This is a genomic window from Peribacillus sp. P4_D6 (assembly GCF_056401795.1).
On record NZ_JBFUIQ010000011.1, the window covers coordinates 1 to 57,671 of the forward strand.

A 57,671-nucleotide genomic window follows, 5' to 3' on the forward strand; every position below is an offset into this window, starting at 1 on the left:
GCGGGGCGGGCGGTGAGCGCGGGGCGGGCGGTGAGCCTCCTCGGCGTAAACGCCTGTGGGGTCTCACCTGTCCCGCTGCTCCCGCAGGAGTCTCGCACTTCCGCTCCAATCAACCTTAAATAGTTTCGTTAAAAACAACAAYCTTTACGAAAAGAGCCTATTGAAAACTTTCAACATGCCTCATGTTGACAAAACTGCCTCCCCATTGTTCATTCATCATCTCATGATGCCATCTTTCACCGCACTGACCATCCCACTAATCTAACGGACGCAAACTAAATTGAGCACGGACCAGTTTTTTGGTTTGTAAACAGAAAAGTGTACAGCCACATTCCATTTAAACTTATTTCTATTAAAATCCCAACTGCATGGATTTTCCAAAGAGTTCCAGTTCAATATATTGACCATTATCCCGCAATAAACCACCAGTAAACCATTGTGTTTTAATCATCCATAGGCAATATGTACAATTGTCAGCCAAACACTCCGGCTAGGTCCTTTCTTAAGAAACCGCTTAAGCTAAATTCCCTCTGAATTGCCTTACTTGGCCAATTTTTCTCGTTCTAGTAATTGGATTACAATCCTAGCGTCAATTACGAGTCTAGCGGCATGTCCTTTTACAAAAGAAGGCACAACAACTCTTTGGTTGCTGTACCTGTATGGTCAATCTTCGTCTTTATAGATACCCTTCGATGCTTTAATCATATTATCCAGCCACATTTTCTTAAAAACATTCACACGACGAGGAGTGCCATTTTCCTCACCCTCGGCTGAATTTTCAGTTTCTTCTTCTTCTTCTTCTTCTTCTTCGGGCTCGGCGAGGATTTCATTTGAATTGCCTTCATCTGATGAACTTTCCGTTGAGCTGCTTTCATCTGATGAACTCTCCGTTGAGCTGCTTTCATCTGATGAACTCTCCGTTGAGCTGCTTTCATCTGATGAACTCTCCGTTGAGTCGCTTTCATCTGATGAACTTTCCGTTGAATCACTTTCGTACGATGAGCCTTCCGTTGAATCACCCTCATAAGAGGAGCCTTCCGTTGAATCACCCTCGTACGAGGAGCTTTCCGTTGAATCACTTTCGTACGAGGAACTTTCCGTTGAATCACCCTCGTACGAGGAGCTTTCCGTTGAATCACTTTCGTACGAGGAGCTTTCCGTTGAATCACTTTCGTACGAGGAGCTTTCCGTTGAATCACTTTCGTACGAGGAGCTTTCCGTTGAATCACTTTCGTACGAGGAGCTTTCCGTTGAATCACTTTCGTACGAGGAACTTTCCGTTGTATATTCCATTTATTCTTTAACCTCCAAAATTTATTTATCCTCTAGGGATATCCGTACTGCATATATATGTTCCTACTTTCTAATAGGGACTTTGCTTATCACCCATTTTTAAGTAAATCTCCGTTCTAATTTAACTAATTGTTAAATCTGATTAGCTTTCAGTTGAACTACTTTCATCATCTGATTAGCTTTCCGTTGAATCACTCTCGTACGATGAGCTTTCCGTTGAATCGCTCTCGTACGATGAGCTTTCCGTTGTATCACTTTCGTATGATGAACTTTCCGTTGAATCGCTCTCGTACGATGAACTTTCCGTTGAATCACTTTCGTATGATGAACTTTCCGCCGAATTACTTTCGTATGATGAACTTTCCGTTAAAAATTCCATTTGTGCTTAGCCTCCAAGACTTATTTATTCTTTAAGGATATCCGTATTGCATATATATGCGCCTTCTTTCTTGGAGGGACTTTGCTTATCACCCATTTTGAAGGAACACTCTCCATCCATTTTGACTGGTCCAATTCATTAGATTCATAGTTTTCTCATTCCAAACAAAAAAAGTAACCTCGGACTCTTTTCCGAAGCTACTTTATTATTCCTTCATATTAGCTATGATGTCCCTTTAGCCAACCGATCACTGATTTCCCACTAGATTCTCGAAGACCCTCGACACTTTCCCTAGAGATGATCTCGCCATCCTTAATCAGAATGACTTCATCAAGGATTTTATCGATTTCCTCGATTTCATGAGTCGCCATGATAACCATTTGCCTTTCAAAATCGATATAAGACAGCAAGCTCCGTACGATCGAATCCCGGACCATAACGTCCAACCCTGAGAATGGTTCATCCAATAAAACGACAGGTGCCTCCCGAGACAAAGCCAGCACTAATTTAAGCCTTCCGCGATTACCTTTCGACATCGTACGGACCTTCTTCCGTACATCCAATTTCATGAATGCCAGCATTTCAATTGCCTTATCCCGATTAAAATCAGCAAACTGCGAGGCATGAAAATCAATATACTGACCTGCCGTAAAATGAGAATAAAAAAAATCAAGCTCTGTCAGATAAGAAACATGTKAAGCCGACCTCCTGCTTACCGGCACCCCATCGACCGTAACCTCTCCTTGATCCGGTTTGACGAGACCGGCAATCAGTTTGAGCAATGTTGACTTACCGCTTCCATTGGTCCCTAACACCCCATAAATCTTCCCCACTTCAAACGTGAGTGTTACACCATCGAGGGCAGCAATGCTGCCATACTTTTTAGATACATCATACAGCTCAACCGTCATTCCGCATCCCCCTGCTTCTTCAGAAATTGCTGTACCGCTGTAAGCATTTCTTCTTTCGACAAGCCGATTTCTTTCATGTTCTCAACGAAAGTCTCAATAACTTCCGTTTGAATCCTAGTACGCAATGAAGCAATCAGCGCAGGATCACTTTTAACGAATGTACCCTGCCCCCTTCTCGTCTCCACGATTCCATCCCTCTCAATCTCGGTATAAGTGCGTTGGATTGTATTCGGATTGACGCCCATCTGGACAGCCATTTCGCGAACCGATGGCAGCCTATTCCCACTCTTTATCTCACCGCGTAATATTGAATAACAAATTCGATCTGCAACCTGTAAATAAATCGGCTTTGATGCATGGAATTCCTCAGACATCATTTACACCTCAATCTTTCGGTCCAAGAGCCAACATGAAGCTAGGAACAATATCAGTAATCCAATAACATCCAATCCGCTTGTCAAAAGCGAAATATTCCCTCCGCCTTCCAAATAAAACTCCAAATTGGTTTTAGATAAGCTAAACGATGACGAACCGCTAAATGCCGGTACAGCCCATATTTCATCCAGTTTCTGATATACCTTTGTATTCCCAACCCAATTTTTCAACAAAATCATTCCTATAAACAAAAAAAACACAAACAGCCAACGAATGTTTTTAATAAGTTGGATCCTTGCGAGTGCATGATACACTACCCATAAAAACATCATAAGCACTGCAATGACAATACTGACCGCCGTCATAACCCCGCCTATCTGTAACAAGCCACCTAATTCCGTTATATTTTCCACCTGAAAGTCTTGCTGAAAATAACTAGTCGGAACCTTAAAAGCCACTAAAACTAAACAGCCGGCAAATAAAATGGAAACCACTTGAAACAGCACACTTGACAATAATTTACTTCCAAGCAACATCGCTGCAGACTGGGGATTGTAAATCCACAATTGCGTCTTCCCATCATAATTCAAACATCCAAAAATCAAAGAGAACATAATAAATGGCTGCAAGATCATGATTACCCATGTAGACATATAAAAAATACCTGCAACTTCCCAATACCTGGATACTAAAAAAGAAATAAACACAAATCCAACTTGCGCAACCAACAACCACAAAAGTGTGGATTTCCCAATCAACCACTCCTTTAGCACTAAACCCTTAAATGAATTCAATTTTTCCAACCCCTTAAAAATTGTTCTAGTTACATAGTACACAGTTACACTAAAATATGTCAAAGGTATTATAAAATAGCAAAATATACTATTCTTTTACTATGAAATTAAATATAATAGATGAAGTGGTTACAAAAAGAGGAAGGAAGTAAACTATGAGACATGAAAAAAAGAAGAAAAAGAAACGGACATGGCTGAAGGTAGTCGGGATAATTGTCCTACTTTTTATACTAGCCGGGGGAGCCTTTGCCTACTCCGTATGGAATTCACTGACTAAAACCGTTGACACGATGCATACACCAATAGACCGTACCACGGATAAACGAACGAAAGACCTTGCACTATCAGATCAGGAGCCATTCTCGATGCTCATGCTCGGTGTCGATGAACGTGATGGCGACAAAGGCCGTTCAGATACTATGATCGTCTTGACAGTCAATCCACAAAAGAAATCAGTCAAAATGCTAAGCATTCCGCGTGATACACGGACCGAGATCGTCGGTCATGGGACACAGGATAAAATCAACCATGCATTTGCCTTCGGGGGCGCGAAAATGTCCATGGATACTGTAGAAAACTTCCTGGATATCCCAATCGACTATTATATGAAGATCAATATGGAAGGCTTTAAGGATATCGTTGACGCAGTCGGCGGCGTGACCGTTCAAAACGATTTGGACTTCACATCCGATGGCATTCATTTTGCAAAAGGTACGCATACCCTTAACGGGAAAGAAGCCCTTGCCTATTCAAGAATGAGACATGATGATCCGAGTGGTGATTTCGGCCGTCAATCCAGACAACGTGCCATCATCGAAGCAGTCATCAAGGAAGGCGCTAGCCTTTCCTCCCTGACGAAATACGATGAAGTCTTCGCGGCACTTGGTAATAATATCCAGACGAATTTGACGTTTGATGACATGATGGACATCCAAAAGAACTACAGAGATGCAAGCAAAAGCATTACCCAATCGTCCATAAATGGAAACGGAACGAAAATCGACGGCATCTACTATTATATTGTGTCAGATGAAGAAAAAGAAAAGGTTCAATCCGAATTAAAAGAACAATTATCCATAAAATAAGAAAAAATGAAAGAGCTGTCCGGACCCGCATCCTGACAGCTTTTTCATTTTCCCCGTCCAATATTCTGACAAAAAACGAACACCAAATGTAGAGATTTGTTGGAATTTTTGTTGTTTATTAGGCATGAAAAGACGGTATAATCTAATATGAGCTGACAATTCCATCTTCCCCTTGCCCCTTTCATCACTAGACACTATTATTCTTTGGACCCGGAATTCCATCAACCATCATTCATCAACTATAATAAATAATCCTAAACAAAAGGAGTGGATTTAAATGAAAATCAAAGCAGGCAGCTGGGCTATGCTAAGCAAACAGGACAAAATGTTTATTCTGAAAGCCATCAGTGACCGTTCAAGAATGAAATATGTTTCATGAGAAGTAGATCTTTTCGGCATTACATGAGAGCAGCGCCTCTCCCTTTTCAATAAAACGAACTTGAGCCTGAAAAAGGAGAGGAATCTATTCAAATTGATAATCCCATAACAAACGCCATTCGCCTTTTTCTTTGACGACATAACAATTTTGTTCCAAAGTAAACACCCCAAAGCGAGAATTGAAGACCTGTGTAACCGGAATTTCATAGGCCGTTTTATGCTGCCTTCCATCCTTATTCAGCCTCCAGTTCTTCACTTTCTTTGGACGGCCTACATCATACTGAAAGGTTTCCACATCCATATGCTGTAAAAATACATGTGACCGATTTTGCACATAATCCGCCCGATTCGGAAACCGCTGCTTCATTTCAGAACTTAATAATTCCCAGGACTTCCCGAACTCCGCTTTACTTTCATACTCATAGAAATCTTCAACCACGCTTTTTGATCCGCTGGGAAAAAGAAAAATGATACAGGCTCCTACAGCTAAAACCACGAGAATAGCCGTCAATACTCCTATTGGAATCTTATTGATTCTCCTCACCCTCACAGATTATCATTCATTTATATATATATGGGAAAACTATAAAAAAGAAGCATGTTGTAGACATGCTCCTAAAGTATATGTATCGGAAATGATTTTTTAAATTCATTTGGAGCCTTCACCATCGATACAAGAAAAGAAATGACAATCGCCCATTTAACGAGCAAAAAAAGGGCGAAGTTTCCAAGGATCATATGCTATCAGGTTGTTCAATGATCCCGCTTAATTTCTCCTTAATCTCTTCCACAAGTTCATTTACAGTAACATCTTGTCCAGACTCACCCTTGGCAAAAGTGTCTTTTAAAACATCAAAAAAATCCATTAGAAATTTCCACTCCAATATATAATTGAGCCACGATTCCATACTGTAGTCCTAATCCCTTTTTCAAAAATAAGGACTATAGCTCATTTATTTGATAATCACATATATAGTAGGAATTGGCAAGCGGAAACTCGTTTATCATTAGATAATTCACAGAAAATTAACAATTACTAAACATTAGTAGAAAGGATTACTAGTAAAACTAAATGATTTAAGTGATTTAAAGGAAAACAAAAAAGGACCAATTCCTTAGCCCCTTCGATACCCAATATTATGATTTTCCCATAAAATAAGTCATTAATGAAATCAAAATTAATGTAATGGTAATATAAGTCCAAATAAAAATTTTCTTGCTTCTTTGTTTCTTTTCATAAACTTCCTCGAACGTATTGAATTTGTTTTTTGTCATCAAATAGTCTCCTTATATTTTGATGGCAGCTATCTGACAGCCACTTTTGCGAAGTCCCTTTGCTTAATCTCTATAATCTAGTATCGGCACATAACCAAAAATCCTTAAGTATAATTAACTATTTTTTATAGGCTATATTTCTTATAATTATAGCAAACTAAGACTAAAGCATTATGTATACTAACTAGTTTCTATGATTATCCTGTTAAATCCTGCCTAGGTATCATTTTAATATTTATATTTATTAAGCGCTTACTTTATAAAATTCATGATTATTTTTATCCAACCGCAAAATGCCAACCATAAAGGAACACTGAATAAAATTCCCCACATTAATCCCTTCAAAAAGGCAATAGGTACATCCATAATAAAAATTCCCCTCAATTAGATTGCGTTTTTATTATTATCGCCATGTTCTTTATTCTGGATACCTTTTACGTTAATGAAAACAAAAAAAGAAGACTGATTAACAGCCTTCCCTAAGTATTTTTATTATCCCCTGATGTCTGCTTTGTTCTTTCCTTTTAAGAACTCTCGCACTTCTTCAATAGATAATCCTAGATTTTTTGCCTCTAAAATTAGATAAATCCATTCTTCCCGTTCATTGTTAACTTCCATGATAAATCCCACCCAACTTGTGGTAACACAGCCATCTTAGCATGTAGCCTTAGACCTGTAATTTTGCGCCCCTACTTTTCAATAGGTTTGCCTTTCTCAAGAATATTTCACATTAATTATTAACCAAGATTAATAAATCTCTTGAATCCCTGTTTCCATGGTGCTAATTAAAACTATATTAATGTTAATTATACTTAAAAACGTAATAATAGCTCTTAATACTATTCGTTTTTTTATGTCATTTTTCAACATCTTTCATCAAAAAATGACATCACAACCGGAAAACACTGGTATAATGCGCTTTCTTTACAACTCTTTTATTAATAATAGAATTATAATAGCATAAACAAGCTCAAATTTACTATTCTAAAAAAATTTTTTTCGAAATAAGCGGACTAAGTGATTCATTTTTAATTTATTTTTCCCACAAAAAAAGCCAGCATTACAAACCATAATTGGCAGTAACCTGACTGTTCGTGCATTTCCTTCTTAACACAAAATAAGGACTGATTTCTCAACCCTATTTGATAAACTCCCGTTATAATTTACCAAGAAAAAAAGTCAATAATGAAATCAAAATTAAAATAATGGTAATATAAGACCCAATAAAAATTTTCTTACTTCTTTCTTTCTTTTCATTAGCTTCCTCGAACGTAATAAATTTGTACTTTGTCACCAAATATTCTCCTTATATTTTGATGGCAGCTATCTGACAGCGCTTTCTGCGAAGTCCCTTTGCTTGTTCTTCATATTATATTATCGGCCAATCAGCAAAACTAATAACTGTACTATCCACTATTTTTATACTGAGGTAGATTTTATAAATTCATATCTGTTCTTTACTATATAGTTTACTATAAATCATACAAAATACATTCATTCAAAATATTCCATTGTACCCAAAAGTCTTTTATACAAGATAATAATGCTAAGCAATTATCCCTACCTGTTCCAAAGAACTGTTTTATGGCTGCAATTAGTTTAATCCATATCGATTTACCGATTAGTAAATAAAACAGGATAGAAATTCACCATTTGCCAAAAATAACAAAAAGGATATCAACGGGAGGAAGAGAAAAATGGAGTCAGAAATGCAGGAGAAATGCGGGGTATTTGGAGTGTTTAATCACCCCAAGGCAGCCGAATTAACTTATTACGGACTTCATGCACTTCAACACCGTGGTCAAGAGAGTGCAGGAATTGTGGCTAGTGATGGGAAATCATTCAGGACTCACAGGGGAATGGGATTAGTTACCCAAGTATTTTCACGGGACATCCTTGATGGATTAAGCGGAAATATGGCCATTGGTCATGTACGATATTCCACTTCTGGTGAAAGTTTACTGCAGAACGCACAACCCCTCGTTTTTAAATATAGCGAGGGGGACTTGGCTGTTGCTCATAATGGCAACCTCGTAAATGCAAGGATAGAACGGGATGTGTTACAACAGCAGGGAAGCATATTTCAAACAACAACCGATACTGAAATTATTGCTCACTTAATAGCTCGTTCAAGTAAAAAGCATTTCGCAGAAAGCGCACCTGATATGCTTAAACGTATCGACGGTTCATTTGCCTTGATTATAATGACTGAAAAACAAATGCTAATTGCCCTGGATCGTCATGGGTTACGTCCGCTTAGCCTTGGAAAAATTGGTGAATCAATCATCGCCTCCTCAGAAACATGCGCTTTAAATGCGGTTGATGCTAAGTTCTGGCGGGAAGTTGAACCGGGTGAATGGCTTCTTATAGATGAAAATGGAATTCAAACTGGAAGATTTGCGGAAAAAGGTAAGGTTTCCCTTTGTTCCTTTGAATTTGTCTATTTTGCCCGTCCGGATAGCGTTATTCAAGGGAGAAGTGTCTTAACAATCCGGAAGGAATTAGGTAAAATTCTGTCAAAAGAACATCCGACACAAGCTGATGTTGTCGTTGCCGTTCCCGAATCAAGCGTCCCTGCCGCCATTGGTTTTTCCCAACAATCAGGAATTCCATATGAAATGGGGATTATTAAAAACCCTTATGCCGGTCGTTCATTTATTGAGCCCACGCAAGAATTGCGCGACTTAGCTGTTCGACTGAAATTGAGCGCTGTGCAAGAAATTTTGGAAGGAAAAAGGGTGGTATTAGTCGATGATTCGATTGTTAGGGGAACGACAAGCAAGCGCATTGTCGAATTGATTAGGCAAGCAGGTGCCAAGGAAGTCCATGTAAGAATTAGTTCACCTATGGTTAGAAACCCTTGTTTTTATGGAGTGGATATGCCAACTAAGGAAGAACTATTTGCCAACAAACACGAACACGAACGAGCTATGGGAAAGGTTATCGGGGCAGATTCATTAGCCTTTTTAAGCACCGATGGGTTATTAGAGGCAGTAGATGTCGATCTTGGAGAAACTAGCAGTCGCTGTATAGCTTGTTTTAGTGGTGCTTACCCAACTAATATTTGAAATGATACAACTTAAGTATGATAAAAATGGCAGGCATCACACAAAAACAACTGTCTTTGTGTGATGCCTGCCATTTTCCTACTTGGATTTTGTCACTATTTCCAATTGCTCGCGCAAGTACAAGACGCTGTCTTTCACCTCCTGACAGTCGAACTCCTCGATCACCAATGGTTGTATCTTTTTATTCCGTGTCTTTAATTTCTTAACTTGTAAAATTCATTATAATTTTACTCGTACCAAAAAATGACAACCACAATGGTAAACTGAATAATGTTCTCCTCAATAGCCCCCTCACAGAATTGTTAGGTTTATTTATAATAAAATATCCCTCATTTAAATGATTTTTTATTATTGTGACCATATTCCAATTAATTCTATTTAAACAAAAGGAATAGAAACAGTTTGTGGTTGATTAGAAAACAGTTCATAAAAAAAGAAGGCTGATTAACAGCCTTCCTCCATGTACACAAATTCTTATATTTTCCATTGATATGATGACTTTTCAAGTTCTGTTCTCTCCTAATGAAGTCATGAACGATAATCCTGAATCTTTTCCCTTTATACATACCATTCTTTTACTCTGTACCTATTACCTCATACAAAATACCTTTCCTTAAATGATCTGAAGTTTGTATTTTTATGACAGGTGAATTCACTGATATTCTTTATACCCATGTGTCCCCGTAGACACTTTTATCATAATGTTACTTCGCTTACACAAATCATGATGAATCATTAAAACCACACATACTAAGGAAACTAAAACTTTTTTATTTAAGGCTCTCAATAAACAAACTAATGACTTTTATTTAACACGCTAGATACACGCTAAAGAGGTTCTACTAACACTTTGGAGGTACATTTAGGTTAATACTCCTTATATCAAAACATATTACTTTAACCTTTTTCGATGTTGGTTAAAAACCTTGATGAAAATACTATTATCATCGGATTTAAAAAACTTAACTCCAACTAATTTTAAGGGTGTCCATATTTCTCTCATTTGGTATAAAGGCATTTTAAAAAAATTCACCCTTTCTTAATTAACCCAGTCAATAGAGCAGCCGTTCTCTATATATGAGTCATTGCTTTAAATAGTTACTCTTTATTTAATTCATATAATAATACCCACTATATGATTGAATAATCCACATAATGTCTACTCAATGTAATAAAGAAAGTCTGGCAAATCGGATTTAATTACTGAATCACATACTCGATTCCATTTGGATGCCTAGTAAATTGCTAAACATCCCTCTTTTTTCACTCGCTAGTTGGTTATATTCCCCGACTTGAATAATTTCTCCCTGATCCATTACCAATACTTGATCCGCATTGCGAATCGTCGATAACCGATGAGCAATGACAATAATGGTCATGGTCCCTTTTAATCTTTCGATGGCGGCTTGTATCTTAGCTTCATTTTCCGTATCTAATGCACTTGTTGCCTCATCCAAGACAAGGATAGCTGGTTTACGTAAAATGGCTCGAGCCAGTACAAGTCGCTGCCTTTCTCCTCCTGACAGTCGCACTCCCCGGTCACCAATGAGTGTATCAAGACCTTGTGGAAGCCTACTGACAAAATCATCAGCTGCAGCGAACCCTAAAGACTCCCAAATGGATTCATCGCTTGCATTCGGGTCAATAATCATCAAATTTTCCCGTATAGTTGCATTAAATAGAAAGGGATCCTGCGGTATATAACTAATCGATTTCCTTAGTGATAATAAGTGATCACTAGTAAGTAAGATATCATCTATCCTGACCTCACCCCGATCAGGTTGATTTAATCCCATTAATAGATCAATTAAAGTACTTTTTCCTGCCCCTGATCGGCCTACTATAGCCGTCATACGGTTAGAAGGTATGTGTACATTTATATTTTTAAGGGCATAGGTACTTTCATGAGGATTATATCTAAAATAAACATGACGACAATCTAGCCCTTTTTTTATTTCGATTGACTTTATATTTTTATAATCCATTTCATATAACTCTCTTGCTTCCCTACATTCATTTTGTAAATCTAACAATGCTTTAAAAGATGGAAGAGTAGATCCTAATTGTTCTAAATTAGATTGGATACTTGTAAACCTTGGCCATAACCTTGAAAAAATAACCATGATCAGCATTAATTGTGCTGGTTGGGCCGAGAACATTTTTATTGAAAAAAAGACAAAAATTGCAATTAAGACTGAAGATACAATTTTGAAGATCATTTGGGACGTCGTATTTAAAGTTGTTAACTTGATTCTGTTTTTTTCCATTTTTTCAGTTAAGGAATGAAACCAACTCAAATGAGAATCTTCTAATGAATTACTTTTGATATCCTTCATTCCATTAAGGTGATCCGTAATACCCGCTAAATATGTTTGTGTTAGTTGAAAAGTTTCTTTTCCTAAAGACTGAGACTTTTTGATGAATTTCCTGGAGAAGAAGATTAGGATCAATCCAAAAACTATGATAAAACTAGTCATTGTAACAGATAAATAAAGAGCTATACAGATTTGAATGAAAGTAAAAATAAGAGAAGATAAAAACTGTAAGAATAAATTAATACCCGCACTAACATTGAACGTTTCATTTGTCATGATGTTGATGATATCCGTTTTCCTCTTTTTCAGGTAAAATCCCCAATTTGATTGCAGCAAACTTCCATAGGCTTCATCTCTTAAATGTCTAATAAAACCTTGTTGGATTTTCACTCCTAAGATTGTTTGATTCCGCTTAAAGATGCTTTGTCCTACCATTAAAATTACGTAAACTCCCAGTATTAATATAAGACTAATCGTTTCAGGAATTCCAATGAATAATTCATTAACCCAACTTAAAAAAGGAACTTCCTCTGTACTAATATCTAAAATACCGGTCAATCCAATCAACGGGATTAATAAGAAAATTCCTACACCCTCTAAAAAACCTATTAAAATCATACAAATAAGATTAATGTATAGAATTTTCCCCGAATAATCATGTATCTGCTTGGTAAAATGCAAGAGATGCTTCAAAACCATATCCTCCTATCACAGAGCTTGCTTCTTAGTTATCCCGAATGTCTACAGAGCTTTTTGCAATATTGCTGAATTACGACATTTGAAGGAAAGATATTGGGGCACATTGTAGGTTTTTAAGAATTCTACCTAAATGGATATAATATAATACAAATGGGGTTGGTGATTCGTAGAAAAAGGTAATATACTCGCTATGATAAACAACCATTTCCGGAGGAGATCGTGTTAAACGTTCCCCCTGTTATAATAGGTATCGTGAGCTTTATCTAGATTCTTGTTCTTCCAGCTTTCCAACACCGTTCTCTTTAGCGAACTTAGAAACGACCGTGAACCTTTCCATCACTTCAGCACCGGTTATATAAAAAGGACCGCTGCGTAGCCAAGCATGTGCAATGAGTTCTCCATTATCATCTTTAGCTGTACCTAAATAAAGAGTACTATCAATATTTCTTTTCTCTAACATCTTCATTCCAGCCATTGCTTTTACAAGGCATTGGCTTTCCCAAAAAGTATAGCGACTCATAATATAAATAGCTCGCGATATGTTGGCTAAAACCTCTTTATCCGATGAATTAGAGGTGTATGAGGTCTCTTTCATTTGTTCACCTAGTGAAGGAGCAACTTTTGAAAATGGAATGCTCTTAAGATAACGGGCTCTACCTAAATGTAAAAAGGCCTCAATAAGCAGTAGCTTGGTTTTAAAGTTCAATCGAAGAAAATTGCGAGCTTTCTTTGTGATATTCATTGTTTCCTCCTAGAGCTAGTCATTCATGATACTAGGAATTGATTCTATCTTCTATTTTAACTAGGCCTTGCTCTAACAATTGATTTATAAAGTCCGTGACTTGTTCCTCACACTCAGTTTGTTCTACATCATATTGAGACTGTAATGTTGTAACTAACTCTTGAATCGTAACGGGCTCCTTCACTAGATCCCATATCTCTCCACCCAATTTACCTAAGTTATAATACTTTCCTTTTTGAACACTTAACATCACTTTTTCTCCATCCATATCACTAACAATGTTACCCTCTCTTTGTACAATTGCTTTTTCTAACGTAATTTGTTGTGTTTTCAAAATAAAGAATCCTCCTCGTTTATATTTTCTAATATTTGAGATACAAGATTATTGACTGTAAATCCTATGTTAGGCCGATGCAATTGATACATATGGATACTATTTAAAATATTTACCGACTCCATAAAATGCCACTCCATTAAGCCTAATCGTGGGACTAAAAAATTACGGTATGTATGAGAGAATAAAGTTTGGAAACGTTCTAGTTGATTTATTTTTTGTAGTGTAACTTCTCCATGATCTGTTTTTACTAATTCGAATACAGCGCTTAATGGTAAAGGTTCATTTGAAAAACTAGACGCAACTGGTACAGAAAATTTTGTTTCCCTTTCAAATAAAGGCTGGTAATCTTTCTTTTCTATTCCAAAAGCTTGTAAACTTTCTTCCCATAGTTTTTGTTGTGGATATGAGGGAGTTATAAAGGGTTTATTGTCTTTTGATAGAGAAACAGGGATAACATCATCACTTAAAAGTTGAAATCCTTCTTTTAAAAAGGCAGCAGCAAGTGTTGATTTCCCCGCCCCTGAATCACCAATAAAAGCATATGCCTTCCCATTTATTTCTATTGCACTTCCATGCAAAGGTAATACTTTTTTCTGAAGTAAGATAATCCCCATACATGTTCCAAGAATATATAGTCGAATATGATCCTCATCAGAATTTGATATAGGGGAAACGGTAATTTTCTTTCCTTCTTGAATCTTGAATATGGCAATGCCGGGAACTTCAAACATAACCATATGATTCTCAACAACATATTTTTGTTTTGGCAAAAGAACTTGCTTCTCCCAAAGCTCTGATAAATCCCCGTATTCAATTTCCACATCGGTCATGTCCTTGGAAATTCCTAGTCTGGTTACCTCTGGAAGGGGTACTTCACTAAAAAGGTTCAATCCGAAAGCTCTATAACCTAAATTTTGTACAATCTCTACCATCTCTTTCACTCCAAATACTAGAAAAATTAATCAAAGCCCTTATACCTTAAAAATTGTATAAGAGCAGTTATTACTGGGGAAAACAATCAAATCTTTAATTAACTATGGTGAACCATTTCATCTGGATCATTCTGCACATCATCAGGGATGGTAAAACCAGGACCTCCCATAGTCATGTTAATGTTAAGTACTTCTAATTTTGGAGTTTGCCATTCTTTTTTCATTTTTGTCACCTCCCCTCAATGAGGTTATTTAATAGGCTCTGTTAAACTATATGGTTGATTCTATTTTTTCAACCCTCATCATAAACATAGCCTTTTAAGAAAACGATAAACAATTAAACCTCTCATTAAAATTCTAAATTCAGAATCAAAGGCAACATTAGGCTGGGGTTCTGTGCGAAACTTGTTAAGTGCCTTCTTAATTGCTCCCATATTCAAAAAATTAGCTATATTCGGATCCTGACTAAGCTGTTCCACTTCACCAATAAATTCCTTCCAGTTTGGGAGCATTCTAGCAATGGTATCTGCCCCCTGAACTCCCCGAGTTTTCTGGTTTAATCTAATGTCATCAGGCAAATACCCTTTTGTGGATCGTCTAATGAGTGATCGATCTAAACCATTCTGCACAAATTGTTCCAAAGGAAGGGATAAACAAAATTGAATAACTCGTAAATCATTCGTAGGGTCATGTCCCTGTAATGAATACAGCAAGGATAATTTAGTTCCACTTGTTCCCTTTATATTCCACATATTCAGATAACCAAAGTGATTTTTCCTAATCTCATTAATTTTTGTAGGATTAACGCCCATTATATTGATTCCTTGTTCCTCTAGTTTAGAAAAAACTTTAGTTCTCCGAGCAAAATCATCATTAATTAATAATGGCGAATCATCTTGATTATTTGCTTTTATATTAGGATGAAAAGGATAAGCCTTTTTTCCGATCACTTTCATTACTCTCGATCTTTTTACTCCCATATTTTTGCTATAAGAATTTACTTCATGATAAAGGCGGATCCATCTCATTTTTCTTAATAAAAAGGCATAGTAATCAAAAGTCGGTCCCCAAGAAATTGTAAAATTCCCCCTTGCACCGTTTAACAATACTCCTATTCCAAGCTTGTTAGCCTCTTCATATATCCCCTTCACCCAGACGGAATTTTCAAAAAACTTATAGGGCATTTCCATTATTTCTAACCAATCATCTAGTACTGATAATGAGCTTTGGCCTTCAAATTTTAAATACTTAGCATTGATATTTCCAACATGATTAACTGTAGATTTAATAAGTGGACTCTCATCTGCTAATCGTTGTTTTGGGGTCCAATCATCAAATTCATCAATAGGGATAGAGCTAAAGGTATATAATTTTTTGTTTTGGTTTCGGAGGGTATTTGCAGCAAAGCTGACAACCGATCCTGAATCCAATCCACCGCTTAAATTGGCTCCCACTTTACGGTGTGTCCGTAATCTCGAAGTAGCTGCTCTTTGAAAAACATCTCTAAAAGCCTCTTCGTATTCGTTATTTGATTTCAAGTGCAATCTCTCACTATCTACCACGGCACAATATCTCGAAAGTATTACTTTATTTTCAATTATTGATATTGTATGAGAGGGAGGTATTTGATCTATATGTTTATAGACTGTTGAAAAAGCATCTACAGTGTCATTCATCCCTGGAATAGCTAAAAACTCCGCTAACCACTGTTCATTCAGTTTTTTTTCGATATATGGTAATTTAAGAAGAGGTTCAATAGTTGTACAAAAAGCAAATTTCTCATGATTTTTGTGATAATAAAGTGTCCTACTCCCTGCGAAATCTCTTGCCCCAAATAACTTTCTTTTCTTCTGATCCCAAATCATGAATGCAAAGTCACCGATTAAACGCTTAGGAGCTTCTTCTCCCCATTTTTGATAACTTAATAGAATAAGTTGACTATCAGTTAGAATGCTTCTATCTATTTTACTAATATGTAGTTCGTCGAATAATTCCTCACGATTATCAATAATAGCGTCCGCTGTGATTGTACACTGCCTTTCAGAATCGTGGTACGGAAGCTTTTCACCTACAGATTCAGGAGTAATCCATTGAGCGTGGCAACCGAGAAAAACCTTTTCTGAATGCCATATTTGGATAGAATCAGCAGGGTACTTCTGTAAAGCCGTCATTAAATAACGACCATACTGGAGATTTACAGGCTCTTCATTAAAATGGTAAATACCGGCTATAGCACTCATGTTTTCCCCCTGATATTAGTTTAATCTAAATTTCTTATTTGCCTTTTCATTATTTTCACTCTAATACCGTTGTAGATTACCATCATATTTGGCTCCATCTAGTTCTCTATTTAATTTAGGTAAATGCTCGTAGGATAGTCCATAACTTCGTTTCATTAAATGGGAAATGATCTATATATGAAAATAAAATTATGAGTTATTATCTAATAGAAACGCTAATTAAAAGTAACAATTGTTTTTTACGGATAATTACACCCATCCACTAATTAATATTTCCTATTTTTTTAATTATTTAATAACATAATATCAATTCAAATAGTTTGCGTCTCATGAATATTAAAACATATTACTTTATCTTCTTTCTCTATGTTGGTTAATAACCTTTATGAAAATACTTCTATTATCTTTACATATAACTTAACCCCAACTAATTTAAAAGGTGTCCATATTTCTCTATTTTTAATGTAAATTCATCCTTTCATCAACCTTAAGACATGACTCTTTACTCTTGCACCTTTTAGTAATTTATATCTCTCTTTAAACTTATTCTAATGTTTAATTGGTCTACCTGAAATTTCAGATATTATTTTAAACGATTATTTTAGTAGTTCAAATATCCCCCTGATAAAGGTCTTAATTCCTATAAAATAAAAATGTTGTGAGTACTATTATACGAACAACTCGTTCTTTATAACGAACTGAATAAGCTAAAATTACCATTTTTCTATACATATGTCAATAGTTTTTATCCCATTTACAAATCAAAAAATTACCTATCTAAGTCTTAATCAATCTTCCTGATTAGTAATAAATAGTGTTTTGAAATTAACCAACCCATACAAGGCCTATTTATATAGCAAGACTTATTTGTTTTTAGAATAGATACGAAACTCTTAAGCTTCCTCATTCTTAGTATTGATATATCTTTAGATACATAATCTTATGTATTGACAGCCTTAAATATCTTTTCAAGAAAAGGAGGGCATACCAAAAATAAACCCTCCCTTTATAATATCAGCACACTCTCAAATGCCTCATCGAATTATTATACATACATTCCTTCAGACTCCCTTTCCAAGAAGCGGGCCCCGCAATGCTCTTTGGGTGGATTTGGACAAGTACGGTGTTCTTAGGTGGCTTTCTTCATTTTCCGATAGGAGTTTATTCTTACCATCATCATTTTGATTTGAAAAGTTCCTACTTCTTCTTATCTTGTTTATAAATGCATCGAATTAATATTTAATCTTGGTTATCACGTTGTTCACTAACAGGGGCAGCCTTGAACCAAGCTACCCACTCCCGCTAATCGGCAAAGATAAGCAATAGCATTGCGTATGGTGCTCACGTATTGTCTTCTAAATAGTTGAAATTTCTCTAATGGTGTTAGTACCATTTTCTATTCATTTCCTGACTTTAGAGTTCCTCCAGTCATTCTTGGATATGTGATCGAAAGCTCGGAAGCAATCTGCACTTTTGGATTTTTCTCTAATTCTTTAAGATGCAACTCCATAAATAAATGCTTAATCGTAATAAACCCTCCACCCACAATTTCATTTAATAATAAACGGGTTTCCTTCACGGAATATGAAAAACTCTGAATATCTTCAATTATTAACTCTGACCTATGTCTTCTCAATTATAATAAGCTATTATTAACCCCCCAATAACATCAGATAATTTTCTTTTGAATTTGAGTCAATATATTGGACACTAAGCTGCATATCTAATTCGATCTTCAAGGGCTCGTGGGGTTTGATAGCCCAAGCTACGTTAAACGCCACTTATCCCCTAATGGTAAACAGTAGAATTCTTATATTTACTTTCAACCATATGTGAGTATTTTCAGGCGGTTTTCTTAGTCTTTCTCCAAGCCCATAAAAAGGGACGTAAGGGAAAATACAGAAAATGAAAACGCTTAGGCAAATTGAGTATTTCTGTATCAGAATAGACCGGATAAAATAAAATCAAAAAGGAAAGAAACTTCTGTAGATTTGACTTTAATGATAATCTATAATGCTTATAGTAATTATTAGACATAATAATATCTAAAGAAGCCATTTCTCTGATAAAGAATATGGAACTTTGTGCCAACTTTTTAGAATGACTTCTTTCTGTTAATAATTTCATCTCTTCATTAATGGGAGAATTTAAAAGTTGCGAAGTTAAAATAAGTGCTTGTCCTGCAATATGATGATATTTGTATTTCTTCAATGACAAGTTAGTTTCCCTTATATATAAACCTTTTCTCACCATTTGATCAATATCTACTAACCACCTAAGGCGAAACCAACCATGACGGGCACCATGAGTAGTAAGATAAAAAAATAAATCCTCTTTACCCAAAAAATTAATAGGATAGCTTGTGAGTGTACTCACCCTTTTTCTTTCCCACAGGTCATTAAAACAAGGTTCTTTAGAAGGGCGGGGTTCTAGTCTCCAATGAATTTCAATTTGGACTCCTTTTTTTGGATGAAAATATGTTACATGGTGATATCTCCATTTCTGCTCGTTCAATAATGTAGGATTTTCCTCCTCTCTTTCATAACCAAAACTAATAAGAAGAGCCTCTGCTTTTTCTAGTTCTGATAATGGTATTATTATGTCTAAATCCTTAGAAGTTCGTAGGGAAATATCATCGTAAAGCTCGGCAGCAATAACCGGGCCTTTTAAAAAAAGAAGACGAATTTTATTTTCTGCAAACAACTTACTTATTATTTCCATTTCCCCAGATAGGTGAAGCATTTTTAATGTATTCCTTCTGTATTCTTTATATAACGTCTGAATAACATGTGGTGGAATTAACTTATTTTCTATTCTATTCAACGTTAAATAAATCAATGGATAAACACGGTGATGAGTAACTAATTGGAGAAAATATTCCCAATCTATATTTATAAAATATTTATTTAATATTATTCTATCATCATTTCTCTTCTTTAATATTTCAAAAATTAATCTTAATTCCTTAGGAATGTGTTTTAAATTAAGACTGAATTTGTAATCCATAGTCTTCTCCTTCAAAATATTTACGTTTTATTTGAAAATTCACTAACAACGGTAAAAGTTATATTTCTGCTAACAAAGGAAAATGTAAAGTTTCACTTATTTTAGTAGACTTATCTTCTCCATCCTACAGAAGACAGGAATCTTCACTACTAAATTAGTTGATTAAACGAATTAAATAGTTCCTGGTGAAAGCACACCAGCGTTTACTATAAAAAATTCATTTATATATATAATAAATGAATAATTGCATATGTATAGGTTACAGAACTTTCATTAGGAAACTTAATTTGAAATTCGTGAATATTTGAAATGCTTTGTCTATCTGCTTTATACTGGAATTTTGGTATAATTTTAGAATGTTTCGCTGTACTCAATTCTTTAATTTCTACAGTATTAGCATTCTGTGTAACAGCTAAAAGTGCTGTTTGCATCTTGCTAGTTGTTGTTGATGCATGAATAGATACAAGAGAACTTGTAGGGCGTGATCCATCAATTGTAAACAATGTTTTCCACACACTACCATTAGCTGTAACTCGGACACGTTCCTTGTAAATTTCTGATGTCTCTATTCTATTTGCTACTAAAGAGTCACTAACATTTATATTTTCAGTAACGTAATTTAGTGATTCTTCAGTTGAAGAAAGGTTTCCTTCTCTATAACTACCACCAATTCTACGGGATGCTGGGTCAACAATTAGGTTTGTTACCCCTGATGCTACAAGTCCATTAAGATGAACTCCCCATCCTAAGGTGTTTTTGGTTGCTACAACACCATTGAGGTTACTGCCTAACTTTGTGCTTAAATATGCTGACTTAGTATAATCACAACTTATAGCGGTTGATGTTTTAGGATTTATCGTAGAACCTTGTAAATTACCACCTTCAATTCGAACTGTATTATAAAAATCATTAAATTCATTTAAGTTTTCATCAACATCGTGATGACACCTGAAAATCTCGCCATACATATTTCCTTCATGACCAAGTGTATTTTTAACTAAATCAAAATGTGCTTGGACACCGTTAGGTACATTTTCAACATACGTCCCATAGAATTCAGCGGAAGCCCCTCTATGGATGTTGACTCCGCCATCATATGTGGTTTCGATTAAACAACTATAAAAATAATTATCTATTGCTTGTTTTATTATTACTCCCCATGGTGCTTCCCTAAAGGTACAGCTCTGAAAAATTTGAGATGTAGTTACGCTAACGTCACTATCTATTAGCAGACACGTTTCTGTGCACCTAGTAATTCCAACGTTCCTAAATGTATTTGTCATTCCATAATTCACATGTAAACCTACTTTAAACCCATATATAGATACATTTTCTAAATTGGTTCTCGCACTACGATCTAAAAAAATACACGTGTCGGCCTTTATCATTCCAAATGTCAGTGTATTGCCTGTTACTCTAATATTTGAAATACTTGAAGAGTATCCGTATGAAAGTTGAGAAGAATTATCTGGTTTTAGAATCAAAAAATGTTTTTTAGTTGATGGTCTAAATAATATCTCACACGAGTTTTCATTCACGCTTTTTGTAGAGGCGTTAGTTTTTTGAGTACCGACTAACGAAATAAATGAGTACATTTCTAAAGTGTCTATTATTAGATATTTACCATCAGGAACAAAAACAGTCTTAACTTTACCTTTTTTGGCTTTTAATAATGCCTTTTTAAAAGCCTCAGTATCATCAGATATACCATCACCCTTTGCTCCAAATTCTTTAACATTTAACCCTCTATCGTTTAAGTTATTCACTGTTTGTGTCAATTTTTTTGTCAAAACTTTTATTTCATCAACTAATGATTTTCCATCCGAACCATTATACACGGATGAATCGTTTTGTCGTAATACCATATTTTCACCCTCTTTTTTTACTGTATAGCCAAACAAGATAGCAAAAATAAAAAGGAAAATATTTCGTAAGAGGTTTCTTCTTTTCATCATTATATCTCTCCAATCCCTTACTTAACAATTGATTAAAGTTGACAATTTTTAATTCTGAATTAATTCTTCATCCTATAATAATATAGTCTATTTACACCCTTAACAAAGAACCTGACTATAATTGGTAGATTCAGAATAGACAAAGGCAATAAACAGATTATACCCCGTGTATTGAAAAATCGTCTTTAACTTGCTGTTTTAATGCCTCAGGCTTCAAATGGAGTTTTACAGAAAGTACGAATAAAAATAATTACTTCTCATTTTGTATGACTTACTAGGGTTCTTATTTATTGAATTAGACACCTTTAATTTAATATAAATTTACCCGTTATAATATGAAATAAGCGGGAAGAAGAATTTGATAAATATGGATTTGGTCTAACCACTATATTTATTCTTAAAGGAATCAATTTGTATTCACACAATACACGTTTTTTCATTTTCTCCAAAAATAGCTATTTCTTCATATACGGAAACATCTAAAAGAGATTTAGAAGATTGAAATATAAATTCTTTAGTTTGATTCGAAATACATAAGTCTGAATATTCTAAATACTCTGTAATTAAAAATCCAAAATATCCTCAACAGTCCTAGGAATTCTTCACTATATCCATGTTTTTACCAAATATATCTTTTTTATTTTAATTAAAGCCTAATATGACTTGTTTTTATAGCTAAAGTTAGTATGCATTCCCTCTTGGATCATAATATCCTAAAAAGCAGAAACTCAGGTCTTAAAAAGAAAGGATTATCATTAATGAATAAAAAAACTTTTTTTATGCCATTTATTCAATCTAATATAATTACACATTGCAATCCTAAGCATTAAATAAACCAAATTTTAGTTATTTATAATTATAACTAAAGCATACTTTTCTCATTTTAGCTAAGTTGCCGAATGTTATACGTTAATATCATCAAAGGTGTAGGATATAATTATCGCTCATAAGTATTCACAATGATTCTAGAACTTTCTCCACTTTTACATCTCTTATACCTTTTATACAGACTAGCATCTTCATAATTTATTAATGATATCATTAATAAATTGAGGTGTTAACAGATAGTTTTGAGCTGCTAAATAAACTACCAAAGATTAACAGCTCAAAAAAACTAAAACTTTTTTCTACCTTCAGATAAAACATAAAGAAAGACTTGGATAGGCATGACTTTTATTAATATTTGATGTAACCATATTCATTACAATTATTTATTTGCATTATTGACGATAAAGATCATTTTGAAGCGTGACAATTAATGGAATTGATCAAAACATTTTGATATTCTTATTTAAGTGGAAATTACAAAACGCAGTGTTTACACAGGAAAAGAAAGGAAAGTAATTAAATTATTTAAGGAAAAAATCACCTTTTAACTAGTGTTGAAAAATCTTTTTTCGCATTTTTTTATACATTAATAAAAAAGGATATTTTGTATACTTAGTGCTTAAAATAATTATTAACCCTAAAATAATTAAATTCAAGAACCAGCTTAGCATATTAAAATGAATATACCCAATAATAATTTGAATACCTAAGAATATAAAAGAAAGAACAATCCTTATAAACGGATATTTAATTTTAACAAACCTTTTTGTATCTATTATTCTATAAATCCACATTATCAAGAAACTTATCATGGTAGCAATCGCTGCTCCATATATTCCAATCGATGGTATTAATATAATATTTAATAAAATATTTGTTACTGCACCTGCACAAGAAGTGTAAAATGCACCTTTTGTTTTTTTCATTGCAACATAATTAGTTCCAATAAAACTTGAAAAACTTGAAAAGAGTGCTGCAAGTACTAATATAGGTGCATATTTCCAGGCATCATAAAATTCATTAGATACTAGCATACTAATAATATATTTGTTGAACATGATATATATAGATGCTGTAATAACCATTACAAAGAAAAATATGTTAAATACATTTGAATAAAAACCATCTTTTTCTTCACTTTCAGATTCCTCAATTGCTGAAACCTGCCACGCATTAAAGAAAATTGAACTTATATTTGAAACTAATGATGGGAACTTATTTGCTATTGCATATATTCCGTTTGCGCTTAAACCTAAATAGTAGGCTAATAAGTATCTATCTGAAATATTTATAAACCACCACATAATTGTATTTGGAATAAGAGGGAGACAATAAAAAAACATTGACCTAACTAAATCTTTATCTAGATATATAAAACCTATATATCTAATTACTTTAGATTTAAAAGATAAAAACATTAAATCAATAGTATATGCTAAAATCATTGAGAGAAAATACCCTTCGATACCTAGGTTAAAAATAAGAATGAACATAATGTTTAATGTAGCAAATACAAATGTATAGATCATGTCACTTAGCATAAATGTTTTATTTAAATTAATTACCCTAGTAAACTGCTTAACAGATGAATGAAGAGACTGAATAATAAATAATATATAAAAAAAGTGTAAATATGGTTTTATATATACTATACTTTCCAATAAAGGGTAAAAACAAATTAATAACAAAGTACCCAAAACAATAAATAGTAAACTGTTGCTTATTACCTGAAAATAAGAATTGTATTTTTTTTCGAGACTAAATCTAATTACAGCTTCTACTATAGATACTGTAAATATCGGTATTAACAACGCTAATGTAACTGTAATTAACTCAATTTGACCAAAATCAGATTTAGTAAATTCGCTAGTATAAAATGGTAACATTAATATATTTATAAACCTAGAACCAAAATTACCAACAGCAAATATTATAGAATTTTTTGCTAACTTATTATATTTATTCATCTTGTCTTAGTCCCCATTTTCAATCACCACCTATTTACTTTAAGATAATAGGTGGCTTTGGTAAAATAAAGTGAAGAGAATAAGCTTATTAAATAATAAGGCCTTTTCTAGCTAAACTTTTAAGTCTATCGTTTTCTTTATTCATTTTGTTAATTAGATTAATATCTTTAATATCTTTAAATATTTGTTGACCAATAGAATTTATATTATTATTAAAATTACACACTTCATAAATTCGATTACTAGAATTGGTAACTTCACCGAATCCCTCAATTTTCCGTTGCCAAATAACTCCAATAAAAGGTAATAAGCATTTCTGTGCAAAAATAAGTGAGTGCATTCGCCCACCTATTAAAAAATTCAATTCTTGATATAGCCCTATTAATTCATCAACTTTATTTATTTTTTTTACTTTAATAATGATAGATTGGTCAGAAACTATTTTAGTATAAACTTCTTCGACTGAGCTATAATCAGCAGTCTCAGTCGAAAATAGAATAAAATTGATTTTATTATTAAAAGACACATTTCTTGATAAACTCATAATCAGTTTATACAGTCCCTCAATATATGAATCATATGTTAATTTGGAATCGAAACATTCCTCTCCTAAGACACAGATACCAATTTTCACTGTTGATAAATTTCCAATCAAAGAAATCCTTTGCTTTTCCATGCTAATAGGCAAAGAAAAAACCGGATCAACAGTTTGAACAATTTCTTTTCCAGTAACTAACTCTTCGCAAACTTTTTTTGAAAAAGAATCTCGGACAGAAATATTGTTTGCAAGATCCAAACCCTTTCCGAATATTTCTTTGTTTACTTGAAAATTAAATGGTCCAGCACCTATATAAGCAATAGAGAGAGGCTTCTTATACTTTGAGGCCAATCTACAATAACTCCTGAAAATCGTTGCCCAATTTGGAATCGAAAGTGTAGGGCTTATATCCATCACCATATTCCCACCTGCTAAAACCAAAATGTCAGAGCTTTTGATATCGCTAATGATTTTTTTCCATTTTTTAGAAAACAAAACATTATAAAGGTAATATGTATTTTCAATACAGTTTACGCCAACTATATTAGTAATAGCTCTTTTTATAACTCCGAGTCTTGATCGTACTTTTGAATTTGTTGTTCTAGTTTTTTGTTCAAATGAAGTTTCAATATTATTTTCTGTTACAGGTGTTACATTAAGAAAATCATATTTTAATACCTCATATCCATTTTCCACAACCAAATTTTCAATAGCATAACTTAAAGCTAAATCACCTAAATTATTACTTCTAAAAAAACTTATTACTACTGCTTTTCGCATATTATTCTCCTTAAAATACTTTGCCCCTAAAACTAACACATGTACGCATTAGTTTTATACTTACTTATCTTTGAACTATATTTTCGTAAAAAATTCATCTAGTTCCATTGGTAGGTTAAGTAAATTGTGATTTTTTATTGTTTGCTTATAGTTATTTTGTAATAACCTATTATATAAATCTTTATTTTTGTACAAAATATTTATTTTCTTAGAAAGCTCTATATAGTTTTCTTTACTAAACGTCAAACAATTAAATCCATCTTTTGTAAATTCTGATGTCTGATTAAAATTAGTAATAATAATAGGCTTTCTTGCCGCACCTGCCTCATAAATAGGTCTTGCCTGATGAGGTTTAATCGATGGAAAAACAACTATATCTGACGCTAAAATATACTTTTCTGGATTAGTTACAGGAGGAAAGAAATCAATCCTATGCCATAAATTATTTCTATCAATTAACTTTAATAAAGTTGCTTCATAATCAAAGCCAATCGCATATTTTATTTTATGATATAGATTTTTACAGTCTTTAATAGTTTTTAATCTCTTCTGACTATTATATTGTAGAAATACAACGCGGATATTATCGTTTTTCATATTAGCCAAAGCTTTTATAATAACATGAGCACCTTTTAACTTTGATATTCCACCCACATAAGCAATATTGAAGGAGTTTAAATTAATACCTAACTTTCCTCTTAATTCTTTATTATCTTTAAATTTATAAAGATCCAAATCTACCTTATCTGTAATTACCTGGCCTATTCCTGATAATTCCCCAGACACTTCACTGTCATGATTCGAAATAAAACATACTCCATCAAAGTTCCTTTTTAAACATTTTTTTATATATTCTGTTCTAACCCCAAATAACCCTTTCGCATATGTTTCACGGTGAAAACAAATAACCTTTATACCCATTTTTTTAATTAGTGATCCCATCCAGCACAATGTCATTGAATTGACTGCTACTATATCTGGTTTGGATATCTCAATAGCATTTTTTATTTCCTGCCATCCTTTTTTAGCAGCTATATCCTTAATATTTTTCAAACTAAATCTTCCAAGAACAAATTTATTACAGCCATTATAATGATTAAAAAGTATAGGAGTAGATTGTGCTTTAATGACTTTAATATTGTTAGCTTCAAGCCAATTGCAAATACTCGGAGGACTTGATGGACAGTAAACTTCTACAGTATATTTATCACGCATTGATTTTATTGAATTAACAATATGGAATAAACTTACACCAGCACCGCCAATATGACCGCTATGGTGAATAATAAAAACTTTTTTCATAGTATTTTTCTCCTAAAATAAACTCGCAATTGTAATTATTAAATAACCTTTTCCTTTAACATTCCAAATACAATAATTGTGTAGAGAATCTCATTATATATTAATAGTTGTGTGTTTATAGAAATCATTATTGCGAGAAAACTAATGATTCCGGTAATCTTGCCGTATTTTGATTTATTTAATAATTTAAATAAATAATATATGAAAATTATAGTAAAGAAGGAACCGAACACAACAAGCAAAGCCCCAATCGTACTTGTATTATGTGAAGTTGAATATGAAGAGTTATTCTTCAAAAGTTCTAATGTTGTGCTAATTAATGAATTTATCCCGCTCCCAAAAAAAGGATTGCTTATCCACACCACAAGATTGACCCATATGGCAACTGTTCTACCTTGAAAAGAAGAGTTATCTTCTGATACCTTATCAAAAGTTCCAAGGACCATCTCTTTGAAATTATCGTTAAATAAGAAAATAAAAAATGAAATAATTATTATTATAATAAGTGAAGATGCAATAATTCGTTTATTTTTTTTAATACTTACATCTAATGGCATTGATTTTTTACTCGGTGAAATAAAAAATGCAAATAAAATAATTAAGGCTGCTATATATCCAGGTGTAGAAAAAGTTGAAATAATCGTGAGAAAAAGCACTATGACCGTAAATATATTTACTTTAGTTTTTTTAAAAAACAGCTCGAAAATCAATGCGAAATTCAGGAAAACTTGGTATACTCCTGCTTCTCTAAAAATACCAAAATTCCTAAAATAATTTATATCATTTACTACAACTGACAATCTCATATCTATAAAGGAGACCCCTGCAGTATTGGTTATTATAGGCGCTAGAGAACTTGGCATACTGAATGTAAGTGGGCGAATAATATAAGTTACGACTAATGAATACAACGCTAAAATCAACATAACTCTTACATACGAAGCTGTAAACTCTCTTAATGAGATAAGATGGGAGAAAAAATAACCAATTAAAATGCAATTAATAACCTTAAAATATCCACCGGAAAAATCCTGATTTAATAACATTGTAATAAAGATTAAGGTTATTAAAACAAATGAAGCATACGTGCTATATTTATTTAATTTTTCCTTTTTTATAAACACATTAAAAAAGAAAAAAACGACTAAGATAAAAAACAAATAAAATATTGATTGTCCAGGTCCCTTGAAAAATACAGATGGAAAAGTCTCATTATTAAAATAAATAAGAATTCCAACCAAAAAAATTGAAAAAATGTTTATATCATTATAAACATTTTTCTTTTCGATGTTAAAAAGCATATAAAACCAACCTCACCTTTTTGTCTAATCATATGCCTTCATCTTGAAATAATCTCTAAGAATCAAAAAAATATTTATTCAAATTTATTACAAATCACTTGTTTCTCAATCATTTCTGTTATTTTACGAGTCTGGATATTACTATTCTTATTTTTTAAGACAAACATCCTAGAATTAAGTCCAAAATTATTCAATTCTTTTTGAGATTTTGATAAAATATCTTGTATCTTTTGCTTTAATGTATCTATTTCCTCAATTATATATAAATATTGTAAATATTCTTCAGGAATACCTTTTAATTTGGTAGTTAGAAAAGGGGTGCCTGATACCATATATTCAAAAGTCTTAGACGGAAATGAATACATAGTATATTCATCCTGAGGATTTCTTATATTTACTAATAAAGTTGCCTTTTTTTCATACTCAAAGACTACTTCACGAGGCTTAAAACCAAAAAAATGAACTCGTGAGTCTCTTTGACAAAGTTCTTCTATATATCCTTTCATATCTCCGTCACCAAAAAGCCACAATTGTAAGTGATCGTCTTCAATTTTTTCAAAGACATCTAAGATATTTTTCACCCCGTACTCAAAAGCTAATGTCCCAGCATACATTATCGCTTTCTCTTTTTTTACTTGATCTAAATTAAGAGTGTTATTAAATATCCCTTCTAACACCAGATATGGTTTATTAAATGGATTTACTTTTTGATTCATTGGTTCGGTGAATAAAACATAGCCATCATAATTATGCTCTATAAAATCAACTAACCTTATATAATAGGGTAGAAGGAATTTTTTAAACCACGGCATTTCCTTTTGTCTTTTTAAGCTCAATATATCACTTGATAGATCAGTGAAAATATTAACACGTTTTATTCGGAAAACTTTTGAGGCTAAGTATATTCCTAAGGATAAAGGTGTATAGTTAAATGGAGTTAAAATTATTTTTTGATCATTATTGCGATTTTCCAATCCCCAAATCATTGTCAACGTTAATCCTTGAAAAAAAGAAAAAATCTCTTTAACAAACGGCAGATTTATATTAGATAAATATCTCACTGTATATTTGTTGTTTAATTTCTTTATTCTTTTCTTAAATCTTAAATATGTTCCTTTTGGGTAATATGGCTCTTGGTACAAATAATAGATATTCATATCGATATTTTCAATATCCGAAAAGCCGCTTACTAGAGCCTTTTCAAACATGTATTGGGCAACCTGTGATGGCATGCTTTTTTTGCTAGAAACTGTATCAAACCATTCTTCATCACAAACACTCCCAAAGTATAAAATTTTCATAGCACACCTACATGATCTAGATTTTCAAATGGTTTAGCATTTGAAGCAATTCATTTACCTAATATTCCAGATATTCATTTATTAAGTTAGAAGCGTAATTAATTTTCTCTCATGCTGAATTTCATATTGTCGTACTTCAAGTTGTGGTTTATATATTACCTTCTTATTTATATATTGTTGCATTAATACGCATAGCTCTTTTGAATTAGATGCTTCAAAATATTTTACGTTTTCATACCCTTTTAGTATTTCTAGGGCAAACGGTGTTTCTGCAGCAAGAATGATTCCTTTATGCATTCTCGCTTCAAGCATCGGCAATCCAAAAGTTTCTATATAAGATGGAAAAATTAATATCGATTTAGTGTATAAGTCAAAAACTTCATTTCTTGTTTTATTTCCTTCAAAACGAATGGGTAGCTGTTCTTCATGCACTTGCCTATATAAACTTCTTATATGATTATTTTCATCTCCGTTAAGTGTGAAGATTACTTCATGATTTATCTTGCCTAACTTTTTCAATTTTTTACTCGCGTCTACTATTACTTGGTGGTTTTTATACTCGGCGCCACTCGCAGGATAAAAGAAAGTTGATAATGACTTATCATTTGGTACAAAGTACTTTTTAACTTCTAAATTAATTGTAGGCGGAATAATTTCAATTTTGCAGCTATCTACTTTGGCTTTTTCGATTATAGCTTGTCTCATCCATTCAGTTTGAACTATAACCTTCTGTGATTTGTTTATTGAATTTATTATATTTTTACCTATAATATTTTGATATACCCAAAGAAGTCTATTATCTTTGAAAGAAAATTTATAATCGACAAAAGGTAAAGATTGATGTACATATAGGATTTGTTCACAATTCACACGAGGAATTGTAATATTTTGAAGAGAAAATACCTTATCCACCTTATATTGTTTTACCAACTTAGGTGCAACGACTTGATCAAAATAAAGTCGATGCCCCCAACTTTTCTTTATCCATGGAAACCTTAGAACTCTAATATTTTCTGTCTCGTTCAATATTGGGTTACTTAACACAAATATCCAATTAATGTTTGCATGCTCACTCTCAACGACTTCATCGTAAAAATCACTTAAAACAGAGAGCGCACCACCTTTTTCAGCTGGAACATCAAAAACCATAATATTCATAGTAGATTAAGCCTTCCCCCAAACAACCCTATTAACATAATCCGTATAGGACAAAATTATTCTAAGCACCTTATCTGATACATTCGGCATACTATAATCACCAACAAGTCTTAGTGTATCTTTTTCTTGTGTCTTCAATATCTCTAGCCCTTGTAATATTCTTTCTTTTTTCAAACCAACCATCATAACCGATGCTTCTTCCATTGCTTCTGGTCTCTCATGAGCTTGTCTTATATTGAGTGCTTTAAATCCAAGAATAGAAGATTCCTCACTAATTGTTCCACTATCACTAAGGACTGCCTTAGCTTTTGTTTGAAGCTTCACATAATCATTAAAACCTAATGGTTTCATCGTTTTCACTAAAGAGTTAAATTCAATCCCTTTAGCATTAATCATATTTCTAGTCCTAGGATGGGTACTTACAATAACAGGCATATTGTATTTTTCTGCAACGGCATTTAAACTATCTACTAAATTCATAAAATTAGTTTCTGAATTTATATTTTCTTCCCTATGAGCTGACACTACAAAATAATTTCCCTCATCAAGATTTAACCTCTCTAATACATCTGATTCTTCAATGTCACCTTTTCTTGAATTGAGGACTTCAAACATTGGACTTCCAGTTTTTATTATTCTATCGGCAGGTAGTCCCTCTCTTAACAAGTATTCTCTTGCAATGTCACTATAAGTTAAATTAATATCAGCTGTATGATCGACAATTTTTCTATTAGTTTCTTCTGGTACTCTTTGATCAAAGCATCTATTGCCTGCTTCCATATGGAAAATAGGAATATGTCTTCTCTTAGCTGCAATAGCACATAAGCAGCTATTAGTATCACCCAGTACCAAAATAGCATCTGGTTTTACTTCTTCCATAATAGGATCAATTCTAATCAAAATATTCCCGATAGTTTCTACTGCAGTTCCGTTTGCAGCATCAAGGAAATAATTAGGTTTTTTTAGTTTAAAATCATTAAAAAACACTTCATTTAATTCATAATCATAATTTTGACCCGTATGAACAAGTATATGTTCTACAGCATCTGACTCTTCTAATTTATTAATAACAGCAGATAATCTTATAATCTCAGGCCTAGTCCCAACGACTGTCATTACTTTTAATTTCTTCATTAATTATACCTCCAAGAAGTAAGTATCTGGTTTTTCAGGATCAAAACATTCATTAACCCACATAACTGTTACAAGATCGCTTTCTCCTACATTTACAATGGAATGTGTATATCCAGTAGGTATATCTACAACTTGTAACTTTTCGCCGCTAACTCTATATTCAATAATTTCATCTGAATCTATCTTTCTAAATCTAATAAGTCCTTCTCCACTTACTACTAAAAATTTTTCATTTTTAGTATGATGCCAGTGGTTTCCTTTAGTAATGCCAGGTTTTGATACATTTACTGACACTTGTCCTCTTTCAGGAGTTCTAATAAACTCTGTAAAAGAACCTCTGTGATCACAATTCATTTTTAAATCATAGGAAAAGTTGTCTTCCGGTAAAAAGCTTAAATATGTACTGTAAAGCTTTTTCGTTAAGGCGTCTTCCATATTAGGAATGCTTAACTCTACTCTACTTTCTTTAAAACTTTTTATACGTTCAGCTAAATCCCCTAATTTAATAGTATGTGTTGTTTTCACAAAGCAATATTGATTCTTTTTAGTCGGATTGCCTTCTAAAGCGTTTAAAAACTCTTCTAGAATATCATCAATATAACAGAGCGTTAAATCGGCATCATCATTGTTAATTTGAATATCTATATTTCTAGCGATATTATAACAAAATGTTGCTACAACCGTGTTGTAGTTAGGTTTACTCCACTTTCCAAATAAATTAGGGAGTCTGTATACAAATACCTCCGCTCCTGTTTGATGACCATATTCAAACAGGACATCCTCACCGGCTTTTTTGCTTCTGCCATATGGATTTTCTTTTTCAGCCTGTATCGACGAAGTAATGAGCACAGGTGATTTATTATTATGTTTTTTTAATAGCTCTAGTAATTCAAGCGTAAAATGGAAATTGCCTAGCATAAATTCTTTTTCATCGTCAGGACGGTTTACTCCCGCCAAATGAAAAACAAAATCGCATTCTTTTGTATAAGTATTCAATAATGACGGTTCAGTTTCTCTCGTAACCTTAAGAATATCTTCAAAGCCTTTATTTTTTAATTCTGCAATTAAATTTTTCCCTACGAATCCATTTGCTCCTGTAACGAGTATTTTCACTTTATAAACCAACCTTTCAAAATACGTAAAAAGAAAATATAATAAATGACGCTAATGCCTGAACACGGATAAGGCGAAATAATTGCTTCAAGTTTTCTTATTTTGAAGAAAGTACCTTCATATCCTTAAGTTCATTTTGAACATACTCTAATTCAAGTAGTTTTTCTTTAATCTGTTCTATACTTAAGATTTGCGTATTATGAGAGTTATATTCTACTTCAGTAGATAACTTTTTATCTCCTTCGGCAAAATATTTATCATAATTTAAATCTCTTTTATCTGCTGAAACCCGGAAGAAACCACCTAAATCCTCTGCAACTACATATTCTTCTCTCGTAAGCAGGGTTTCATATAATTTTTCTCCATGTCTTGTACCGATAACCTTAATCTCATTATCTGCCTTAAATAATTCTTTAATAGCTTGAGCTAAATCTCCAATATAACTTGCAGGTGCTTTTTGAACCATAATGTCCCCTGCAACTGCATTTTGGAAGGCAAATATCACTAGCTCGACTGCTTCTTCCAGACTCATGAGATACCTTGTCATATTAGGGTCAGTAATGGTTAGAGGCTGACCACTTTTGATTTGTTCTATGAATAATGGTATGACAGATCCACGTGAGGCCATTACATTACCATACCTAGTTCCACAAATAAGTGTTCTTTCTGGATCGACAGTTTTTGCTTTAGCAACAAAAACTTTTTCCATCATGGCTTTTGAGATACCCATGGCATTAATTGGATAGGCTGCTTTATCAGTCGAAAGACAAATTACCTTTTTGACTTCATAATCAATAGCTGCTGTTAAAACATTATCCGTCCCTAAAATATTAGTTTTTACAGCTTCTAGTGGGAAAAATTCACAAGAAGGAACTTGTTTAAGAGCAGCAGCATGAAAAACATAATCTACTCCGTGCATTGCATTTTTAACACTTGCAAGGTCTCTAACGTCACCAATATAAAACTTCAACTTTTCATTTCTATATAACTTTCGCATATCATCTTGCTTTTTTTCGTCCCGCGAAAAGATTCGAATTTCTTTAATATCACTATCCAAGAACCTCTCCATAACTGCATTTCCAAATGAACCAGTACCACCTGTTATTAATAAAGTTTTATCCTTAAACATACATTTACCTCTTTTCATGTTATTTAATGTGTTTCATTATTATTTCATAAGAGTGCTTGGCTGTATAATTATCTTCTAAGTACCTTCTAGCGTTTAAACCCATCTGTATTCTTAATTCATTATCACATAACTGGTGTATTTTTTTATTGAATTGCTCAACATTACTACTCTCACACCAAAATCCAAATTCACCTTGTTCAACAATTTCTCCAATATCAGTGTGTACATCAGTCGCTGCTAAGACAGGCATTGAAGCCTGCATATAAGAAAGAAGTCTAGAAGGGAAATTTGGTATTGTAAATCGATTATCCAGAAAAATTAATCCAACATCGCACGAATTAGCTAGAACTTCATATTCCTCTTTAGGTAACTGAGAAAATAAAAGGGCATTAGTCGGTTTTTCATTGTCAAAAAAAGTTTTAAGCTTATTATACTCTGTACCCGAACCAACTATAACAAAATAAACATTGTCATTAGCTTTGTTAGCCGCCAAACACTCAATTAAAAAGTCAATCCCCTGTGGTTTCCCAATATTTCCACCATAGATAAAAATGGTCTTACCCAGAGGTATGCTATATTTCTTTTTTATCTCAACTTTTAATTTCTCATCTTTTTTTATATTAATTGGCTCTATGCTATTAGGACATATTTCAACAATATTTGCGGGTATTTCAGGATTGTATTTCAATAAAAAATCAACATTTGCTTGAGACATACAACCAATATAATCAGATATCTTATATAATCTCTTTTCTTTATATCGGAAATAACTGTATAAAAAACCTATAATCCCTGTTTTCTTTATCATGCCAAGATCTACTGCATTTTGCGGGAAAATGTCTTTTAACAATAGATAAGCTTTTGCATTATCTCTCATTTTTACATATTCAACAGCTTTTTGGAGTGTTATTGGCGGGGTTGAATAAATTACTAAATCAAATTTAACATCTGAAAAATAATTTTTAATCCCCCTTAAAAAATTTGATTCCAAAGTAAGAGTTGATATGCCTTTTTCAATCTTATTAGTTTTTTGAATGTTACCTATCTGCAATTTAAGTAATTTATAATTTCCCTTCTCAATCAACCTAGTTGTTTTTTGTTTCCTCTTTTCTGTGGGAGAAATAACATAAACATTATGGTGATTTTTAACAAATTCTCGTAATAAATCAGTGTAAATACCACTTTCTTCAATTGTTGAAAAATCTAATAGTGTTAAAAATAATACATTCAAAATTTAAACTCTCCTCACCGGTACCCCTACATAAGTACCAGGTTCAGTTATATCATTAATAACTACAGCACCAGCTCCGACTTTACACCCGCTAGTAATGTTTACATTATTACTTACTATGCTGCCAATACCTAACCACGAGCAATGCCCAACTCTAACCGTACCAGCTAAATGCGCACCTGGTGATATATGAACATAATCTTCAATCAAATTGTCATGATCTATGGTTGCTCCAGTATTGATAATGCAACCTTTTCCTATTCTAGTACAGCTGTTAATCACTACTCCAGCCGTGACGACTGTTCCAGATTTCAACTCAACTTGTTTTCCAATAACAGCACTAGGATGGACCAAAGTGGGAATCCTTGCACCTGCAACTTCAAGCTTCTCCTGAATTTTTGCTCGTATAGAATTATTACCTATACCTACAAAAATTTCGTATTCATTAATACGTCTAAAGGCTTCTCTTGTTTTCCCAATAACATCCATCCCTAATGATGAATTAATCTTTTCGTTATCGTCTAAAAAGGCAATGCTTTGCCATTTTTTCATTTTCAATGCGATATCAGCAACAACCTTCCCATGTCCACTGGCTCCAATTATTAGAAGTTTGTTTTTCATATTTTCATTCTTTCCTTATGATTAGTTCCCATGAAGGGTTCCATCGTAGCAGCAGCTTCTGAATTTATATCTTCCCTGACAAATACCTTTTTAATAGTTAGAAAAATAATCTTCCAGTCCCCAGTGAAGGTTACATTATCTACATACTCCACATCAAGATTAAATTTTTTTTCCCAACTAATAGCATTTCTACCGTTCACCTGAGCCAAACCAGACAATCCAGGTCTAACCTCATGCCGACGCTTTTGATGCCCATTGTAGATTGGGAGATACTGAACCAGCAAGGGCCTAGGGCCCACAATCGACATATCTCCTCTAAGAATATTAAAAAGTTCCGGAAGTTCATCGAGGGACGTAGAGCGGAGTAACTTTCCAAACCTCGTCAACCTAACACTATCAGGAAGCAGCTCTCCATGTTCATCTCTTTCATCGGTCATGGTTCTAAATTTATACATCAGAAAAACTTCCTCATTAAGTCCTGGCCTTTTTTGTTTAAACAACACTGGGCTACCCAGCTTTACTCTTACAAGCAAAGCAACAACCAGAAGGATAGGACTAAGGATTACAATAGCTAACAAAGATAGTATGAAATCCATCGGTCTTTTTATAAATCTTCTATAAATACCACCCTTAGAAGGTTTCATTACCTTTCCCACAACCCTTTAATAATTTCAACAACTCTCTCCAAATCCTCATCCGTTAACTTCGTATCAGAAGGCAAGCAAATACCATTCTCAAACAATTTCTCCGATACATTTGTACCCACGAAGTCATACTTCTCAAAAAATGGCTGAAGATGCATTGGCTTCCAAACAGGTCTTGACTCTATATTTTCTTTTTCAAGAGCTTCCATAACATCTATCGGTCTAACCTTACCATTCAAAGTCATAGAACTTAACCAATAATTCGGTTTATCCCACTCATTACTAGGCATGAACTCTACACCGTCAAGTTCACTAAGTTCTCTTTTATAAAATTCTAAGATATGGTTTTTCTTCTCAACTCTTTGATCTAATACCTTTAGCTGCCCTCTACCAATCCCAGCAACTACATTGCTCATCCGGTAATTAAATCCTAATTCACTATGCTGATAGTGCCTTGCTTGGTCCCTACTTTGAGTGGCCCAAAATCTTGTCTTAGCAATACGCTCCTCATTATTAGAAACTAGCATCCCACCGCCTGAAGTAGTGATAATCTTATTCCCATTAAAAGAGAAAATCCCATAATCACCAAAGGTTCCAGTATGTCTTCCTTTATAATAAGTACCTAAGCTTTCAGCAGCATCTTCTATTACTGCTACCTTATGCTTATTGCAAATCTCCATTATCTTATCCATATCTGCAGAAAGTCCGTAAAGATGAACTATAATTACAGCTTTTACTTCAGGGTATTTCTCAAAGGCATCTTCCAAAGCTTTAGGGCACATATTCCAACTCTCGTAATCACTATCTATAAAAACAGGAATAGCATTTTGATAGATTATCGGGTTAGCTGTTGCTGAGAATGTCAGTGTCGGACAAAATACAATATCCCCTTCCCCAACTCCCACTGCTTTAAGAGCCAAATGAATCGCCGCTGTTCCCGAAGATAAAGCTGCAGCAGCTTCACTCCCTACCTTAGCTGCCAGTTCTTTTTCAAATTGATTCACGTTTTCCCCGAGAGGAGCAATCCAGTTCGTATCAAAAGCTTCCTTAACATATTCCATTTCATAACCTTCATCACTCATATGTGGTGATGAGAGGAATAATCTATCTCTCATATTCTAAAACTTCCTTCCTACAATAAGTCACTTTATATGTAGTTATTTTTAAACAAGTTCTTTTTCCATCTAGCCACTATTAAAATAGGGTTAAAGAGGAGGATGGGTGTAGAGATATCCCTTGATGTGTTTCACCTGTTAAATCTTCCTTGGATAAAACTATATGAATCGTATTTTACGAAAAACGTGAATATTCCTATGCATTTATCTTTTCTGAAGAAATATTTTTAACCGTTTGTTCTAAAAACTCTACTAAATCATCCTTGATTTCTTCATTCTGAAGTTCAAACTCTATCGTCGTTTTCACAAACCCTAACTTCTCCCCAACATCATATCGTTTCCCTTCAAAATTACAAGCAAACACTTGTTGTATTTGGTTTAACTTTTGTATCGCATCCGTTAACTGAATTTCTCCTCCTGCACCAGCTTCCTCCTCTATGTACTGAATCGTTGGTTTATCAACGATTCATAGCATCTCTTTTGGCATAGCTTTTGTTGCTGAAAAAAAACGAGTACCCAAGCCGGCTGCAGGAATTATTACTTTTCTGACTTTCTTCAAGCATATTCCTCCTTATACTATTTCACCACTGAGAAAGTTTTGTTCTTTCTCCTATTAGCTAAATTTATAACAAATTCTTTAAGTTCTATTGATGATAGAGTATTATGTGAGCTTAAAAGATACTGTATTTCCTCTTCCTGTTCCAAGACTGCTTTCCCAATAAAGATCTTAGGGAACACTGCTTCACTATGAACCTCTTTCTCCCCTAATAGTTCTTCATACATTTTCTCACCAGGTCTTATTCCTGAATATTTAATTTCAATATCCTCAATTGAATAACCTGATAACTGAATAAGATTTGTCGCTAATTCTACAATTTTAACAGGTTCGCCCATATCGAGAACGAAGATCTCTCCACCTCGTGCTAGAGAACTTGCCTGAATAACTAACCGAGATGCTTCGGGTATAGTCATAAAATATCTGGTCATATCTGGATGGGTTACAGTTACAGGTCCACCTGCTTGGATTTGTTTTTTAAATAAAGGAATGACACTCCCTCGGCTGCCTAAAACATTCCCAAAACGAACGGCAACAAATTTTGTTGTGCTATTTTTAGCTAACTGCTGTATGATCATTTCAGCAATCCGCTTTGTCGATCCCATAACGTTTGTTGGGTTAACGGCTTTATCAGATGAAATCATCACAAACGCACCTACACCAAAAGTATCTGCTGCTTCTGAAACATTCTTTGTACCAAAAACGTTATTCTTAACTGCTTCGCGTGGATTGTATTCCATTAGTGGAACATGTTTGTGTGCAGCCGCATGGTAAACAACATCAGGTCGGTGGGTGTCCATCACTTCAAAAATTCTTTCTCTGTCCTGAATATCTGCAATAACAGGTATGATCTCGATATGATCTGCATATAACTTTTTCAGTTCCATATCAATTTGATAGATACTATTTTCTCCATGCCCTAGTAGAATAAGTGTTCCAGGAGAGAATCTGCATATTTGACGACAAATCTCGGAACCAATAGATCCCCCAGCCCCAGTTACTAATATGGTTTTACCGGTTACGTATTTAGATATACTATTAATATCTAACTCAATGGGCTCTCTTCCTAATAAATCTTCTACTTCCACTTCTTTAAACTGATTAACCGCTACTTTACCTAACATAATATCTTCAATCATCGGCATGATCTGTGTTTTTGCATTTGTTTTCACACATTCATCAAAGATGACCTTTAATTCTTTTTTACTTAATGAAGGAATCGCAATGACAATATTATCAATATGATATTTTTCAACCATTTCAGGAATATGTTTAGAGTTGCCAACAACGGGAATTCCTAAAATGTCTAATTTGTCTTTTTTCGGGTCATCATCAATGAAAGCTACAGGTTTAAGTGCAGTATCATGATTATTAAGAAGTTGACGAACAACCATGGTTCCTGCCGATCCCGCCCCAATAACCAATGTATTTTTTATTTCCATTTGTTTATTTACTAAGCGGTCACGCAGCATTCTCCACGAAAAACGAGAACCACCAATAAGGATGACATGCATCATCCAAGTTAATGCCAATGCTCTTACATACACATCTTGAAAAACCAAAATTTGAATGATAACTACACTGATAACTGAAAAGGTCACGGCTTTTACTATCGATATTAACTCTCCAATACTTGCATACTCCCAGGCCTTTTTATACAGCTTATAAATAGAAGCAAAAATATGATGGCTAATTAATAGAGAGACTGAGCTGACTAAGAGTGCTGTTAGCTTAAATATTTCTAAATATGGATGTAGGACTAAATAACTTACATAAATGGCCGATAATACAATTAAGGAATCCAATAGCGCCAGTAGTGTTAGTCGATTTCGGTAGGCCAACCAAATTTCCCCCTTTAATAAATTATTATGGATACTCCCTTTTAAATTCAGGAAAAAGCAGTATCCTCTAATGTTCTAGGCCTTTACTTTTCATTGTAAACAGATACGAATTTCATTCCAATACATAACCTTGTATTGATTAATATTTTAAATGAATCTCATATTTCATTTTCCTTGTTTTGTAGAGCTTCTTTTCTTTTCATGATAGACTTTGTGAGGCTCGTTTCTAATTGATTTAATAAGACCCAGGAAGCGTCTCGTTGTATGTATCTAAGTGCTTTCTTTATAGATTTCGGATAATCATCAAACCTTTTCAAACGAATCTATATTTCAAATGACCCCCAAAAAACTTTACACATTAACGAATATTTCTTATAATAATGAAAGCGCTTCCTGATAATCTTTAATTCTAAAAGATTCCTAAGATTTTCTTTTTGAATGGAACTGGTTTTTCAATATAAGGACTTTGTCCCTTTATTAGCTGTTCAGCATTTTCTTTGAAATGAAATGTACGATCTACCCCATATGCTTTTGTAATTGTTTCATAGGCCTGATGTAACGTGAATCCTCTCGAGCCAATATTATGGGCATCTGTTGCAATAAAATGAGCAAGATTATGTTCCATTATCTTTTTTGAAAATGATTGAATGCCTTTTCCGAAGTTCCCAATGATACTGCCAGAGGTAATTTGAGTTAACGCGCCCTCCTGGACCAATTCAAATAATAGTTTATGATTCGCTATCAATTCCTTATTTCTTTCCGGGTGTACGATAATTGGTGTTATTCCTTTAAGCAGCAACTCATATATCACTTCTTGTGTATATGCTGGAACCCTTCCAGACGGGAGCTCTAATAGTAAATACGTACCATTATCGTCTAACGTTAGGATTTCTTCCTTTTCAAGTGAAGTAAATATGTCTCGGTGTATTCTTACTTCTTGTCCGAGATGAATGGTAAGAGGAATATTGTTTTGTTTTAAACTCTCATTTAACCTCATTGCACGGTCAATGATGTCACTTTTAACATTTACATATTTCTCATTTAAGTGATGGGGCGTGGCAAATAAATGGGTGATTCCTGCTTCTACCGCTTTTCTTGCCATATTCAAGCTTTCCTTCATGTCCTCAGATCCATCATCAACACCTGGGAGAATGTGACAATGCATGTCAATCAAATTTCATACACTTCCTTTGTGAAACAAATAGGTAAAAAGACTTAATATATATAAAATAGGAATTATTACCCCGATTAATAGTAGCATATAAAACTACCATTAAACAGGGTGTTATTTTGTCGAAAATTGTTTTATTTCGTTAAGATTGATAGTAATAATAATTGCTGTTATCCGTTTCAACGCCATTTAAAACGACTCCAAGCAAGGATGTATTAGCTTTCACTAAAAGCTCCTTCGCTTTCACTGCACTTTGTTTGTTTGTCTTGCCGCTAGCCACTACCATGATCACACCATCACATTTATTGGCAACAATCTGGGAATCCGGCACTACCACAACTGGCGGTGTATCAAAAATGATATAATCATACATTCCTTTTAGTTCATCAATGGCTGATTCTATCGCTTTGGAATTTAATAATTCCGAAGGGTTAGGCGGTATCGGTCCACTTGTTAGAATGCCTAAATTTGAAACATTTGAATTCAAGATAGTTTTTCTCAAGTCCATTTTCTTTGTTAATACGCTCGTAAGTCCATGTATATTACTAAGGTTAAAAGCATAATGAACCGATGGTTTCCTTAAGTCTGCATCCACTAGTAATACTTTTTTCTCATCTTGAGCTAGCACAATCGCTAGGTTGGCAGCTGTAGTCGATTTCCCATCATTAGGCTCCGCGGAAGTAACCACAATGGTTTTGATTTCTTTATCTACTGAAGAGAATTGTATGTTTGTCCTAATTAATCGATATTGTTCAGTAATAGGCGATTTAGGATTAGTCTGTGCAATTAAATTCACTTGTTTTTCATCTTTACTTCTCAAAATCCCACTTCCTCTCTTAATGTCACTGAATGGTTCTCTATTTATGTTGCGATATTTTTTGAATAGATCCAAGTAATGGTAAATCAAGGAGTTTCTCAATATCCTTCTCGTCTCTAATCGTATTATCCATGTACTCTAGTAGGAATGCCAAGCCTATTCCAGCCATCACCCCAACTACCACCGCAATAGCAATATTCAATAATGGAGATGGTTCTGTAGGGACAGGATTTTCCTTTACTTCTGCCTTCGCAAGTATGCTAACATTGTCGACATTCATAATATCTTTGATTTCCTTTTGGAATGTTCCAGACACTGCGTTTGCAATTTCGACAGCCTTTGATGGATTACTATCTTGAACCGTTAAAGAGAAGACTTGAGAATTTTCTTGGCTGTTAATCGTAATTTTTTGACTAAGTTGATCCACGCTTTGTTCTAGTTCAAGATCATCAATGACCTTCTCTAATATAGCAGGGCTTTTTATGATCACACTGTACGTATTAATCATGGCAATATTAGATTGTATTTGAGTAGAATTAAGTTGGTACTTCGACGCTTGTTTCTGATTAACTAAAATCTGTGTAGATGATTGGTAAACAGGTGTTAATAAAAAATAAGATATTGCACCACTAATCAACGCGGCGATTAATGTCAGTAGCGTTATTAACTTCCAACGTTTCATTAAGGTTCGAAAAATATCTTTAATACTAATAGTTTCTTCCATTTTATCCTCCTGATATGTTAAAAATGACCTATTGCATTATACCATAATATTACCTATATTTATGTATTTCCATGAAAATTTACATGAAACTTACAATGAAAGAATACTTTTCAAATACCCAATTAATTTTACAAAAAAGAAAATGGTAATACAAAGGAAATAATTTCTAATATTTAATACTTTACTAATCACATATAAATTTTTTCGACTTAAAATTCAATATTCCTAATTAAATACCCATTTCGAATTTTCGCTAGGTCATTGATGTATTTATAATAGTTTCTAGAAACTAACCTAACTAAATGCCTACCTAAACAGGAAAATCCGTTTATACATATAATTACGCCGGGTATTTTAGTGCCTAGTTATCATTAAAAATGAAAGGAAAATGTGTAAACTGAAAGTATTAGTGTTAAAAACAATTATAATTATCATTTTAATGTTAGGTGTGGTCAATATGATAGGTTACCGAGTAAAGTCACTTAGGGTTGAAAGAAAAATGTCAATTAGTGAACTATCCACAAAATCAGGCGTTGCCAAATCCTACATAAGCTCACTGGAAAGAAACCTTCAAACAAACCCTACTATTTTAGTTTTGGAAAAAATCTCCAGAACCCTTTGTATAAAGGTTGATGCCCTACTGTATGAACAAGAAGACAAGAGTATGGATGAAGAGTGGATGAAAATCATGCAGGATGTTATTGGATCAGGAATATCGAAAGAGGAAATGCGTGAATTTATTTCAGATAGGTCTTTAAAGATTTAGAATCTTTGATATCGCTTTTCTTATTAGTGCTTAAGGTGCAAAGCTTAATATCATAAAAAATGGAAAGGCGGGACTAACCACCTTTTTATACTAAATATACTGTTTCAAATTAAAATATTCCTGCATCCCCTCGAACCATAGATAATGCCTTTGACATTGGGTTGGACGTTATCATTAGTCAGTATATCAGCCAATCTCATATTCTTTTTCTTTGGCCTCTTTTCTATCTCTTCTTTGCTATTCTAATAAGGCCATCGTTTTGACGACCTTCTTGGAAGCCTGAATATAATCCAAATAATTCAAACATATACTATTCTACGTATTACTATTTGAAACTGGGTTTGATGAAATGATTAGAATCTTTTATTAGGCAATCTTTTTGTAACTTTGTCATGATATTTTCTAACTTTTTGTTTCGTCTTTTCTAAGCTAAGTGATTGATATGATTGTTAATCAGCGAATTTTTCGAAAATTATCCAGATCGGAATCATCTTGTATGACCGCTTCAAATTTCTTACCTTCCAGCAAATCCTCTGTTGAATCCCCCAAGTCCTGATTTATGAAACTTAGTGTTTCCAAATCATCACGATCAGCGCGCAGCCCCTTCTCTAAGCGCCATGACCAACTATTGGCACCAAAATTTTCTGTAACAAAATTGGTAATAGTATGTTACAGGCAACAAGCTTATTATTAACCACTAAAAAACAATATGTTATGATGCAACATCATCTGCATGGAAAGATGCTATGTGTAATATATTTTAATCAAGGTGGTGAATGGAGTTTATGGCGAATCTAAATTTAAATATTCTTTCACATGGAGGTAAATTAAATGAAAGCTCGTTTGATAGTACTCCTTTATTGCAAGAGTTAATTGACTATGTGTTTTCAAAAGGTGGAGGGAGCATAGAATTTCCTTCAGGTAGTTATTTTTTCAAAGGAACGGTTTCTTTAAAACGTGGAGTTTCTATAGTCGGGTATGGAGAAAATGTTTGGAACGGAAACACTCGTTTAGGCACAGATAAGGGAGCTTACTTTTCACATATTCCAGAAAAACCAAACTCGGATTTTATTACCCTTAGTCAAAGTGATTTGTTAGAAGGCTACTTTGGTGCAGTTAATATTAAAAATTTATATATTGGTGGTTCTGTAAATTCTAATATAGGTCTGAAATTAGATAAAATTGTAAATGGGAAGCTGGAAAATTTACAAATTATCGACTTCGGGATAAATATAAAAATTTCTGGTGCTATGAAAACAGAGTTCGAAAAAGTAAGTTCAATGAGAGCAAGGGATTTTTGTTTGAAAATGGCCCCTTCGATAAGCACAAGTACATCTTTCTATCGCTGTTATTTTGGTCAGTCATTTAGTAAACCGGAGTCTATCCCCATTTCTATTGATAGCGATGTTGCTTTGGGTGTAGACTTTATTTCCTGCCTAGTTGAAAGCACAGTTAAAGGGTTAGATATAGGATCTGGAAACGTTGTTAATTTCACTGATTTATACACAGAACACGTACCATCTAATCCAAGTTCTGAAGCAATAATTAATATAGGCTCAACGAATAGTGTTGGAAACGATAAAGGAACTTACACTTTTATTGGGGGTACAGTTGCTGGAAGTAATTCAGGAATACATCCAAATAGTAAAATTTTCAACGTTGACTATATTGGAGCATTGACAGTCGTTGGCGTTAAGATGGCTAGAAGTAATCGTGCAATATCTACTACCACCAACAGTAAAGGCATTACATTTATTGGTTGTTATGATATGCAATTAACAAACGATATAACCAGATGTAATGAAAAAGGAATTATTAATATCATCGGCGGTAGTTCTGGTTCAAATCAAGCAGAATATCCTAATCAACTTAGAAGGTTTAAAATGGCTACTAGTGCAGGAAAAAGTTATGATATCGTTTGCGACTTTACCCAAACGGAGACGGACTTAAGATTTGTATCATCTGCAAACGGTACTCCTTTATGGCTCGATTACAACGCCAACGTTAGACACCACTTTAACGGACCTATAGGAACAGCTTTAAAGGTAAATGCGTATGGTGCAATTCCTTCACCAACTTGGGCTGGTACTGCTTCAGGAGCATTTATGTGGGCAGAAATGGTAGATGGTGTAGTACTGTTTAAACATCGAGATAGTAGTGGACGAATTTATACGATGGGAAGCAGTACAACTACAGCAGCATCTAGACCAACAACTGGTAACTATGCGGGAAGAAATATATTCGATACAGATTTAAACAAGCCGCTTTGGAGAAACTCTACAAATACTGGTTGGGTTGACTCCAACGGTAACACGGTTTGATACTTATTAAGAAGAAAGTGTGAGATATAAAGCTGGTAAATCGTATCGGTTGTTAAAGTGTGAAAAACCGCTCATTAACTACCTTTTTAAAGTTTTAATATTCATCGTCAATAGATAAATAAGAACAAACCTTCTATTTATAGATTAATAAATAGGGAATTAGGGTTTACAATAATTTCAATACTATCGTGCCGCTGATAACCAACTGGTGTCCTTATATATGTTAATCCATACTTAAAGACACCTAATCTTTATATAGGCTTTGAAAAATTTATTGATGTTTTTTCAAAAAGAGAAAAAGATCACAAAAAATGGTCTTGGTCTTTTTGTTATACTAAAGCACCCTTCGTATTATATGGTCAGCCAGAAATTATTTTGGTTAACGATTTTTTATATCGATATTTAATAATAACAATAGTCGGGGTAGAATTCCTGCACCAGTGGGTCTTGATTCCGTCCACTAAAGAGTTCGCCCCCTATTTGTAACATGTTTTAGGCTGGTTGGGACTTAGATCTCGTATAACGAGAGAACGACACTACAAGGAGGATTAGGCATACTAGTTAGTTAGTAGAGGAGGAAAAACAAAGAATCAATGTTGGTCTGGGTGTGGCAAGAAAGTCTAGTTTAGGCATTTTTTTAAAAATCTAAACCATATGGGAAGAGTATTTTTCAATCATGCATATCAAAGAGGAATTAGATCATTTTATAGGTTTTTTGAAGGGGTGACAGGGCAAATGCCTATGGTCATTCTAGAATCTACATGGCATTAGGAACGAGGGATTCTATATATCTTACTAAACCCCATAATTCCTAAATCAGGCAACAAAGACAAGTTTACTAAAAGTAAAATCAGACTCAATCAATGCGTATCAGTTGTGTGTTCTGTATTCCAAAGAGGATTTTGAACATGTAAAATTAGAGGGATTTAGCTTTTAGACCTTCGGAATTTTTCAAGACAACAGGAAATCGTAACGAATATGTACATGAGGATAAACTTCATTTTCACACCATCACCATTCTAAATTAAAAGAAATAAAAAAATAGCCCTATCATATGGTCAAAACCATAAATGATAGGGTTAGTTGTTAGTTATTGTATTTTATAACTCGTCTCTGTTCGTGCTTCAAAGTAGTAATTGGCGCTAGACTTACTCTTGTCTTTTGCATGAACAATTATTGTATAAGTACCAGGTTTCGTAGGTGTCCATGTAGCTACATTACTCTCCCCATACTCTTGTAACGTAGTCAAGTTTCCCTTTTCATCTCGGATAAAGTAACGATACTCTGGTTCTGTACTTCCTTCTGATGTTGCCTTCAATGTAATTGGAGTACCCGATACTTGAGGAGCCGGCTTTTCAGCATTCACGTTAACACTCGTAACTTTCCCGGGATTTACAGAATAGACATTATATACCATATCTTTCCGAGCTTCATAGTAGAAATTGGCTCCAGACTTACTCTTGTCTTTTGCATGAACAATTATTGTATAAGTACCAGTATTCGCAGGCGTCCATGTAGCTGTATTACTCTCCCCATACTCTTGTAATGTAGTCAAGTTTCCCTTTTCATCTCGGATAAAGTAACGATACTCTGGTTCTGTACTTCCTTCTGATGTTGCCTTCAATGTAATTGGAGTTCCTGATACTTGAGGAGCTGGCTTATCCGCATTCACGTTAACACTCGTAACTTTTGCAGAATCTACATTATATACCATATGTGTCCGTGCTTCATAGTAGAAATTGGCACCAGACTTACTCTTGTCTTTTGTATGAACAATTATTGTATAAGTACCAGGCTTCGTAGGTATCCATGTAACTACATTACTCTCCCCATACTCTTGTAATGTATTAAGGGTTCCCTTTTCTTCATCTCTTATAAAGAAACGGTATTCAGGTTCTTTACTTCCTTCTGATGTTGCTGTAATTGTGATTGGTGTTCCCACCTTTTGTCCGCTTTCTTTATCTGTTGTTAATTCAACTTGTGTTACAATACTGGATATAACTTCATCCAGATCAATCAGTTTAATACTTTCGTTGCCAGCTTGATCTTTAGCATAAATAGTATATTTTCCGTTTTTAATTGCCTTAAATGTATTGGTAAATTTTGTTCCAGCATTCGCAAAGTCTGAAACTGTCCTCTCTCCAGTTAACCATCTCGTTACAACGTTGTTCGCATCAGAAATAACTATACTAACATCTGTTGTTGTTCTATTGTATTGGAAACTTATTTCCGGCGCTGTTTTATCAAGTACAAATTCTCCATAATCACGGTAGACAATTTCTCCATTATAACCTACTTTATAATGCCCGTCCTCTGCTATTTCAAACAGATCATTTGTTCTTGGCGTTGGATTAATCTCTCTTCCATCTTTAGTAACTATGATTTTATTATACAAGTTTGATTGTTCTGGATTCGTTGCTACAATTCTAGAGTTAAAATAGACCGGTTCTGTTTTCCCAACAGTATGTGTATCTACATTATCCGCAACAAATACTACTCTATAGTCTTTGTAGACAGTCGAACTATTATTTCCTGTTGCTTCATATTTAATGATATAAATTCCTTCTTGATTTAGGTTTACACTTCCCTTATATGTCACCTTATTAGTAAAATCACCCTCAAAGGTACTTACTGCTTTTACTCCCTCTAACGGATCAAACGATGTACCTTTTTTAATCATCATATTCTCTGTTCCCGAAATTACTGGCTTTACTTTAAACGTATCGGACAATTTGTCTGTATCACTAGATTTATAGAACGTTTTCTCATTACCAGCATTATCTCTTAAAAACACCCCATAAATTTCCCAATCTCCACTATACACATCCCTAGGTATCTCTTTACTCCCCACGTATTTCCCAGTATCGGCATTATAATCCAAAATTATATAAATTGAGGTTCTATCCATTTGGTCCTTAGGTCGCAAATTAAGAGTTGGACTACTATTTGATGTATAAACTGGATATAATCCTGTTTCAATATCCGATGCTTCTACCTCTACCTTGACGTTATCCCCCGGTAGTACCTCATCCTGAATTATCGAAACGCTTTTTAATTCTGGTGGTGTTCTATCCCCTTTATCACAGGGTATTATGAAGGAATCAGAAAGTTCGTCGCCAGACTCAGACTTATAAAAGATCGTAACATTACCGGTATTATCCTCCAAGTATATATAATCAATCTCCCACTTCCCACACGACATAGCTCCAGAGATATACTTGGATCCGCTAAATTTATTTTCGCCCACATTTAAATTTAGATCCATTACTTCTGAACTATCCGTATTTTTAAGACGGGCTGATCTACGATAGGGATTAGTATTAACATCTATATTGTAGATCTCTCCTTCAAGGTCCACTCGCTCCCCTGGTAGTACTTCGTCCTGAACTATTGATACGTTTCTTAATTCTGGTAATGCTGTATCCTCAGCAGCAAGAACGGTAAAACCTCCAGTAGCAACAAGTCCTATTATTAATAATATTTTTAAAATTCTATTTATCACTTCAATTTCTCCCCCTATAAAATTACACCATATAAATTGTATCACTATAAAGCGGTAAAACAAGATAACATATTTTTATACTAGAATATCTTTATCATATATTTGTACATTTCGTCTCCACTAAATTTTACAAGACATTCTTATACCACCCTTCTCTTTCAACAAAATGTAAAACTTATACAGGAACGTTTGGGACATATGTTGATATTTCTACAACTCATCAAATTTATACCCATGTTCTTCAAAGTATAGGAGAAAGCCTTGCGAATAAAATAGATAAAGTTCTAAAATTATGACCACTGTTGTGAGCAATGTATTACTAATCCTTTAATACAAGTACATAAAATATCTTTTTACTACATATAGAAGGAATGACCGAAGATGCCGAATTGAAAATCCACCAAGTCTCACACTAATGTCCATTAAATCTCACCGTGATTCCCCAATAATAAATTTACAGTCTAACTATTAGTTAATATTACTTAGATTCATAGTGATCAGTTATTTTGTTTTTTATTTTTATAGATTGTTCTCTATAACTTTAGTAAAATGAGAATGATAATTACTATCAACCAAGGAGAATGGCTGTTATGGGTGTACCTTTGTTAAAAGAAGAACTTCCAGTTGTTAATAAAATCTGGACTCTTGATTTTATTATGATTTTCTTGGCTAACTTTTTTGTTTTTTTATCCTTTCAGATGACTTCCCCGACCCTTCCGCTTTTTGTAAAAGACTTGGCGGAAATGAACGGTATATTGGGTTAGTTGCTGGGATGTTTTTATTTTCTGCCCTGATTGTCCGCCCTTTTGCTGGACAGGCCTTGGAAACAAAAGGGAGACGTTTTGTTTTCCTATTCGGTCTAGCCCTTTTGGCTGTAACGATTGGTTCGTTTGGATTTATGATGAGTATTTTCCTTCTATGCGCAATGCGGATTGTACAAGGGATTGGCTGGGGATATGCGACTACCGCATCAGGTACGATTGCCTCTGATCTTATCCCAGCAAAGCGTCGGGGTGAGGGTATGGGATACTTCACTTTATCGGGAAATTTGGCGATGGCTATTGGCCCTTCATTCGGGCTTTTCTTAGCGGATGTTTTAACCTTTCAACACTTGTTTTTATTTTGCGGTGCATTAATTCTTGCAGCTTGGATCATGGCTTCAACAATTACATATAAAAAAGTAAATCATGCTTCTGTCCCAGGTAAAACTAATAGGTTTGACATTTATGAAAAAAGCGCTGTTGCTCCGTCCGTTCTTGTTTTTTTCATTACGGTAACTTTTGGCGGGACTGCTACCTTTTTACCGCTTTATACAATCGAAAAAGGTTTGACAGGTATTCAAGGATACTTTTTTATTTACGCTCTAGCTCTTATTTTCACACGTATGTTTGCTGGAAAGATCTATGATCAAAAAGGACATCAAGCTGTCTTCACTCCATTTACTCTTTTTATCGTAGTGGCGATGCTACTGCTTGCTTGGATGCCAAGTAACATGATTCTGTATATGGCAGCTATTTTTTATGGCATTGGATTCGGTGCTGTCCAACCGGCTCTTCAAGCGTGGTCTCTTGAACACGCTGCCCGAAACAGAAAGGGCATGGCCAATGCCACTTTCTATTCCTTCTTTGATCTTGGAATCGGTTTCGGTGCCATCCTCTTCGGACAAATCGGCTATCTGTTTGGGTATATAAACATTTACATAATGGCAGCAGTGTCTGTGGGGATACAATCTTGGCTTACCTATGGATTTTGCGATATGAAGTAATTACACATTAAGGGACATCTTTATGGATGTTCTTTTTTCTGAAAACAGAAGTGATTTGTAGAACAGTTTATTGCATTTGCATCAGCACATTTTTTAACCCCATGTAAAGTATGTTATGGTTTTATTTGTTTTAAGTAATGTTATTGTATTTCCTGTATCCTTCTCTCTTTTTCGTTGTATGATAGAAAAAAAAGGAGTTTTGGGAATGATTATTCTGCAGTATATTGGAAAAGTTTTTTCATTCATGCATAAGGATATACCGGAAACTCATGTTAAATGCCATGTTTGTGCAGGTACAGGTGCCTACGATATTTATACAGATTGTCTTACCTGTAATGCAAAGGGATTGCTCAGTAAAGTTGAGTATAATAGGAGGCTTGAAGAGGGTGAGATTTAAAGAATTTCATGAGGTCGATATATGTAAACCAGAAGCAATATTGGCTATTGCTTCTTTTTTTTGTACAAAAAAAGTACCGTTTGCCCTCACCTTAAAAGGGTATATTCATTATCAGGGGGATACATATGACAGCAATTACTCATGTTGGATTGGCTGTTAACTGGTTTGGATACTGCGATTAAGTGGTATGAGCAGATGTAATAGTTAGGAAGTGTTTAATACTAGGATGATGTTATAATAGACCAACGAAGGAAAGATGGTCGAAGAACTCTATCCAATTTGGAAATAAAACTATACCGTATACTCTCACGAGAAGCCAACGTCACAAAGAGTTAAGAAAAGCAATAAACCATACCTCTCCAAGACTGCATGATGCAAGGAATTATCGGTAGCAAACCCAAAGAAGAAGGTTGAAAAAATTGAAGAAAATATCAGTCATCTTAGTTATTATTGTAGGCTCCGTAGTGCTGTTCAAATTATGGAATCCTTTTTCACCTCCCACCCCGGATAGGTCTTCAGGAAAGACAATCGAGCAATCTACAAACCAGAAACCTTTTACGGAAGAGATATTGCAGCTTTTGCAAAAAGACTATAAAACAATCCCAGTATCAATCCCACACGGAAGTGATGCAAGTAAACAGATTCAAAAAGCATTGAACACTGCAAGAGATTCGGATACACCTATTAAAGTAATATTGCCTAAAGGAAAATACACACTGAAGAAATCATTACACATTTATAGTAATACATGGCTTAAAATTCCATCTAAAACAATTCTGCAAAAAGCTGACTCAAATAATGACATTATGTTGTTGAATGGAGATTTTAAAGCTACCTACCATGGGTATAATGGAAATTCCAACATTATTATAGATGGCGGGATTTGGGACGCTGGAGGAGCGAATATAAAACTACGAACCCCTTCTGTGTTTGGTTTTGCCCATGGTCATAATATCCTTATCCGGGATACCGTGTTAAAGAACATAGTAGGTGGCCATGCAATAGATTTAGCAGGCAATAAAAATGTTCTCATACGAAATAGTAAGTTTTTGGGATCTCGTTCGAGTAATGATGATTACACAGAAGCCATTCAGATTGATGGGATGATATCTGATAAAGCATTTCGACGATTTGGGAGTGTAGACTTTACTGTAACTAAAAACGTTAGGTTAGAACATAATTATTTTGGGAATTCGCACGTAAGAAATATGAATCCGTGGGGGGTTGGCGTAGGCAGTCATTCAGCGTCCCATAATAGACCATACACAAACATTCAAATTATAGACAATACCTTTGAAAAAATGACATATGCAGCTGTGCGAGGACATAATTGGAAAGACATTCTTATAAAAGAAAATCAATTCATAGAATGTGCACAAGGAATTCAGATTGATAGTCTAGGTAACTATTACTATACGAAGAATGGAAAGGATAAAAGCTCAAAAGGGGCATTAGTGATTGCTAAATTTGAAATACACAATAATGACTTCGTAGATACATTAGGTTCCCCAATAGTTCTATATGGGAAAACTATAGAATTCAGAAAGAACGTGAATGCTTCTTCAAATTCCTTTATTAATTCACCCTCAAAATCATTAGAAACAAATACTGCAGCTGATTAGCCGGTACCTAATCCATAGATAAAAGCCCCTAGTTTAAATCCTAGGGGCTTTTATTTTTACCGTTAAAATTTAAAACTAACGGCATTTCAAGTTTTTACCTTAATATATTTAACATGCTCATGCCAATCCGGCCAACAATTGGATTTTGCTTGTACTTTCTCCAAACATATTTAAGAAGGTAACTTCTTTTCAAGACTTTTAGAATTCCATCCGATTTAACAAGTGATTTTTCACGTTCACTGATATACTTATAAATCCTTGAGCTGTTATCGTGATCAACATGTTTAAAATAATTGTTTCTAATTGAACTGAATTCTTCTTTTTCTTTAAACCCATTGTTTATATAAACTCTTAATTTATCAACTAACTCTGAAGAGTTGTAAGCAACCTCTCCAAAAACATCATTTCTTAAATCCATGTAGCTACCCTGATTCTCTATATACTTATCCAAATCAAAATGAAAGAAGAGAACGGGTTTCTTTTGATAATATGTCTCCCAAGCTACGCTAGAGTAATCTGTAATCAATAAACTTGAGCGCATAATTAAATCATTAATTTTTGCCTCGCCAAATTGTATAACATTAATATGCTCATGAGAACTAGTGAAATTTGCAACGTACGGCATAAATTTTGGATGGACATAGAAGTTTAATGTGATATCATTTTCCTTTAATAATTGGGAGAGCTTTTCTGATTGTATTAAACTGTTATATTCATGATAATAATCTGATAAAACAAATTTATCATCCTCTACCTCTTCAAGCCAATTTCTCCATGTAGGCATTAAGAAAATCTCTTTTTTTGTATTTTGAAGCGATTTATCCTCTAATGCGTCCCATCTTGACAGGCCTGTAACAATGACGTTTTCTTCATTGTATCCAAAATAGCTTTTTACGATTTCTTTTTCAAAATCAGAGGATACTACAAATAGATCTGCACCGTTGGATGAATTTGCTTTAAATGTATTATCGACTCTTTTCAAACCTAGTACTCCATGTTGTAAAAACACATATTTCTTCTCATTTAAAAATTCCCGGATAGCTCCTTGGGAAACCCTCCATGCATACCCGTGACCTTTTGTCTCCGAAGATACAATTAGCTTTGATCCAAGTAACAGTAGGAGGTGTTTGACACTCATAAAATAAACGATGCGCTTTTTATAGGGGACTAAATTTTTTTCATCAGCTGAACCCTTTTTAATCACATAGTATATCTTTTTATTATAATGATTTTCATAACAATATTTGAAGAAATAGAAACTATTATCTTGAGCCGTTTCGGAATATTTTTCATGAATAAGCCAAATTGGCTTCCATGCAAAGTACCAACCCAAAAGAATGTATAAGAAATAGGCCGTATACTCGTTAATCTTATGCTTGAAAGACTCAAATTCACCTATTTGTCGATAGGTTAAACTCAGACAATCATTCATAGTAATATAGGGATAAATCATATATTCATCCGGGGTATTTATCGTATATCGAAACATACCATGTTTCAATTTTTTACTAATTAAATAATTATCATTGTTAAGACGTACATGGCGTTTATCACCATTACCTAGAGTAATTGTAATGAAAAAATCCCAATAAAATTGCTCTAACTCTAACTGACTAATATTTAATTCTGCTTTGACCTTTCTACTATTCTTGTCCTGTGACACCTCTTTAGCACAAGGGACCTCAATTACCTGGCTCTTATCCTGTCGTAACCTTAGTGTTACATGGTCTACTACAAAATCATTTGTTTCTTTTACATGAATAGAGGCAGTAAGTTGCAGTAATCCTTCCTTATTCATAGATACTTCATGAAGTTTTGTTTTTGCAGGATACTTTGAATTCATATACTGTTCTTCAGTACAAAAATATAATGAGAACTCGTTATCTTTTGTCAGATATGGTGATATACCTACGGCTTCATTTAGCATTAAATACCCTGCACTCTTATCTTTCTCTGACAAAGGCATAACGTTGTAGTTTCCTATCCGTCTGTTCACTTTCACGTGATCATGGGAGAGTTCCATATACAAATCCCAACGGCTTATAACAGCAATCTTTTCTTTCAACTGTGAAGCCGGAATGATGATTTGTTCTTTCCCCCCGGATACGGTCCTTTTTACATCAAGTGTTATTATTTCAGGCTCTTGTCTTTTCTTTAGATAAAATTCAACCTTATTTGCATGCTTCAATTCTTTTGAAGATATATCAAATGTTATATATCCATCCTCAACCCTTAGATTTTCTGCATCCACTTGCCCTTTAATACGTTGAATAATCGTGGACATTTGTTTTACTTGTTTTCTTACAAGAAACTTCATTTCATCATCTTGGTATTTCACTTGAACATTTATACCATAGCGTTCTAGTATATTGCCTTTGGTAATTTGTAAATATAAGTTCCATTTTCCTTTTCGTGAAGCCGAATGAAGGTCTTTTTTACTGACTATAAGAGTTTTTCCATCAGTATCTATATTCATGGGAAGAACAAAAACACTGTCCCCGCTTTTCATAACAAGTCTCGTATCGTTTATGTTATTATTTAAAGTCTCAGAAAAGTTGAGGAATACTTTTGTATCTGTTTCTTTTACACTCAATACTTGTTTAGAAAGACGTATAACATTATAACTAATGTCTTCCAGTTGCAGCATATTAGCGCTGTGGATAGATAAACCATTTTTTTCTGTTAGATAAGGAATAAAAGCCTGTGTTCCATTATTAATAATGGGCTTTAAATAGCGTATTAATTCAGATGCTGCACGTGCAGCATATAGGCCTATTCTCTTCTTACGAACATCTTTATTGCTTTCAACTTCAATAAAGAAGTCCCAACGTCCCTTGTCTAACCCTTCAAGTTCCTTTAAAGGAATTATAATTATGTGCTCCTTTAATAACGCTTTACGCTTGTAAGATACAATTCTTTTCTTATTACTATACCGACTTTGAATTTGAAGTTGAAATGTATCTATATTATCTAAAATTTCTTTAGCAAAAGTAATTTGTAGATTTACCCCATCCCAGGTGACATTATTAAATGCCAGTTCATTTTCTTTTCTCTCACGCATTTTGATACTCCTACTCCTCCTTATTTTCCCCATAGCCATACACTTATTATCTTTTGTATGATTAGCTCTAATTGTAAAGGGAAGCACTGATGTTGATTGAATTTTCTGATTTGATTAACATTGGCTCATATGAAGAGATAGCAAAAATTTTATTTTTTATTCATGTATTTCTTTTTCACTTTGTCATATGCTTTTAAAACTTGAGTTTCTGTATTTCTAGAAATTATTTTAGCTGGAATACCTACAACGGTGACATTATCAGGTACGTCTTTGGTTACTACTGAATTAGCACCAATTGCAACATTGTTGCCGATTTTGATACCCCCAAATATCTTGGCGCCAGGTCCTATGTACACATTATTTCCGATTTTAGGAACCTGACCTTTATGAGCTCCAATGTTAACTCCAGAATGAATTTCACAATTCTTACCGATTCGAGCCTTCTTATTAACAATTACAGAACCACTGTGAGGTATCTTTAACCCTGGACCGAAGGACACTGGATGTATTGATATTCCTAGCATAGATCCTACCTTTTTAAGTTTTCTCAATGACCTGTTATATCTCCACATGGAAAATGAACTGTTTAATTTCTTAGTCTTTAAATACTCTGATTTCCTAAGTAGACGTTGGAAATAAAGTTCTGGATGCATTACTTTATAGCTGTACTTCCACTTTTTCAACTTTCTTGCTACTAAATCAGATTCTAGATAAATGTTATAATCGTCACGATTCTTAATTGCCAAAATGCTCTCTCCTTGATGAAAGGTTACTGTTTCACTTTACTCTTTACGATTTTTCTCAAATTCCCACACGAAGAAAAAGCCAGTAGTAACTAGCCTAATACCTCTAGAAAGTCTCCGTGCGGGACAGAGAAATATAAATTAAATTAGTTAACCTGTAACAGCTCTTCTTTTTCTAAAATGCCTTTTAAATATCCAAGAAGATCTTTCTTTAACTCTTCATTTTGCAATGCAAATTCTATAGTAGTTTGAATAAATCCTAATTTCTCTCCGACATCATATCTTATACCTTCGAAATCGTAAGCGAAAACACTTTGAATTTGGTTTAATTGTTGTATTGCATCGGTTAACTGGATTTCTCCACCAGCTCCAACCTCTTGTTGTTCTAATAACATGAAGATTTCAGGTGTTAATATATATCGTCCCATGATTGCTAAGT

The 57,671-nt window shown here is 34.0% G+C and carries 45 protein-coding genes, 2 pseudogenes and 1 riboswitch (1 of these 48 running past the window's edge); of the genes and pseudogenes, 7 read left to right on the plus strand and 40 right to left on the minus strand.

The window, feature by feature from the left end:
• Nucleotides 1–663: 663 nt before the first annotated feature.
• From AC1DVB_RS06035 to AC1DVB_RS06055, 5 genes are all read right to left on the minus strand, one after another.
• Nucleotides 664–1,293 carry a hypothetical protein gene (locus AC1DVB_RS06035; RefSeq protein WP_477588537.1) on the minus strand — a complete coding sequence of 210 codons (630 nt, stop codon included), beginning with the start codon at nucleotides 1,291–1,293 and terminating at the stop codon, nucleotides 664–666.
• Nucleotides 1,294–1,468: 175 nt separating this feature from the next.
• Nucleotides 1,469–1,672: a hypothetical protein gene (locus AC1DVB_RS06040; RefSeq protein ID WP_230135788.1), complete on the minus strand. Its 204-nt coding sequence runs from the start codon at nucleotides 1,670–1,672 to the stop codon at nucleotides 1,469–1,471.
• 218 nt (nucleotides 1,673–1,890) lie between these two features.
• Entirely contained in the window at nucleotides 1,891–2,583 is a 693-nt protein-coding gene (locus AC1DVB_RS06045; RefSeq protein ID WP_477588539.1) for an ABC transporter ATP-binding protein, read from the minus strand.
• A complete protein-coding gene (locus AC1DVB_RS06050) occupies nucleotides 2,580–2,957 on the minus strand; it encodes a GntR family transcriptional regulator (RefSeq protein ID WP_034311366.1) in 378 nt (125 codons plus the stop codon). Before AC1DVB_RS06050 ends, AC1DVB_RS06045 begins: the two co-directional genes overlap by 4 nt.
• Nucleotides 2,958–2,960: 3 nt before the next feature.
• Entirely contained in the window at nucleotides 2,961–3,752 is a 792-nt protein-coding gene (locus tag AC1DVB_RS06055) for a hypothetical protein (RefSeq protein ID WP_095678527.1), read from the minus strand.
• Nucleotides 3,753–3,907: 155 nt separating this feature from the next.
• Between AC1DVB_RS06055 and tagU the strand changes: the two genes are divergently transcribed.
• Nucleotides 3,908–4,837 carry a polyisoprenyl-teichoic acid--peptidoglycan teichoic acid transferase TagU gene (gene tagU, locus AC1DVB_RS06060; protein ID WP_034308672.1) on the plus strand — a complete coding sequence of 310 codons (930 nt, stop codon included), beginning with the start codon at nucleotides 3,908–3,910 and terminating at the stop codon, nucleotides 4,835–4,837.
• A gap of 463 nt (nucleotides 4,838–5,300) precedes the next feature.
• Here the strand turns inward: tagU and AC1DVB_RS06065 are convergent, their stop codons facing one another.
• The 5 genes from AC1DVB_RS06065 to AC1DVB_RS06085 all read right to left on the minus strand — a co-directional run bounded on the left by AC1DVB_RS06065 (nucleotide 5,301) and on the right by AC1DVB_RS06085 (nucleotide 7,784).
• Entirely contained in the window at nucleotides 5,301–5,759 is a 459-nt protein-coding gene (locus AC1DVB_RS06065; RefSeq protein WP_477588542.1) for a hypothetical protein, read from the minus strand.
• A gap of 190 nt (nucleotides 5,760–5,949) precedes the next feature.
• Nucleotides 5,950–6,081 (minus strand): YwzD family small protein, encoded by a 132-nt coding sequence (locus AC1DVB_RS06070; protein ID WP_318253712.1) that lies wholly within the window; start codon nucleotides 6,079–6,081, stop codon nucleotides 5,950–5,952.
• 271 nt (nucleotides 6,082–6,352) lie between these two features.
• Nucleotides 6,353–6,490 (minus strand): hypothetical protein, encoded by a 138-nt coding sequence (locus tag AC1DVB_RS06075; RefSeq protein WP_477588544.1) that lies wholly within the window; start codon nucleotides 6,488–6,490, stop codon nucleotides 6,353–6,355.
• 492 nt (nucleotides 6,491–6,982) lie between these two features.
• Nucleotides 6,983–7,108, minus strand: a complete 126-nt coding sequence (locus tag AC1DVB_RS06080) for an anti-repressor SinI family protein (RefSeq protein WP_328119375.1) — start codon at nucleotides 7,106–7,108, stop codon at nucleotides 6,983–6,985.
• 18 nt (nucleotides 7,109–7,126) lie between these two features.
• Nucleotides 7,127–7,210, minus strand: a riboswitch (cyclic di-GMP riboswitch).
• A gap of 436 nt (nucleotides 7,211–7,646) precedes the next feature.
• Nucleotides 7,647–7,784, minus strand: a complete 138-nt coding sequence (locus tag AC1DVB_RS06085) for a hypothetical protein (protein ID WP_170946874.1) — start codon at nucleotides 7,782–7,784, stop codon at nucleotides 7,647–7,649.
• Nucleotides 7,785–8,187: 403 nt separating this feature from the next.
• Here AC1DVB_RS06085 and purF point away from each other — a divergent pair, with 403 nt between their 5' ends.
• Nucleotides 8,188–9,558: an amidophosphoribosyltransferase gene (purF, locus tag AC1DVB_RS06090; RefSeq protein ID WP_477588547.1), complete on the plus strand. Its 1,371-nt coding sequence runs from the start codon at nucleotides 8,188–8,190 to the stop codon at nucleotides 9,556–9,558.
• Between the two features lie 1,208 nt (nucleotides 9,559–10,766).
• On the opposite strand, the gene AC1DVB_RS06095 is transcribed toward purF, so the two are convergent.
• From AC1DVB_RS06095 to AC1DVB_RS06220, 26 genes and pseudogenes are all read right to left on the minus strand, one after another.
• On the minus strand, nucleotides 10,767–12,566 hold the full coding sequence (locus AC1DVB_RS06095) for an ABC transporter ATP-binding protein (protein ID WP_477588549.1): 1,800 nt from the start codon (nucleotides 12,564–12,566) through the stop codon (nucleotides 10,767–10,769).
• 265 nt (nucleotides 12,567–12,831) lie between these two features.
• Nucleotides 12,832–13,314: a lasso peptide biosynthesis B2 protein gene (locus AC1DVB_RS06100; protein ID WP_477588551.1), complete on the minus strand. Its 483-nt coding sequence runs from the start codon at nucleotides 13,312–13,314 to the stop codon at nucleotides 12,832–12,834.
• A 31-nt stretch (nucleotides 13,315–13,345) separates the two neighbouring features.
• Nucleotides 13,346–13,651, minus strand: coding sequence for a lasso peptide biosynthesis PqqD family chaperone (locus tag AC1DVB_RS06105; protein WP_403083520.1), 306 nt, complete (start codon nucleotides 13,649–13,651; stop codon nucleotides 13,346–13,348).
• The gene (locus AC1DVB_RS06110) at nucleotides 13,645–14,583 is read right to left on the minus strand and encodes an aldolase (protein ID WP_477588553.1); all 939 of its coding nucleotides are present in this window, start codon (nucleotides 14,581–14,583) and stop codon (nucleotides 13,645–13,647) included. Before AC1DVB_RS06110 ends, AC1DVB_RS06105 begins: the two co-directional genes overlap by 7 nt.
• Nucleotides 14,584–14,681: 98 nt before the next feature.
• Nucleotides 14,682–14,807: a paeninodin family lasso peptide gene (locus AC1DVB_RS06115; RefSeq protein ID WP_477588555.1), complete on the minus strand. Its 126-nt coding sequence runs from the start codon at nucleotides 14,805–14,807 to the stop codon at nucleotides 14,682–14,684.
• Between the two features lie 78 nt (nucleotides 14,808–14,885).
• Nucleotides 14,886–16,823 carry an asparagine synthase-related protein gene (locus tag AC1DVB_RS06120; protein ID WP_477588557.1) on the minus strand — a complete coding sequence of 646 codons (1,938 nt, stop codon included), beginning with the start codon at nucleotides 16,821–16,823 and terminating at the stop codon, nucleotides 14,886–14,888.
• A 1,842-nt stretch (nucleotides 16,824–18,665) separates the two neighbouring features.
• Nucleotides 18,666–19,829, minus strand: coding sequence for a nucleotidyltransferase domain-containing protein (locus AC1DVB_RS06125; protein WP_477588559.1), 1,164 nt, complete (start codon nucleotides 19,827–19,829; stop codon nucleotides 18,666–18,668).
• A 221-nt stretch (nucleotides 19,830–20,050) separates the two neighbouring features.
• Nucleotides 20,051–21,784 (minus strand): glycosyl hydrolase family 28-related protein, encoded by a 1,734-nt coding sequence (locus tag AC1DVB_RS06130; protein WP_477588561.1) that lies wholly within the window; start codon nucleotides 21,782–21,784, stop codon nucleotides 20,051–20,053.
• Nucleotides 21,785–23,160: 1,376 nt separating this feature from the next.
• Nucleotides 23,161–24,579, minus strand: a complete 1,419-nt coding sequence (locus AC1DVB_RS06135) for a lipopolysaccharide biosynthesis protein (protein WP_477588563.1) — start codon at nucleotides 24,577–24,579, stop codon at nucleotides 23,161–23,163.
• An 88-nt stretch (nucleotides 24,580–24,667) separates the two neighbouring features.
• Nucleotides 24,668–25,897, minus strand: coding sequence for a polysaccharide pyruvyl transferase family protein (locus AC1DVB_RS06140; protein ID WP_477588565.1), 1,230 nt, complete (start codon nucleotides 25,895–25,897; stop codon nucleotides 24,668–24,670).
• A gap of 75 nt (nucleotides 25,898–25,972) precedes the next feature.
• Nucleotides 25,973–27,199 carry a glycosyltransferase family 4 protein gene (locus AC1DVB_RS06145; protein ID WP_477588567.1) on the minus strand — a complete coding sequence of 409 codons (1,227 nt, stop codon included), beginning with the start codon at nucleotides 27,197–27,199 and terminating at the stop codon, nucleotides 25,973–25,975.
• A 38-nt stretch (nucleotides 27,200–27,237) separates the two neighbouring features.
• Nucleotides 27,238–28,500 (minus strand): O-antigen ligase family protein, encoded by a 1,263-nt coding sequence (locus tag AC1DVB_RS06150; RefSeq protein ID WP_477588569.1) that lies wholly within the window; start codon nucleotides 28,498–28,500, stop codon nucleotides 27,238–27,240.
• A gap of 74 nt (nucleotides 28,501–28,574) precedes the next feature.
• Nucleotides 28,575–29,801: a glycosyltransferase gene (locus tag AC1DVB_RS06155; protein WP_477588571.1), complete on the minus strand. Its 1,227-nt coding sequence runs from the start codon at nucleotides 29,799–29,801 to the stop codon at nucleotides 28,575–28,577.
• 81 nt (nucleotides 29,802–29,882) lie between these two features.
• Complete coding sequence (locus AC1DVB_RS06160) at nucleotides 29,883–30,959, minus strand: glycosyltransferase (protein WP_477588573.1); 1,077 nt, start codon at nucleotides 30,957–30,959, stop codon at nucleotides 29,883–29,885.
• A 6-nt stretch (nucleotides 30,960–30,965) separates the two neighbouring features.
• On the minus strand, nucleotides 30,966–32,093 hold the full coding sequence (gene wecB / locus AC1DVB_RS06165) for a non-hydrolyzing UDP-N-acetylglucosamine 2-epimerase (RefSeq protein ID WP_477588575.1): 1,128 nt from the start codon (nucleotides 32,091–32,093) through the stop codon (nucleotides 30,966–30,968).
• Nucleotides 32,094–32,096: 3 nt separating this feature from the next.
• Entirely contained in the window at nucleotides 32,097–33,206 is a 1,110-nt protein-coding gene (locus tag AC1DVB_RS06170) for a capsular polysaccharide biosynthesis protein CapF (RefSeq protein WP_477588577.1), read from the minus strand.
• 97 nt (nucleotides 33,207–33,303) lie between these two features.
• The gene (locus AC1DVB_RS06175) at nucleotides 33,304–34,335 is read right to left on the minus strand and encodes a polysaccharide biosynthesis protein (protein ID WP_477588579.1); all 1,032 of its coding nucleotides are present in this window, start codon (nucleotides 34,333–34,335) and stop codon (nucleotides 33,304–33,306) included.
• 19 nt (nucleotides 34,336–34,354) lie between these two features.
• Nucleotides 34,355–35,566 (minus strand): glycosyltransferase family 4 protein, encoded by a 1,212-nt coding sequence (locus tag AC1DVB_RS06180; RefSeq protein WP_477588581.1) that lies wholly within the window; start codon nucleotides 35,564–35,566, stop codon nucleotides 34,355–34,357.
• A gap of 3 nt (nucleotides 35,567–35,569) precedes the next feature.
• Nucleotides 35,570–36,187, minus strand: coding sequence for an acetyltransferase (locus AC1DVB_RS06185; protein ID WP_477588583.1), 618 nt, complete (start codon nucleotides 36,185–36,187; stop codon nucleotides 35,570–35,572).
• Nucleotides 36,184–36,831 (minus strand): sugar transferase, encoded by a 648-nt coding sequence (locus AC1DVB_RS06190; protein WP_477588585.1) that lies wholly within the window; start codon nucleotides 36,829–36,831, stop codon nucleotides 36,184–36,186. Before AC1DVB_RS06190 ends, AC1DVB_RS06185 begins: the two co-directional genes overlap by 4 nt.
• Nucleotides 36,831–37,946, minus strand: a complete 1,116-nt coding sequence (locus AC1DVB_RS06195; protein ID WP_477588587.1) for a DegT/DnrJ/EryC1/StrS family aminotransferase — start codon at nucleotides 37,944–37,946, stop codon at nucleotides 36,831–36,833. Before AC1DVB_RS06195 ends, AC1DVB_RS06190 begins: the two co-directional genes overlap by 1 nt.
• 196 nt (nucleotides 37,947–38,142) lie before the next feature.
• Nucleotides 38,143–38,382, minus strand: a pseudogene (locus AC1DVB_RS06200) (UTP--glucose-1-phosphate uridylyltransferase); the annotation flags it as partial.
• 140 nt (nucleotides 38,383–38,522) lie between these two features.
• The gene (locus AC1DVB_RS06205; protein WP_477588589.1) at nucleotides 38,523–40,343 is read right to left on the minus strand and encodes a polysaccharide biosynthesis protein; all 1,821 of its coding nucleotides are present in this window, start codon (nucleotides 40,341–40,343) and stop codon (nucleotides 38,523–38,525) included.
• Between the two features lie 409 nt (nucleotides 40,344–40,752).
• The gene (locus tag AC1DVB_RS06210) at nucleotides 40,753–41,508 is read right to left on the minus strand and encodes a tyrosine-protein phosphatase (protein ID WP_477588631.1); all 756 of its coding nucleotides are present in this window, start codon (nucleotides 41,506–41,508) and stop codon (nucleotides 40,753–40,755) included.
• Between the two features lie 148 nt (nucleotides 41,509–41,656).
• Nucleotides 41,657–42,334: a CpsD/CapB family tyrosine-protein kinase gene (locus AC1DVB_RS06215; RefSeq protein WP_477588591.1), complete on the minus strand. Its 678-nt coding sequence runs from the start codon at nucleotides 42,332–42,334 to the stop codon at nucleotides 41,657–41,659.
• A gap of 37 nt (nucleotides 42,335–42,371) precedes the next feature.
• Entirely contained in the window at nucleotides 42,372–43,055 is a 684-nt protein-coding gene (locus AC1DVB_RS06220; protein ID WP_477588593.1) for a YveK family protein, read from the minus strand.
• Nucleotides 43,056–43,512: 457 nt separating this feature from the next.
• Between AC1DVB_RS06220 and AC1DVB_RS06225 the strand changes: the two genes are divergently transcribed.
• Both AC1DVB_RS06225 and AC1DVB_RS06230 read left to right on the plus strand, forming a co-directional pair.
• The gene (locus tag AC1DVB_RS06225; protein ID WP_477588595.1) at nucleotides 43,513–43,821 is read left to right on the plus strand and encodes a helix-turn-helix domain-containing protein; all 309 of its coding nucleotides are present in this window, start codon (nucleotides 43,513–43,515) and stop codon (nucleotides 43,819–43,821) included.
• 785 nt (nucleotides 43,822–44,606) lie between these two features.
• The gene (locus AC1DVB_RS06230; protein WP_477588597.1) at nucleotides 44,607–46,142 is read left to right on the plus strand and encodes a hypothetical protein; all 1,536 of its coding nucleotides are present in this window, start codon (nucleotides 44,607–44,609) and stop codon (nucleotides 46,140–46,142) included.
• 1,090 nt (nucleotides 46,143–47,232) lie between these two features.
• Here the strand turns inward: AC1DVB_RS06230 and AC1DVB_RS06235 are convergent.
• Nucleotides 47,233–49,644, minus strand: coding sequence for a triple tyrosine motif-containing protein (locus AC1DVB_RS06235; protein ID WP_477588599.1), 2,412 nt, complete (start codon nucleotides 49,642–49,644; stop codon nucleotides 47,233–47,235).
• 590 nt (nucleotides 49,645–50,234) lie between these two features.
• Here AC1DVB_RS06235 and AC1DVB_RS06240 point away from each other — a divergent pair.
• From AC1DVB_RS06240 to AC1DVB_RS06250, 3 genes and pseudogenes are all read left to right on the plus strand, one after another.
• Nucleotides 50,235–51,409: pseudogene (locus AC1DVB_RS06240) on the plus strand (MFS transporter).
• Between the two features lie 205 nt (nucleotides 51,410–51,614).
• A complete protein-coding gene (locus tag AC1DVB_RS06245) occupies nucleotides 51,615–51,806 on the plus strand; it encodes a hypothetical protein (RefSeq protein ID WP_477588601.1) in 192 nt (63 codons plus the stop codon).
• Between the two features lie 419 nt (nucleotides 51,807–52,225).
• On the plus strand, nucleotides 52,226–53,428 hold the full coding sequence (locus AC1DVB_RS06250; RefSeq protein WP_477588603.1) for a glycoside hydrolase family protein: 1,203 nt from the start codon (nucleotides 52,226–52,228) through the stop codon (nucleotides 53,426–53,428).
• Between the two features lie 94 nt (nucleotides 53,429–53,522).
• Here the strand turns inward: AC1DVB_RS06250 and AC1DVB_RS06255 are convergent, their stop codons facing one another.
• From AC1DVB_RS06255 to galU, 3 genes are all read right to left on the minus strand, one after another.
• Nucleotides 53,523–56,489 carry a CDP-glycerol glycerophosphotransferase family protein gene (locus AC1DVB_RS06255; protein WP_477588605.1) on the minus strand — a complete coding sequence of 989 codons (2,967 nt, stop codon included), beginning with the start codon at nucleotides 56,487–56,489 and terminating at the stop codon, nucleotides 53,523–53,525.
• A gap of 149 nt (nucleotides 56,490–56,638) precedes the next feature.
• Nucleotides 56,639–57,235: a serine O-acetyltransferase gene (locus AC1DVB_RS06260; protein ID WP_034308732.1), complete on the minus strand. Its 597-nt coding sequence runs from the start codon at nucleotides 57,233–57,235 to the stop codon at nucleotides 56,639–56,641.
• Nucleotides 57,236–57,378: 143 nt separating this feature from the next.
• A protein-coding gene (gene galU / locus AC1DVB_RS06265) for a UTP--glucose-1-phosphate uridylyltransferase GalU (protein ID WP_477588607.1) crosses the window boundary here: on the minus strand, nucleotides 57,379–57,671 show its end. Its footprint extends 592 nt past the window's final position; 293 of the gene's 885 nt are visible here — the last part of the coding sequence; the start codon falls outside the window, past its right edge; it ends in the stop codon at nucleotides 57,379–57,381.

Excerpts from the sequence above, each read along its gene's own strand:
- AC1DVB_RS06040 (WP_230135788.1), bottom strand. The coding sequence starts at position 1,672 with ATGGAATTTTTAACGGAAAGTTCATCATACGAAAGTAATTCGGCGGAA.
- AC1DVB_RS06210 (WP_477588631.1), bottom strand. The coding sequence starts at position 41,508 with ATGCATTGTCACATTCTCCCAGGTGTTGATGATGGATCTGAGGACATG.
- AC1DVB_RS06230 (WP_477588597.1), top strand. The coding sequence starts at position 44,607 with ATGGCGAATCTAAATTTAAATATTCTTTCACATGGAGGTAAATTAAAT.
- AC1DVB_RS06155 (WP_477588571.1), bottom strand. The coding sequence starts at position 29,801 with ATGAAAATTTTATACTTTGGGAGTGTTTGTGATGAAGAATGGTTTGAT.
- AC1DVB_RS06120 (WP_477588557.1), bottom strand. The coding sequence starts at position 16,823 with ATGAGTGCTATAGCCGGTATTTACCATTTTAATGAAGAGCCTGTAAAT.
- AC1DVB_RS06145 (WP_477588567.1), bottom strand. The coding sequence starts at position 27,199 with ATGAAAAAAGTTTTTATTATTCACCATAGCGGTCATATTGGCGGTGCT.
- AC1DVB_RS06110 (WP_477588553.1), bottom strand. The coding sequence starts at position 14,583 with ATGGTAGAGATTGTACAAAATTTAGGTTATAGAGCTTTCGGATTGAAC.
- AC1DVB_RS06185 (WP_477588583.1), bottom strand. The coding sequence starts at position 36,187 with ATGAAAAACAAACTTCTAATAATTGGAGCCAGTGGACATGGGAAGGTT.
- wecB (WP_477588575.1), bottom strand. The coding sequence starts at position 32,093 with ATGAAGAAATTAAAAGTAATGACAGTCGTTGGGACTAGGCCTGAGATT.
- purF (WP_477588547.1), top strand. The coding sequence starts at position 8,188 with ATGGAGTCAGAAATGCAGGAGAAATGCGGGGTATTTGGAGTGTTTAAT.
- AC1DVB_RS06245 (WP_477588601.1), top strand. The coding sequence starts at position 51,615 with ATGATTATTCTGCAGTATATTGGAAAAGTTTTTTCATTCATGCATAAG.
- AC1DVB_RS06225 (WP_477588595.1), top strand. The coding sequence starts at position 43,513 with ATGATAGGTTACCGAGTAAAGTCACTTAGGGTTGAAAGAAAAATGTCA.
- AC1DVB_RS06075 (WP_477588544.1), bottom strand. The coding sequence starts at position 6,490 with ATGACAAAAAACAAATTCAATACGTTCGAGGAAGTTTATGAAAAGAAA.
- AC1DVB_RS06150 (WP_477588569.1), bottom strand. The coding sequence starts at position 28,500 with ATGCTTTTTAACATCGAAAAGAAAAATGTTTATAATGATATAAACATT.
- AC1DVB_RS06160 (WP_477588573.1), bottom strand. The coding sequence starts at position 30,959 with ATGAATATTATGGTTTTTGATGTTCCAGCTGAAAAAGGTGGTGCGCTC.
- AC1DVB_RS06195 (WP_477588587.1), bottom strand. The coding sequence starts at position 37,946 with ATGAGAGATAGATTATTCCTCTCATCACCACATATGAGTGATGAAGGT.
- AC1DVB_RS06050 (WP_034311366.1), bottom strand. The coding sequence starts at position 2,957 with ATGTCTGAGGAATTCCATGCATCAAAGCCGATTTATTTACAGGTTGCA.
- AC1DVB_RS06070 (WP_318253712.1), bottom strand. The coding sequence starts at position 6,081 with ATGGATTTTTTTGATGTTTTAAAAGACACTTTTGCCAAGGGTGAGTCT.
- AC1DVB_RS06190 (WP_477588585.1), bottom strand. The coding sequence starts at position 36,831 with ATGAAACCTTCTAAGGGTGGTATTTATAGAAGATTTATAAAAAGACCG.
- AC1DVB_RS06100 (WP_477588551.1), bottom strand. The coding sequence starts at position 13,314 with ATGAATATCACAAAGAAAGCTCGCAATTTTCTTCGATTGAACTTTAAA.
- AC1DVB_RS06125 (WP_477588559.1), bottom strand. The coding sequence starts at position 19,829 with ATGGATTACAAATTCAGTCTTAATTTAAAACACATTCCTAAGGAATTA.
- AC1DVB_RS06255 (WP_477588605.1), bottom strand. The coding sequence starts at position 56,489 with ATGCGTGAGAGAAAAGAAAATGAACTGGCATTTAATAATGTCACCTGG.
- AC1DVB_RS06175 (WP_477588579.1), bottom strand. The coding sequence starts at position 34,335 with ATGTTTAAGGATAAAACTTTATTAATAACAGGTGGTACTGGTTCATTT.
- AC1DVB_RS06220 (WP_477588593.1), bottom strand. The coding sequence starts at position 43,055 with ATGGAAGAAACTATTAGTATTAAAGATATTTTTCGAACCTTAATGAAA.
- AC1DVB_RS06130 (WP_477588561.1), bottom strand. The coding sequence starts at position 21,784 with ATGATGAAAAGAAGAAACCTCTTACGAAATATTTTCCTTTTTATTTTT.
- AC1DVB_RS06115 (WP_477588555.1), bottom strand. The coding sequence starts at position 14,807 with ATGAAAAAAGAATGGCAAACTCCAAAATTAGAAGTACTTAACATTAAC.
- AC1DVB_RS06135 (WP_477588563.1), bottom strand. The coding sequence starts at position 24,579 with ATGAATAAATATAATAAGTTAGCAAAAAATTCTATAATATTTGCTGTT.
- AC1DVB_RS06080 (WP_328119375.1), bottom strand. The coding sequence starts at position 7,108 with ATGGAAGTTAACAATGAACGGGAAGAATGGATTTATCTAATTTTAGAG.
- tagU (WP_034308672.1), top strand. The coding sequence starts at position 3,908 with ATGAGACATGAAAAAAAGAAGAAAAAGAAACGGACATGGCTGAAGGTA.
- AC1DVB_RS06035 (WP_477588537.1), bottom strand. The coding sequence starts at position 1,293 with ATGGAATATACAACGGAAAGTTCCTCGTACGAAAGTGATTCAACGGAA.
- AC1DVB_RS06140 (WP_477588565.1), bottom strand. The coding sequence starts at position 25,897 with ATGCGAAAAGCAGTAGTAATAAGTTTTTTTAGAAGTAATAATTTAGGT.